Here is a 57,671-nt window from a genome sequence, read left to right as displayed (position 1 = left end):
ACAGTTCCCGTCACTTGATCACTGCGGGTGCGGGAGGCACACATGGGGTGGGTGTCGGCCGGCGACTACGAAGTCGCCCTCGATGACGGCAAGGTGGTGTGCCGCAACGCGGCCGGGCGGCGGTTGAAGTCCGTGCCGCCCAAGATCGCCGACGAGCCGGCGGTGGTGGGCCTGCGTCAGCTCACCGAGTGGCTGGAGCGGCACGAACGCCAGTGCCTGGCCGACGTGGAGCGGTGGATGGTGCGCTCGCTGCCGGTGCCGTTCGCCGTCGTCGCCCAGGTGTGGCCCGACCCCGCCTGGCAGGCCGCCCTGCGCGACCTCGTCGTCACCGGGGCCGACGGCGAGGTGGCCGGGTTCCTGCGGGACGCCGACCCCGAGCGCGGACTCGGTCTGGTCGATCTCGACGGCGACACCGTCCGCATCACCCCCGACCTGGTCCGCCTCCCGCACCCCGTGCTCCTCGACGACCTGGAGGAGCTGCGGGAGTTCGCCGTCGAACTCGGCGTCGAGCAGCGCGCGCAGCAGCTGTTCCGCGAGGTGTGGCGGCGTCCCTCGACGCTCGACGAGGAGGGCACCGCGGTCGAGGAGTACGCGGGCGGCGTGTTCAAGGAACAGCGGTTCCTGCACGGCCGGGTGACCCAGCTCGGCTACCGCGTGCGCGGCGGCCACGCCGTCACCTCCGTCCTCGAGGAGAACCGCGCCGTCGAGGCCCGGGTGTGGGTCGGCGACTACGAGGGCTACGAGCAGGCGGAGACCGGTCCCCTGGTGTTCACCGACACCGCCGGCCGGGTGCTGAAGCTCGGTCTGATCGGGCCGGTGGCCTGGTCCGAGGGGATGCGCATGGCGGCCGCGCTGTACGCCGGGCGGGACATCGAGGACGAGGAGCGGGCGGCATGACGACCTACGACGAGACCACCGCGGGCGCGCTGCTCGACGCGGGCGCCGTGCTGCCCCCGGGAAGCACCAGCCGCGAGGACGCAGACACGCTCACCGTCCGCAGGTACTCCCACCCCGCGCTGGACGACCGGCAGATCGTGCGGCTCGTGCCGGGCACCCTGGGCGAGGCCGAGGACCTGGCGCTGGACTTCCTCGGGCTGGCCCGGGACCCGGAGACGCCCGAGGTCGGTCAGGTGCGCCGGGAGACGCTCGGTTTCCCCGCCTGGGCGCTGGTCAACGACCCGGCGAACGGCCACCACGCGCTGGCACTCGTCAAGGACGTCGAGCGGCTCGCGCGGCAGGCCAAGTCCCGCCCCGGCAACGCCAAGGACGGCTTCGAGGCGCTCGGCACCCGGCTGGGCCGGGCGGTGCCGCACTTCCTGCCCACCTTCTACGAGCAGGCCGCCCGCGTCTTCCTCCAGCACGAGAACACGACGTACGCCTCCGCCTTCTTCGGCAAGGCCCGGGAGGCCGAGCGGGTGCACGCGCTGAAGGTCGACGAGGAGCGGCAGCGGGCCGTGTTCCTGGAGTTCGCGTTCGCCGGTGCGCTGACGGTCAAGGCGCTCAAGGAGCATGTCAAGGCCCTCGCGGCGCGGCTCCACGCGGCCGAGGCCTGGGCGCAGTTCCGGCAGTTGACCGTGGAGCGCTGCGCGGCCGGGATGCCGCCGTACGCCTCCCTGCCGCAGGACGCGCGCGGGCTGATCAAGGCCGCCGGTCTCGACCGGATCACCGAGGAGTGCGGCCTGGTCGCCGACCTGCTGTCCTCGCCCGCCGCGGTCCGGGCCCCCGCGTCCTTCTGGAACGCCTACCGGGGGACGCTCGCCGTCCTCGCCGAGCGTCGGCCGCAGGTGCGGGCGCGACTGCTGGAGATCATGCCGGCCGGCCTGGGGCGTTCCGTCGAGGACGACGAGTTCTGGCTGGCGCTGCTCGCGGAGTGCGGGGCGGATCTGCTCCTCACCGGTGAGACGGCGTCCGACGTGGACCCGGCGGACTGGCTCGGCCGGTGGGCCCTGCACCGCAAGCACGGCGGCAATGTCAGCGGCCGTTCCCCGGCCACCCTCGCCCTCGTGGAGCGAATGGGGCCCCGGCTGCGTGACCTGGGCCGTCCCGTCGATCTGTGCTCGGGCCGCTGGCACGCCGGCGCCGACCTCGACCTGCTCGACCTGTGCGCGGCCCAGGGCGTGCCGCTCACGCTGCCCGGCCGCGACCAGGTCGTGTACCTCTCCGTCGACCGCTGGTTGCGCGAGCCGCTGCCCGGCCGGCGCGACCTGACCGCGACCGCGGCGGACCCCCGCCTGCGCCGCCTGCTGTACGCCGACATCGGCACCCTCAGCGGGCTTCGCCCCGCGCCCGAGGTGCTGGAGAAACTGGCCGCCCACCCCGTGCTCAGCGAGGTGCTGCGCGAGTGGCTGGACGAAGCGGCCGGGGAACTCGCCTCGGCGGTCGGCCTGCCCGCCGCGCGGGCGGCGCTGGAACGGCTCCGCCCCTTCCGTGCGATCGCCGCCCGGGTCAGCCCGGCCGCCGTCGCCGTGGTCCGCGCGCACACGGTCGCGCCGCTGCTCGGGCACACGCTGCGGGCCGGCCTGCTGGACGAGCTGGGCTGGCCCGCGCTGGACGAGGCGCTGCGCCGGCTGGACGCCGAGACCAAGCGCGACCACGACGACACGCTCGGCGTCAGCGAGGCCTGGCCCGCGCTGATCCTCGCCCGCGCGCACAAGGTGATCGTCGTCGGCCCCGAGGAGATCCTGCTCGAGCACGACCTTCGGCTGCCCGTGACACTGGACCGCTGGCAGCGCCCGAGCTACCGCTACACGGACGGCGAACTGCTCGTCATGTGGCGGCAGGACGGCAAGCAGTTCGGCTACTGGTCGGCCCGCCCCGCCGACGTCTTCCCCCTCGGCGGTGAGCAGCTTCCGCACTGGTACGGCGGCAACGACGCGGGCGAACCCTCGATCCCGGTCCCCGGCGGAGGTCGCGCCACCGGTGGACGCACGCTGCACGCCGGTGACACCGTCGTGCCGCCGAGCCGCCGCATCCTCGGCGACGGCACCTCCTTCTGGCGCCAGGGCAGGCAGGGCCGGCAGCAGGTGTGGCTCGAGTACGACCCGGCCACCGGCGCCCACGGGCGTGCCTCGCTGCCCGCGTTCCTGTCGTCCGGTATCCGGGAGGACGCGAGCCTGCTCCAGCAGCACTGCGAGGTGCTGCCGCTCCAACCAGGCCTGGAGCGGAGCCCGTTCGGCACGGACGGCACCGTGCTCGGCCGCTGGGTGCGCACCGAGGGCGAGGGCGCGGAGGCCCGCACCGTCGCCGGTACCCCGGACGGCCGCACCGTCACCCTGCCGTGGGCCGACGGGCGGGCGCCCGGCGTCCTGCTCGGCGCGCTGCGGCTGCCGGGCGGGGCCGCGCCCGTGGCCGTCGCTCTGCACCGGCAGATCGCCCTCTACGCGGGCGACGACCCGTCCGCCGCCGGGGAGCTGGGCCGGGTGACACCGATGGAGCCCGGCGGCGAGTTCGCCGCCGGCACCCGGTTCGTGCCGCCGGCCGACTTCTGGCACGCCCTTCGCCCGCGCGACGAGGGCGCGTCGGCGGTGCTGCGTACCCTGACCGACGAGCAGTCGGCCGGGCTACTGCGGGCCGCCAAGGAGGAGTTGACGCAACGGCAGGCGAAGCTGGCGGCGGCCAAGGTGGTCGACGGGACCTCGGAGAGCGCTGCCCTCGTGCCGCCCGCGGACGAGGTCGTCCAGGAGGTCGTGTCCCGCGCCCTGCCCTCGCTCGGCGGCGGGAGTCTCGTCACGGGTGTCGCCGCCCTGGTGCGCGCGGGGCTGCGGCTCGCGGAGTCGACCGCCGCGTTCGTGGCGCCGCCGGTCGAGCGGCCGAAGGCGGAGCGCCTGCGGGTCGACGGCATGTTCGCCGACCTCAAGCCCGAACACGGCGACGACGCGACGCTGCGCGAGGCCACCACGGGGCTCACCGAGGTGCACGGATGGTGGGGCGGCGAGGTCCGCTGGAGCACGCTGCGGCAGGTCCGCGCCGTGAACCACGTGCTGTCCGGGAAGCCGGCCGACGGCAAGGCCCTGGCCGGGGCCTCCCGGTCCACCGGCGCCGTCGAGGGATGGCGCAGCGACGAGTTCACCCTGCCGGGCATCGGGCTGGTGTGGACGCCGGTGCTCGACATGCTGCGCCCGCTCGCGTACCGCGCCGCCTCCGCCACGGTGACCGAGGCGCACCGCGAGGCGCTGCTGCTGCTGTTCGAGGCGATCGCGGACGGTCCGCTGGCCGCTCCCGGGGCCGCTCTGCGCGAGGTCGTGCTGAGCGAGCCGCACGAGAAGCAGGAGCGCGTCGGTCAGGTGCTGCGCCGGGACGGCCGAACCGTCGTCGTCCTCGGCTGCCAGAACCTCGACCGGCAGTCGGGGCGGGTGCACTGGCTCGCCCTGGACCACGATCCGGCCGGCGTCTTCGGCGCGATCGCCCACTTCACGCTGGAGCGCGAGACCGCGCGCCCGGCGCTGTTCCCCACCGACGCGCTGAGCGCCGTCACCGCGCTCGTCCGGGACAAGGGCCCTGCGCCCTGGCAGCCGGAGGCGCCCGCCGCCCTCGCCGCCGCGACCCGCGGGGGACTGGGGCCGATGCAGGCGGCCCTCCTGCTGGCCGGCCGGCCGAAGCAGCTCACCGCCGAGGTGATCGCCGCGACGGGGCTGAAGCCACGTCAGAAGGAGCTGGCCGACGCCCTGCTGTCGTCGGTCGGCAGCGGCGACCGGGCGGCCCTCGTCGGCGCCCTGCTGCCCGGGAACCCCGGTGACCTGTGGACGGCCGGGCCGGACACGGAGGCGGCGGGCCGGGTGTGGGCCGAGCGGCTCGGCGAGGTCGTCCGGCTGCCCGAGGACCTCGCCGGGGAACTCTCCCTGGGCGGCCTGCCCGCCGGCTCCGCCGAGGAGGTCCTCAACCCGGGGCTGACCCCCTGGATCAGCCGCACCACCGTCCAACGGCCGGACAAGGGCGGCAGCCTGGTCGCGGAGGACCCGGCGGCGCTGCCCGGCCGGCACAACCTGACGGGTGCCGTGACCGCGCTGGCCGGACTCGCCTACTCCCTGCCGTACGGGCACCCGCTGCGGGCCGTCCTGCCGGAGAGCCTCGCCGCGCTGCGCCGCCGCGTCGCCGACCGGGGCCTGTTGCTCGACCTGGACGTCGCGTGGACGGAGAAGGGCTCCTCGTCCGCCGTCGAACTGCGCAAGGCGTACGGGCTGCCCGCCACCGGGGGCGCCGACGCCCACGGTATGACACCCGTGGGCGAGGCGCTGGTGCTGCGCCCCTGGTACGGCGACCAGGAGACCGTCCTGGTCCGGGCGGGCGCGCTCGACGCTCCCGACGACCCCGTGTTCGGGCTCGTCGAGGGGCTGGTCGGGCCGGGACGGGGCGAGGGCATGCGGGCCCTGCGGACCCTTCTCGACGACGAACTGGCCCGCGCGGTCGCGGTCGGGGGCGATCCCGAGGGACCCTCCGGACACGCCCAGGACCCGACCTTCAGCGTGCCCGGCCTGGTCACCGAGGTCGCCGAACGGCACGGCCTCGGCGAGGACGCGGCGGCGCTCTATCTCCAGCTGCTGGCCCTCCCGGACCCCACGGACCGCAACTGCGCCCGCTGGACCGGCTGGAAGCCCGCCCGGATGAAGAAGGCCCGCGCCGAACTCGCGGCGAGCGAGCTGGTCGTCGAGGCCAAGCGGGCGCGCGCCGGACGCACCCTGTTCCTGCCGTGCGGCTGGCTGGACCTCACGTCGCCCGCGCTGCCGGTGGAGATCTGGAAGGAGGGCCTCTATCCGGTCCGCGCCTACGGGCGCGTGCTGCCGCTGATGCCCGTGCCCGAACTGTTCACGCGCGCGTGGGACCGCGTCCGCTCCGGCGACGCCCCGGCCTACGAGCAGCTCACCACCCGCGCCACCCGCAAGGGCCGCCGCCGATGACCACCGTCCCGCCCCACCTGGAAGAACGCGCGCCGATGACCACCACCGCCCTGTCCTCCGACTCCGACTCCGCCGCCCCCGTCCGCCAGATCGTCCCGCCCGAGGACCGGTACGCCGCCGAGCTGGCCTTCCTCGCCGCGTACGACGACGGGCCGCGCCCGCCCGCCTGGCGGCTCACCCCGCGTGCCGTCGTCACGTTCGTCATGGGCAGCGACGGCCGCGCCCTGAAACTGCCCGAGGAAGCCGGGACGCCGGACGGGGTGCCGCGCCGGCTGGTCGTGGAGGGCAAGTTCGTCGGCGACCGGGCGCTGGTGGAGCGGTGCGTGGTCACGCTCGCCGGCGAGCGCGGGCTGCTGCTCGTCGGCGAGCCCGGTACCGCCAAGTCGATGCTGTCCGAGCTGCTGTCCACCGCCGTGTGCGGCACCAGCGGGCTGGTCGTGCAGGGCACCGCGGGCACGACGGAGGACCAGCTCAAGTACGGCTGGAACTACGCCCTGTTGCTGGCGCAGGGGCCGAGCCGACAGGCACTGGTGCCCTCCCCGGTGCTGACCGCCATGTCGCGGGGCGCCATCGCCCGGGTCGAGGAGGTCACGCGCTGTCTGCCCGAGGTACAGGACGCGCTGGTCTCGCTGCTGTCGGAGCGGCGCATCGCCGTGCCCGAACTGGCAGGCTCTGACGACGCGTTGGCGCATGCCGCGCCCGGCTTCAACCTCATCGCCACGGCCAACCTGCGGGACAGGGGCGTCTCGGAGATGTCCGCGGCCCTCAAGCGCCGCTTCAACTTCGAGACGGTCGGGCCGATTCCGGACCTCGACGCGGAGACCGCCCTGGTGCGCAGCCAGGCACGGGCCTCGGTGGAGCGGGCCGGCGCGCCCTTCCAGGTCGACGACGCCGTGCTGGAGGCGCTGGTCACCGCCTTCCGTGATCTGCGTGAGGGCCGGTCGGCGGAGGGCTGGGAGGTGGAGCGGCCGTCCACGGTGATGAGCACCGCGGAGGCCGTGTCCGTCGCGGGCGCGCTGGCGCTAGCGGCGGCGTACTTCCCGGGCGACCGTGATGTGCTCGGGCTGCTGCCGGGCCATCTGCTGGGTGTGGTCCGCAAGGACGACCCGGCCGACGCGGCCCGGCTGCGCGGCTACTGGGACGGGCCCGTCCGGCGTCGCGCCGAGCAGGGTTCCGCCACCTGGCGCACCCTGTGGGACCTGCGCACGGTCCTGGAGGGCTGACGGCCGTGTCCCCACACCCCACCACCGCGCCGGACTCCCCGGACTCCCCGGACTCCCCGGAGGCGGCGCTCGCCGCCCTCACGGACCCGGCCGCGCCCTATCTCATCGGCGTACGGCACCACGCGCCCTCGCTGGCCGCGGCCGTGCCCGCGCTGCTGGACGAGGCGAGGCCCGACGTGCTGCTCGTCGAGCTGCCGGCCGAGATGCAGGAGTGGCTGCCCTGGCTCGGGCACGAGGAGACCCGTGCCCCGGTCGCGCTGGCCGCCGCGCCCGGTGACGGCGGCGGGGGCGGCGGGGGTCCGGCGTTCTATCCGTTCGCCGACTTCTCGCCCGAGCTGGCCGCCGTGCGCTGGGCCGCCCGGCACGGAATCCCGGTGCTCGCCTGCGACCTGCCCCTCGCGGACCGGGCGTGGGGCGAGGGGCGCGAGGGCACCGCGCGGGAAACGGCGCCCGGACTCGCCGGCGCGCTGCGGGCCCGGCTCACGGGCCGTCCCGGGGACGACCTGTGGGACCGGCTCGTCGAGGCCACCGCCCCGGGTTCGCCGCCCGAGGCGCTGCGCCGGGCGGCCCTGCTGACGGGGTGGGCGCTGCGCGCGGACGCGGCCGCCTCCGGCGGGGTGCCGGAGCTGGACCTGCGGCGTGAGCGGTGGATGCGGTCCCGGATCACCGAGGCCACCGCGCGGGGCGAGCGTGCCGCCGTGCTCGTCGGCGCCTTCCACGCGCCTGCGCTGACCGGCTCGGCTCTCGCCGGACGAGACGACGGCTCCGCTCCGGCCGCCGTCGGCGAGCAAGGCGAAGGCGCTGCCCGGGGTGTCGGCAAGCGTGCCGGAGCCGCCGCCCCGGCCACCGGCAGGCGGGGCGGTGGCTCCGTCCCGGCTGACGGCGGGAAGGGCGACAACGGCGTCCCGGCCACCGGCGAGCGTGCCGGAGCCACGGCAGCCCCGGCCGACAGCGAGCAGGGCGACAACGGCGCGCCCGCCGGCGGCGAACATGCCAGAGCCACGGCAGCCCCGGCCGACAGCGAGCAGGGCGACAACGGCGTCCCGGCCGATAGCGGCGTCCCGGCCAGCGGCGAGCGTGCCGGAGCGACCGTCCCGGCCGCCGACAGGCGGGGCGCAGATGGCGTCCCGGGTGTCGGTGGGCCGGATGTCGGTAGGCCGGATGTCGGTAGGCCGGGTGTCGGTGGGCCGGGCGCGGGGGGCGCGGGACGTCGGGTGGGGTGGATCACCTCGCTGATTCCGTATGCCTATGCCCTGCTGGACGAGCGGTCCGGTTATCCGGCCGGTATCCGGGATCCGGAGTGGCAGGACATGGTGCTGCGGGCCGCGGGCGATCCGGCGGCGCTGGAGGAGGCGCTGACGGGGGCGGCCGTGCGGGTGTGTGCGGCGTTGCGGGACCTCGGGCATCCGTCCGGGCCGGCCGACGCGCGCGAGATCATCCGGCTGGCCTCGGATCTGGCCCGGCTGCGAGGGCTGCCCGCGGCAGGCCGGGGCGAGTTGGTCGAGGCGGTGCAGACGGTCCTCGCACAGGGTGAGCCGTACGGGCGGGGCCGGGCCGTGGCGCGGGCGATGGAGCGGGTGCTGGTCGGCACGCGCACCGGCCGGCCGGCGCCGGACGCGCCGCGCAGCGGTCTCGTCCCGGCGGTCGAGGCCGAGGTGGCGGGGCTCGGCCTGCCGGGGCCGGAGAACGCCTCCGGCCCGGCGCGGGATCTGCGGCTCGATCCGCTGCGGTCGGACCTCGACCGGCGCCGTGAGCTGCTGCTGCGCCGGCTGACGGTGTGCGGTGTGCCGTACGGCGAGGCGCGGGAGGTCGTCGGCGCGGGTGGAGCCGAGGCCCTCACCTCTCGCTGGGAGGTGCGGTGGACGCCGGCGACGGCGGCCATGCTGACGGCGGCCGGCGTGCGCGGGGTCACCGCGGCGCAGGCCGCCGAGGGTGTGCTTCGGGAACGCCGGCGCGGGGAGCGGGACGCGGGCGGCCCGACGGCCGTGCAGGTGCTCCAGGGACTCGCGGAAGCCGCGGAGTGCGGCCTGCCGACGCTGGCGGACGAACGGCTCGACGATGTCGCCGAGGTGCTGCCCCTGGCCGGTACGCTGCCCGAACTCCTGGCAGGGCTGGCCCTGTCGGACCGGCTGCGGGCCGGTCATGTGCCGGGGCTCGGCGCCGACGGGGACCGTACGGCGCGGGCGGCCGCCGTGGCCGAACTGCTCACCGCGGCCGCGGTGCGGCAGGTGGACGGACTGACCGGGTCCGAGGACCCGGCCGACGCCCATGCCCTGATCGAACTCGCTTACCGGGCGGACCTGTTGGGCGGTATCCGGCTCACCGACGCCCTCGCCCGGCTGGCCGCCGGCGGCTCCCCGCTGATGCGCGGTGCCGCCGGAGCGGTCCGGGTGCTGCTCGGACAGGAGAGCGCCCAGGCTTTCGGCGACCGGGTCGCGTCCTGGGTGGACGGCGCCGTCGACGCCGACTCGCGGTCGGCTCTGACGGCCCGGCTGAGCGGGCTGCTGGCCGCCGCCGGTCCGCTGCTGGAAGCGGCGGCGCCCGCGCTGGAGCCGCTGCTGGGCCGGGTGTCGGAGCTGCCCGACCGGGAGTTCCTCGACCGGTTGCCCGCACTGCGGGGCGGCTTCGAGACCCTGAGTCCCGCGGCCCGCGACCGTCTCCTCTCGGCCGTCGAGGAACGTCTCGACACGGGGCGCGTCGCCGACACGGACGGGCTGGACCCGGCCGCGCTCGCCGCCTGGGCCGGGGCGGACCTCGCGGCCCGGGCCGCCCTGCGGTCACTGGGACTGCTGCCCGCCCCGGGCGGCGACGGACAGACGCCCACCGCGGGGACCGCCGCCGACGAGTCGGCGCCTCCCGGGGCGGACCGTCTCGACCGGCGGCTCGCCCCCGCCGACCGGTGGCGGCTCCTCCTGGGCCGTCGCAGCGATCAACTCCCTTCTTCGGCACGTGCGTTGGCGACGGCTCTGGACGAGCTGTACGGCAGCGGGCGCGGCGAGGGCAGCCGCGGGGATCTGACGGGGCCGGGGGCCGGCGGTGGCCGGGACGTGCCGTATCCCGGGGTGCGGGAGTGGTCGCAGGAGCTGGCCGCGCTGTTCGGGCCGGGCATCCGGGAGGAGGTGCTGGCGGCGGCCGCCGCGTCGGGCCGCAGGGACGTGCTCTCTGAGCTGGACGCGGACAGTGTGCGCCCGTCGGTCGATCTGCTGCGTACCGTGCTGCGGCACGCGGGCGGGCTGCCCGAGGCCCGGCTGGCGGCGCTGCGTCCGCTGGTACGGCGGCTGGTCGAGGCGCTGACCCGGCAGCTGGCCACCCGGCTGCGCCCCGCGCTGCACGGCACGGCGCTGCCGCGCCCCAGCCGGCGTCCGGGCGGCGGCCTCGACCTCCCGCGTACGCTGCGCGCCAACCTGGCGACCGCGCGGCGCGGCCCGGACGGCACGGTCCGGGTCATCCCCGAGCGCCCGGTGTTCCGCACCCGGGCGCGGCGGGCCGCCGACTGGCGGCTGATCCTGGTCACGGACGTGTCGGGGTCCATGGAGGCGTCCACGGTGTGGGCCGCGCTGACGGCGTCGGTGCTGGCCGGGGTACCGACGCTGTCGACGCACTTCCTGGCCTTCTCCACCGAGGTCATGGACCTCACCGGCCATGTCGAGGACCCGTTGTCGCTGCTGCTGGAGGTCAGCGTGGGCGGCGGCACGCACATCGCGGCGGGGCTGCGGCACGCCCGCGAGCTGGTCACCGTGCCGTCGCGGACGCTGGTCGTGGTCGTCAGCGACTTCGAGGAGGGCTATCCGCTCGGCGGGCTGCTCGCGGAGGTGCGTGCGCTGGTCGGTGCGGGCTGCCACGTGCTGGGCTGCGCGAGCCTCGACGACACGGGCCGGCCGCGCTACTCCACGGGCGTCGCGGGGCAGCTCGTCGCCGCGGGCATGCCCGTCGCCGCTCTCAGTCCGCTCGAACTCGCCCGCTGGGTAGGGGAGAAGATCGCATGAGCCAGGACCTGTTGCCGCCGGTCGCGCCGTCCGTCACCGCCGAACTCGTAGAGGCGCTGTCGCCCCGGCTGCGCAAGCGGCTGGACGCGGGCATCGCCAAGCTGACGGCGCGTCCGGCCGTCCGCGAGGGCGACACCGTGCGGGTTGCCGTCGACGACGACACCGACCTCGAACTGCACGCGCCCGGGGGCGCGGTGACCAGCGCGGACGCGATCCGCTGCGGTTGCCTGCTCGCCCCCGGCTGTCTGCACCGCGCGGCGGCGGCCTCGGCCGCGCCGGTGGCCGAGGACACTCCCGACAGCACGCCCGACAGCCCGCCCGCGCAGCCGGAAGGCGAAGGCACATCGCAGCCCTCGCCCGCCGAGACCACCGAGACCGCCGACCCGGCCCAACTCGCCGCCGCGCGGGCCGTGTACGACGCGGCGGCCGCCGTGCTCGAAGCCGGTGCGGACGGATCCGGTGCCGTGCTCCAGGCGGAGCTTCTGCGCGCCGCGCACACCGCGCGGCTCGCGGGGCTCCCCCGGGTCGCCGCCGCCGCGGTCTCCGTGGTGAACGGGGTACGCGCGGCCCGTTCCGCCCACCCCGCCCACCGGCTGCCCGACCTGGTCGAGGCGCTGCGCACCGTCCTCGGCATGGCGCACCGTCTGCCGTGCGCGACCGGCCCGGACCTGGCCGAACTGCGCGGCGGCGTCCGCCGGCCCTATACCCCGGACGGCTCGCTGCGGCTGTACGGGCTGTTCTCGGAACCCGTCCTGACGACGACCGGGTACGCGGGCGCCGTCACCTGGACCGCCGACGCCGGGGGCCGCCTCTACACGGTCTCCGACGTGGCTCCGGGCGGCCCCGGCCGGGCGACCGGCGCCGCCGACCGGGCCGTACGGATCGGCGACACCGCGCTGACCCACCGTGAGCTGTCGCGCGCGGGCCTCGCGGTCTCCGGTGCGACGGTGTCCCCGACAGGCCGGCTCGGCGCCGGGGCCGCGGTGCGGGCGGTGCGCGCCTCCGGTGCCGCCTGGAGCGCCGAACCGCTCGACCGGCTGTGGGCGGTGCCGGTCGCCGCCCAGGTCGCGCGCGCCCTGGGCGGCGGGCACGGCCTGCTCTTCCTCGACGTCACCCTGGCGGGCACGGTCCGGGAGGCGACGGGCGACCGTCTGCTGGCCGACTGCGAAGGCCGCACGGTGCGGCTCGCCGTGGCCCACGACGATCCCGCGCTCCCCTACCGCGACAACCTCCGCCTTCTGGCCGCCGCCCGGGGCAGTCGGCTGCGGGTCGTCGCGCGTCTCTCGCCGGGGCCGCTCCCGCGCGCCCTGCTGCTCGCCGCCGAGCACCCGGCCCGGGCCGGCGATCGGGTGGATCTGGGCCTGGACCGTCTCCAGCACGCGGACCTGCCCACGTCGACGGCCGCGCCCGCCGCCCCCGCTCCCCCGCGGGACGAGGCACCGTTGCACCTCCTGCGCCGCCGCGTGCACCAGGCCGTGTCCGGGGGCCGCCGGGTGCTGGGCTTCCCGGACAGCGGGGCGGGCGACGGCGGGCGGCTGCGTCGCGTCGGTCTCGCCACCGCGGGCGATCTGCTCGGCGAGCTCCGGGCCGCCGCCGCGGACCGCTCACGCGACGCCTTCGGCCGGCTGCTCCCGGCGGACACGGGCCGTTTCGCCGGTGCCTGGCTGGCCGCGGCCGTCTACACCGGCGAGGTCGAGCGCGCGCTGTGCGCGGCGGCCTGGGGGGCGGACGCGGAGGTGATGGCGGCTTCCCGCTGAACCCTGCGCCTTTAGGACAGCATCTGACCTCTATCGCTCCTAACGTGGTACTCGATCGCGGAACAGTACTCACGGAAGAAGGCGACCATGAGCAAGCCCACATCCCTCGACGAGACCACCGCAGCCCCCGTCGGCGGCGAGCGCGCCGATCTGCTGGAGTCGCTCGCCAAGCAGCGGCACTTCCTGCGCTTCACCACCCGCGACCTCACGGACGAGCAGGTCGGTCTGCGGACCACCGCGAGCGCACTCTGTCTCGGCGGCCTGGTCAAGCACGTCGCCTCGGTCGAACGGGGTTGGGCGCAGTTCATCCTGGAGGGCCCCTCCTCGATGCCCGACTTCACCAGCATGACCGAGGAGGACTTCGCCAAGCGGGCCGACGAGTTCCGGATGCTGCCCGGCGAGACGCTGGCGGGGGTGCTGAAGGAGTACGACGAAGTGGCGCGGCGTACCGACGAACTGGTCGTGTCCCTGCCCGATCTGAACGCGGATCACCCCCTGCCGCCGGCGCCGTGGAACGAGCCGGGCGGCCGCTGGTCGGCCCGCCGCGTCCTGCTGCACATCGTCGCGGAGACCGCCCAGCACGCGGGTCACGCGGACATCATCCGCGAGTCCCTGGACGGCGCGAAGAGCATGGGCTGAGGCCCCTCACCGAGGGCCGTCACCCGACCTCGAAGGCGTTCAGCTGCACGACGTCGGGCCAGGGCGGGAAGAACGGGTCGCACCCCCGGGCGAGGCCTCGGCCACCGGCCCCGATGAAGTCGCCCGGGGTTCGGGACGGGTCGTCCGCGGTGCCCTGGAACAGCCGGTCGGGGTGCCCGGTGGCCCAGGGGTGGTCGGGGGCGACGTGGTCGGGGACGAAGTCGAGGATCAACCGCACTCCCCGGGCGGCCAGTCGTCCCCGGGCCTCGGCCAGTCCGTGCGGTCCGCCGAAGGAGGCGTCGACGACGTAGTCCCGTACGCAGTAGGGGGATCCGGCGATGTCCGCCCGCCTCGGTGACGTCGGGCAGGGCGGCGCGCAACGACATCCGCAGGGCCTCGTCGCGCAGCGCGATCGGCAGTCCGGCGGGGCCGCGCTCCCAGACGCCCATCAGCCAGACGGTGTCGATGCCCGGCAGGGCGATCTCGACCCAGGCCTCGCCGGGCACGTCCCCGGAGTGCCCCTGCGCTCCATTGACGGCCTCGGTACGACCGGCCACAATCCTCGCATGGATGTGACCGGTCACACACCGTTCCTGGCGGCAGACACCGCCGCCGCCCCGCAGCGCCTCACCGTCGACCTCGCCGTCTCCGAAGGCCCGGTGCTGCTCGGCGCCAACGGCGCGCTGTACGGGATCGGCGACGACGGGGTGCCCAGCGACGCCGTACTCGCACCGCTGAAGATCACCAGCATCACGCAGAAGCCGCAGGGCGGCGCCCAGCACCCCAACGGGGACGCGCTCTCGGTCGCCAGGTCGTTCTTCCGCAACGGCGGCGGCGAGATCAACGTGATGATGCAGGACGTCTACGCCCAGTGGCCGTACGAGAACCTGGGCATCGACGACTACCTCCCGAAGATCGACGAGATCGTCAAGGAGGTGTCGGCGGACCCGCACGGCGAGCGCTTCGTCCACATCCCGTTCAACGAGCCCGACTGCATCTGGTACGACCTCGGCGTCCCCGACCGGGCGCGGTACGAGGCCAACCGTGACCGGTTCTTCGAGGACTGGAGAACCGTGTACCGGCGCATCCGCGCCATCGACCCCGGGGCGAGGATCGCCGGGCCCAACGAGACGGGCTACCACTCCCGCCTGATGGCCGACTTCCTCGCCTTCGCCCAGCGGGAGAACGTGCTGCCCCAGGTGGTGACCTGGCACGAGTTGAGCCCCGACTCGTTGCGGGACTTCCAGCGTCACCACGACGACTACCGTGCGATCGAACGCCGGCTGGGCATCGCACCGCTGAGGATCAGCATCGACGAGTACGCCAACCGCCGCGATCTGTCCGTGCCGGGACAGCTCGTGCAGTGGGTGTCGATGTTCGAGCGGAACAAGGTGTACGCCAACCAGGCCTACTGGGACGCCGCCGGCAACCTGGACGGCAACGTGGTGCGCACGAACATACCCAACGGCGGCTGGTGGTTCTTCCGTTGGTACGCCGGACTGACCGGCGACACCGTCGAGGTCACCCCGCCGCGGCCGCACACCGTGGACACCCTCCAGGGCCTCGCCTCCCTCGACGTCGCGCGCCGTCAGGCCCAGGTGCTGTTCGGCGGCTCGGACGGCGACACGGACGTCGTGGTGCGCGGCGTCCCCGGGGCCGTCTTCGGCCGCACGGTCGTCGCGACCGTCGCCGAGGCCGCCTGGTCGGGTTACGAGGGGCAGCATGCGGCTCCGCGGGTCCTCGCCCGCACCGGGCTCGAGGTGGCGGCCGACGGTTCGGTGACCGTGCCGCTGCGCGGCGGGCGCAGGATGTCCGCCTACCGGATCGTCCTCACCCCGGGCGGCGCCGGCACCCCCTCCACCGCGTCCGTGCCCTGGTCGGCGTCGTACGCGGCCCAGGACGCGGTGGTCACCGCAGGCCGGGTCCGCGCACCAGGGACGGTCGCCGACGCCGACGGCTACGCCACCTCCGGCACGAAGAGCGCCGGCTTCCTCGACACCGCCGCCGACCGGGTCGACTTCACGGTGACGGTCCCGGCGGACGGGACGTACGACCTGGCGATCCTCTACGGCAACGAGTCCGGCGCCCCCGCCACCCAGAAGCTGCTCGTCGACGGCGCGGACCCGGTCACGGTGACGTACCCCTCCACCCAGAACCGGGCCTACCTCGCCCGGAAGCACCTCGGCGTCGAACTGTCGGCCGGCACTCGTGTACTGACCCTCGCGAGGGGCGACGCCGAGGTCTCCCTCGACCGCCTCGACCTCACGGCGCGCACCGGCGCACCCGCGGCGTCGTACGAGGCGACCCTCGCGGACATCGGCGGCAGCCCCTCGTACGACTACTCCTCGTCGGCCGGAGCGGGCACGGGCGCCCTGGTCCTGCGGGAGGGCGACCGGGCCGTCTTCGACGTCTGCGCCCCTCGCGACGGCTACTACACGGTCGTGCCGCGGGCCTCGGCGCCGGTGCGGCTCACGCTGCACGGCGAGCGGGTGACGGCGGCGCCGGACCGGCCCCTGCGGCTCTACCTGGTGGCGGGCAACAACCGCGTCGCGCTGACCGCGGAGCACGCGGCCGTCCGGTCCCTCGACGTCTCGGGGGCGGGCTCGACCGCCGGCACCCTCTCCTACGCCGCCGCGTCCGCCGCCCTCACCGGCGGGGCGAAGCTCGTCGACTCCGCCCATGCCCTCGGCGGCTCCTGCATCGACGACCTCGGCAACAGCCCCGACAGCGCCGCCGAGTTCACGGTGCACGCGCCCGACCCCGGCCGCCATGTGCTGGTCGTCCACTACGCGCACGACGACCGCCGCGACAACGGCCACGCCTACAACACCGACATCCTGTCCCGTACGGCGGATCTCAGCGTCGGCGCCGCAGCGCCGCGGAGGGTCACCTTCAAGAACACCTGGAGCCGGGACGACTACTGGACCCTGGGCGTCGCCGTCGACCTGCGGAAGGGCGCCAACAGCGTGACCTTCCGCAACGCGACGGGCCGGGCCCCGCGCATCGGCGGCATCGAACTGGGCCGGGTGTTCCGGCGGTCGTAGTCCGACGCGCGCCGATGCCCCGGGGTCAGCGGCCGACGCCGATCAGGCCCGTCAGATAGCGCCACAGCGACGAGCGCTGCCGGACCGCCGGATCGGGCGGTCCGGTCCCGGCCGGTTCCTCGGCCGGGGCCGGCGCGGACGGCGGCTCCGGCATCGTGGCCAGTTCGTACCGTACGGGCAGAGAGCGCAGGCCGCGCATGAAGGGCGAGGAGCGCCACGGGAGTTGATCGACGGGGAGGGCGAGGTCCAGGTGGGTGAACCGCTCGAACAGCCGGCCCACGCCGACCGCCGCGACCGTCGACGCGAGCTCGCGCGCGGGGCACTGGCGAGGGCCCGCGCCCCAGGCCAGATGCGCCCGGGTGCTGACCGTGGTGCCGGACTCCGCATGGGCGGCGAAGAGGGGGTCGGCGTGCGCCGCCGCGGAGGAGACCCACACCGGGTCGCCGGCCCGGATCGTGTACTTCCCGAGCCGGGTGTCCTCGGCCGCGAAGCGCGGCACGAAGTTCACCAGCGGCGGCTTGCGCATGACCACCCGGTTCATGCTCTCCCTGACCATCCCGGCGGACAGGCTGGCGCGTACGCCGCCCTCGCCCGAGATGACTTCGACCACCGTGTTGGAGATGAGGATGCCGACATGGTCGGAGGTCATGCCCAGCAGCATGAACAACTCGCGGGCCAGCTCGTCGAGCGAGAGTTCGGGATGTGCTGCCAGCAGGTACGAGGGAAAGTCCTCCCCCGGCTTCTCCAGCTTCCCCGCCGCCAGTTCGGCGAGCGCCGCCAGCAGCCGTTCCAGGGCGGGCTCCGCGTCCGGACCCGCGTCCAGTACGCGCCACATGTCCATCAGCGCGTCGTCGCCCTGTGAACCGGGGAAGCCGAGCAGATGGCTGGCCACCATCAGCGGCAGCGGGCGGGAGAACTGGGCGGACAGGTCCGCCCAGCCCGTGCCGCCGGCCTGCCCCACCAGGCTGATCAGTTCGTCGGCGTAGGCGCCGACGGCCGTCTTCAGCCTCTTGGCCTGCGGGTGGCGCGGGTCCTGGAACGGCTTGAGGGCGGCGTCCCACGCCGTCCGCAGCGGCCGGTAGCCGGGGCCGCCCTGGATCAGTACGTGGTTGACCTCGAGGGACGGTCCGAGCGGCCAGTCGGCCGGCACCCGCCCCTCCGAGCGGGCCCGCCAGTTCTCCAGCCCCTTGGGCCACCCGGCGTCGTCCTGGAGCACCTCGAGCGACTCGCGGTAGCCCAGGACCAGCCATGCGGGCACCCCCAGCAGGTCGACCGGCGCGACCGGACCGTGCTGCTGTCTGAGCCGCTCGTACACGAGCGAGGGGCGCGTCTCGTAGTCCCGGGTCAGCAGCGGTTGTGGAGTCATCGACTCCAAGCGCGCGCCGTCCAGCTCCACGGATCCGCCGTCGCCCACCTGCGATTCCATCGCTCTGCCGCCCTCCGACACTCCCCGTACCGGCGCGTCGTCATTCGGTAGCCGGAACCGGTCGGACCCTATCCCAGGACCCCGCCCGCGGTGAACGACGGGGGCACCGCTCGGCGGGAGCCCCGCAACCGCCGCCACCGAGCACCGCGCGGTCTCAACCCGAGCGACTCACAGGTCGGTTGCTGCCGTCGAAGCCGAACCGCGCGGGTATGCGCCGCCGTCGGCCTTGTCACGCCAGGACGAACCCGCGTCCCCGAGGACTCAACTCACGCAAACAGAACGGTGATCCCTCCGGTTCGCTCCCGCATCGCTGCCATATTCGAGAACCACTTCGGAGGTGGCTGTGACGCGAGAGGCGACAACATCCCTGGCTACGACGACGGCTACGGCTGCGGCTGCGGCGACGGCTGCGGAGAGAGAGGCAGCGACAGCGACGAGCACGGCGGATCGTACCGCCGACCGCACCGCCGACCGCATCGCGGACCTGGCCCGCCGTCAGGCGCGGGCGGTGGTACCGGGCACGCCCAGGAGACCAGGGGCCCTCGGTGCGCGGGCGCGGATCGAACGGCTGCTGGACGAGGGCTCCTTCACGGAGACCGGCGGGTTCGTCCGGGCCCGGTCCACGGGGGACGGCGCCCGCCGGCCCTACGGGGACGGGGTCGTCACCGGGTACGGCACGGTCGACGGACGGCCGGTCTGTGTGTTCGCCCAGGACTCCACGGTCTTCGGCGGCAGCATGGGCGAGGCCTTCGGCGAGAAGACCGTGGCCCTCATGGACCTCGCGCTGAAGACCGGCTGTCCGGTCGTCGGGCTCAACGACTCCGGCGGCGCCCGGATCCAGGAGGGCGTCGCCTCGCTCGCCCTCTACGCCGAGCTGGTGCGCCGCAACGTGCGGGCGTCCGGGGTCATCCCGCAGATCTCGGTCGTCCTGGGTCCCTGCGCGGGCGGCGCCGCGTACTCGCCGGCCATCACCGACTTCACCGTGATGGTGGACGGCGTCTCGCACATGTTCGTCACCGGGCCCGACGTCATCGAGGCCGTCACCGGCGAGCGCACCACCGCCGAGGAGCTGGGCGGCGCCCGCGCGAGCAACTCCGTGAACGGCAACGCCCACTTCCTGGCCGTCGACGAGGAGGACGCCCTCGACACCGTGCGCGACCTGCTGTCGTACCTGCCCGCCAACAACCTCGGGCGGCCGCCGGAGTACGCGCCCACGCCCGCCCCCGACGGGGCCCGGCTCGACACGCTGGTCCCCGACCGGACGGGCCAGGCCTACGACATGCGCGACCTCCTGCACACGGTCGTCGACGACGGCGAACTGCTGCAGGTGCAGGAGCTGTTCGCGCCGAACATCATCTGCGCCCTGGCCCGGGTCGAGGGCGCCACCGTCGGGATCGTCGCCAACCAGCCGATGCACGCGGCCGGTGTCCTCGACATCGACGCCTCCGAGAAGGCCGCGCGGTTCGTGCGGTTCTGCGACGCGTTCGGCATCCCGCTGCTGACCTTCGCCGACGTCCCCGGCTACCTCTCCGGTGTCAGCCAGGAACAGGCCGGCATCATCCGGCGCGGCGCCAAGCTGCTGTACGCCTACGCCGAGGCGACGGTCCCGAAGATCACGGTGGTGGTGCGCAAGGCGTACGGGGGCGGCTACGCGGTGATGGGCTCCAAACACCTGGGCGCCGACCTCAACCTCGCCTGGCCCACCGCCCGTATCGCCGTCATGGGCGCGGAGGGCGCCGTCGGCGTGCTGCACCGGCGTGAACTCGCCGCGGCCGACGATCCCGAGGCGCTGCGCGCCGAGCTCGTCGCCGCGTACGAGGCCACCCACGGGACGCCCTACCCCGCCGCCGAACGCGGGTACGTCGACGCCGTCATCGCCCCTCGCGACACCCGCGCGCACCTGTGCCGTGCCCTGCGCGCGCTGCGCGGGAAACGCGCCCCGATGCCGGAGCGACGGCACGGCAACATCCCGCTCTGAACGGCACCATCCCGCTCTGATCCGCCCGACCCGCCGGCCGACACCGCGCCGTGAGGAGCCACGCCCCATGGACAGCAGCCCCCCGCTCGCGCCCGCGTACCGGACCCTGCCCGAGTATCTGCGGCACTGGGCCGAAACCGCCCCGGACCGCCGGGCGTTCACGTTCGTCGACCACCCCGCCCCGCACGCGCGGGGCATACACCGCACGCTGACCTGGCGGAGTCTGGATCTGCGTGTGCGGGCGCTCGCGGCCCGGCTCGCCGAGGAGGCCGAGCCCGGGGCCCGGGTGGCCGTGCTGTGCCCGCAGGGCACGGAGTACGTCACCGGATTCCTGGCGGCGCTGACCGCCGGGCTGGTCGCCGTACCGCTGTATCCGCCCGGCCTGCCCGGGCACGGGGACCGGCTCGCCGGGGTGCTGGCCGACGCGCGTCCCGCGGTCGTGGTGACCACGAGCCGGGCCATGGCGGAGGTCGCCGAGCTCTCCGCGCACGGGGGCGTGCCGGCCGTCGCGGTGGACCGGGTCCCCGACACCGCCGCCCGGGACCGGCCGGTGGCCGCGCCGGACCCCGGGGCGACCGCCTATCTCCAGTACACGTCCGGATCCACCCGCGCTCCGGCGGGCGTGGAGATCACCCATGCAAACGTGGTCGCCAACGCCCGCCAGGCACTGACCGCCTACGGCGCCGACACGGTCCCGGTGACCTGCGTGGGCTGGCTGCCGCTCTACCACGACATGGGGCTCGTGCTGAGCGTCGCGGCTCCTGTCGTACAGGGTCGTCCGTCGGTCCTCATGGACCCGGCCGCGTTCCTGCACGAGCCGGCCCGCTGGCTGCGGCTGCTCGCCGCGCATCCGCGCGCGCTGAGCGCCGCGCCCAACTTCGCCTACGACTACTGCGTCTCCGCCGTCACCGACGCGCAGAAGGCGGAGCTGCGCCTCGACGGTGTCGCCGCGTTGATCAACGGCAGTGAACCGGTCCGGCCCGGCACCGCCGACCGCTTCCACGCGGCGTTCGCCGACCAGGGCCTTGCCGCGGACGTCCACTGTCCGTCGTACGGGCTCGCCGAGGCCACCGTCTTCGTCAGCGCCGCCCGGCCCGGGGAGCCGCTGCGCCGGTTCGCCCTCGACCGGGACGCCCTCGCCTCCGGAAAGGCCCTGCCCGCGCGGCCCGACGACGCCGACGCCGTGCGGCTGGCCGGCTGCGGCACCCCGGCGGGCCAGCAGGTCCGCATCGTCGATCCGGTCTCCTTCGACTCCCTCTGCGAGGGGGAGGTCGGCGAGATCTGGGTGCGGGGCCCCAACGTGGGGCGCGGCTACTGGAACAACGAGGCCCGGAGCCGGCGCGTCTTCGGCGCCCGGCCGGCCGGCGCCCCGGGCGGCTGGCTGCGCACCGGCGACCTGGGGACGGTGCTGGACGGACAGCTGATCGTCACCGGACGGCTGAAGGACCTCATCGTCGTCGACGGCCGCAACCACTACCCGCAGGACGTGGAGGCCACCGTCCAGGACGCGCATCCGGCCGTACGGCGCGACCGGCTCGCCGCCTTCGGCATTCCGGGCGACGGCGACAGCGCGGGCGACGCGGGTGAGCGCGTGGTCGTCGTGGCCGAGCACACGCGGGCCAGCCGTCTCGACGGGATCGACGTACCGGCCCTGGCGCGGGCCGTGCGCGCGGCCGTCTCCGCCCGGCACGGCCTGCGGCTCGCCGATGTCGTCCTCGTCGCTCCCGGCGCCGTGCCCCGGACGTCCAGCGGCAAGGTGGCGCGCGCCCTCACCCGGGCCCGGTATCTGGACGGCGTCTTCGGGGCGGGGACCGCGCGATGAGCGCCGTCGACGAGGGCGCCCTGCGCCGCCTGATCGCGGAACGGGTCGCCGCCTGGAACGGCACCGGCGGCGACGAGGTACCGATGGACCTGCCGCTGGCCGACCTCGGCATGTCCTCGCGGGACGCGGTGGGCCTGGCCGGGGAGCTGTCCCGGCTGACGGGCCGTGAGCTGCCGGCGACGCTGCTCTGGTCGGCGCCCACGCTGGAAGCGCTGGTGGCACAGCTGCGCGGGCCGGCGGCTCGGCATCTCCCCGCGCCGCACCTCTCCGCGACGCCCACGGCCTCTCCCCCGGCAGCGCCCGACGAGCCCGTCGCGGTCATCGGGGTCGGGTGCCGGCTGCCCGGCGGGGTGCGCGGCCCGGCCGACTACTGGCGGCTGCTGGGCGAAGGGACCGACGCGATCGGGCCGGTCCCCGCGGACCGCTGGCGGGACTTCACCGCCTTCCCGCCCGCCGACGCGCCCGCGTACGGCGGCTACCTCGACGACATCGCCGGGTTCGACGCCGACTTCTTCCGCATCACACCGCGCGAGGCCACGGTGATGGATCCGCAGCAGCGGATGCTCCTGGAGGTCGTCCACGAGACGCTCGACCACGCCGCCGTCCCGGCCGCCGCCCTCGCCGGCACGGCCACCGGCGTCTTCGTCGGCGTCTGCGCCCAGGAGTACGGACAGCTCACCGGCGCCCGAGCCGCCGCCGTCGATCCGTGGGCCCCGGCGGGCGCGGCGCTCGGTGTGGCCGCGGGCCGGCTGGCGTACGTCCTGGACACCCGCGGGCCGAGCATGGCCGTCGACACCGCCTGCTCGTCCTCGCTCGTCGCCGTGCACCACGCCTGTGTCAGTCTGCGCACCGGCGAGAGCGATCTGGCGATCGCGGCGGGGGTCAACCTGCTGCTGTCGCCCGTCGTCGGTGTCGCGTTCGCGCGGGCGGGCGCCCTCGCGCCGGACGGCCGCTGCAAGCCGTTCTCCACGGCGGCCGACGGTATCGGGCGCGGCGAGGGGTGCGCGGCCGTGCTGCTGAAACGGCTGTCCGACGCCGAGCGCGACGGCGACCGCGTCCTCGCGGTCGTCCGTGCCACCGCCGTGAACTCCGACGGCCGCTCCAACGGTCTCCTCGCACCCAACCCCGCTGCTCAGCAAGCCCTGTTGAGAACCGCCTACGCGCGGGCCGGGCTGGCCCCGGCGCACATCGACTACGTCGAGGCGCACGGCACCGGCACCCCGCTCGGCGACCCGATCGAGGCGGGCGCGCTCGGCACGGTCCTGGGCCCGGACCGCGACCCCGACCAGCCCTTGCTGCTCGGCTCCGCCAAGGGCAACCTCGGGCACCTGGAGTCCGCCGCGGGCGTCGCGGGCCTGGTGAAGACGGTCCTCGCACTGCATCACGACCGCGTTCCGCCCTCGCTGCACTGCGCGCACGGCAGCGCCCTGGACGACGTACGACTGCGGGTGGTGACCGAGCCCGAACCGTGGCCCCGCTACGGCGGCACGGCCACCGCCGGGGTGTCGGCCTTCGGGTTCGGCGGTACCAACGCCCATGCCGTACTGGAGGAATGGCGTCCCGACACGCTGCCGCCGCCCCCGGCCGAGGAGCCGTCCGCCCTGCTGCACCTGCTGTCCGACATCGACACCGAGCGGGTCCGGGACACCGCGGCCCGGCTCGCCGAATGGCTCCGCACGCCCGGGGGAGGCGCCGCTCGTCCGGCCGATGTCGCCCGTACGCTCGCCGGGCGCACCGGGCGCGGGCCGGTACGGGCCGCCGTCGTCGCCCATGACCGCAAGGAACTGGCGGACGGGCTGGGCGCGTTGGCGCAGGGCCGGCCGCATGCGCGGGTACTGACCGGCGACCGGGATCACCTGGGGCGCGGCCCGGTGTGGGTGTTCTCCGGGTACGGCAGCCAGTGGCCCGGCATGGGGCGCCGTCTGCTGGCCGAGGAACCCGCCTTCGCGGCCGCCGTGGAGAAGCTCGACGCGCAGCTCGCCGTCGCCTGCGGCTTCTCGCTCCACGACCGGCTGGCCTCCGGCGCACCGCTCGACCGTGTGGAGATCGCGCAACCCGTGCTGTTCGGGCTGCAGTTGGCGCTCGCCGAGTTGTGGCGCTCGTACGGCGTCGAACCGGTGGCCGTGATCGGTCACTCCATGGGCGAGGTGGCCGCCGCCGTCTGCGCCGGCGCCCTGGACGTGCCGGACGCCGCCCGGGTCGTCACCGTGCGGGCCCGGCTGCTGAGCCGGCTGCACGGCGGCGCGATGGCCGTCGTCGACCTGAACGACGACGAACTCGCCGATCTGGAGGGCGAGTTCCCTGGGGTTCAGGTCGCCGTCCACTCCTCGCCCCGGCAGAAGGTCGTCACCGGGGACGAGGACTCGGTCGCCCGGCTCGTGCACCGGCTCGAGGAACAGGGCCGCGCCGCCCGGGCCATGCGGGTCGTCGGCGCCGGACACTCGCCCCAGGTGGACCCGCTGCTGCCGGAACTGACCGACACCCTCTTCGACATCCGGGGCCTGCCTGCGCGCATCCCCGTCTACTCCACCGTCCTCGACGACCCGCGCGGCGACTGCCGGTTCGACGCGGCCCACTGGGCCGCCAATCTCCGCCGGCCCGTGCGCCTGGACCGGGCCCTCGCGGCGGCCGCCGCCGACGGCCACACCGCCTTCGTCGAGATCTCGCCGCATCCGGTCCTGGCCCGGCCGGTGACCGACACGGTGCCCGGCGCCCTCGCGGTGGGCACCCTGCGCCGCGACGCGGACGGCCGCGCCGGGTTCCTCGCGGAGCTGGGCGCCCTGTACGCCGCCGGCCTGCCCCTGCCGCGTCCGCCCGGCCGGGTCGTCGACGTGCCCGTACCGCGCTGGCGGCACACCCGGTACTGGTGGACGGACGGCCGGGCCCCCGACGCGACGACGGCAGCGGCGGCGGGGCGATGGGCCGGGCCCGCCGCACCGGGCGAGGAGGCCTGCGGTCCGGGCGAGGTGGCCGACGGTCCGGTCTCGGTCACCTCCCGCCTGAGCCACCACATCGCCGCCGTCACCGGCCACCCGACGGCCCGTGTCACACCTGGCACGGCGCTGGCCGACCTCGGCCTGGACTCGCTGATGGCCGTCCGTATCCGGACCGCCCTGGAACGCGAGTTCCGGGTCGACCTGCCGCTGCGGGACCTGCTCGGCGCCGCCACCGTCGACGAGGTGGCCGACCGCATCCGACGGTCCCTGCCCGCGACAGCGCCGACGACGGCGACCACGGGGGACGAGAAGGAGGGACCCTCCGCGCTGCGGGCCCTGCGCACCACCGGCTCCCGGCCGCCGCTGTTCCTGTTCCACGCGGCCGGCGGTCGCGCCGACGTCTACCGCGCGCTCGCCGGACGGCTCGGGGACGACCGTCCGGTGCACGGGCTGGAACGGCTGGAGGACGCCCGTACCGTGCCGGAGAAGGCGCGCCGCTACGCCGAGGCGATCATCGCCGCCCACCCCGACGGGCCCTGTCTGCTGGGCGGCTGGTCCTTCGGCGGGTTCCTCGCCCAGGAGACGGCACGACAACTCACCGCCGCGGGACGGGCCGTGCCGCTGGTCGTGCTCATCGACTCGGTGCGGCCCCTCCCGCGCCCCGGCCGCACGCAGGCCGACCGTGTCCGCGCGCACCTCACCGGCTTCGCCCGGCACGTCGCCGACACCTACGGGGTGCGGATGGGGCTGCCGTACGACGAGCTCGTGGCGATGGACGACGACCGCGAGCGCATCGACCTCGTGCTGCGGACCCTGCGCGGGGCCGTCGAGGTACCGGCGGCCGCGCTGGAGCACCAGCGGGCCTCCTACCTGGACCTGAGGGTCGGCGAGGCCCACCGTCCGGGCCGTCACGACGGCCGCGTGATCCTGTACCGGGCCACCGAACCGGCTCCGCACACCGTGCGCGACCCGGCGTACGAACGGGACGACGAGACCCTCGGCTGGGACGAGGTCTGCCCGCGTCTGACGGTCGTACCGGTCCCGGGGCACCACCTCTCGCTGCTCGACCCACCGCACGTCGACGTGATCGCCGCCCATCTGCGGCAGGTGCTCGCGACGCCGAGCGGAGCCGCTGAACCTGACTGAGGAGCCGCCATGCCGCAGCACACCGCCCGACCGTCCCGACGCGCCGTCACGAGGGCCGCGGCGGCCACCGGCCTGGCCGCCCTGTTCAGCACCACCGGCGCCGCGGGACGCGCCCGGGCCGCGACCCGGCGCGGGCCGCGGACCTTCGACGTGTCCGTGTCCTCCCCCGCGCTGGGGCGCAGCGCGCCGGTCCGGCTGATCCTGCCGTCGGACTTCGACGCCCGGCCCACGCGGAGCTACCCCGTCCTGTACCTCCTGCACGGCGCCCACGACGACTACACGTCCTGGACCCGGGAGACGGACATCGAGGCCTTCACCGAGGGCCGCGACCTGATCGTGGTCATGCCGGACGCGGGCCCCACGGGCATCCCCACCGCCTGGCGCGGCGGCCCCGACTACGAGACCTTCCAGCTCCAGGAGGTGCCGGCGCTGCTGGCCCGCGACTACCGGGCGTCCGGCGTGCGGGCCGTCGCCGGGGTCTCCACCGGAGGGTACGGCGCGATGGCGCACGCGGCCCGCCACCCGGGCACGTTCACCGCCGCGGCCTCCTACAGCGGCATCCTCGACACCACCGCCCCCGGCGTGCCCGCCCTCCTGGACGCCATCGTGGCCCGCGAGGGCCTGGCCCCGCACTCGCTCTGGGGCAGTCCGCTGCTCAACGCCCTCACCTGGCGCGACTTCAACCCGCGTGCCCGGGCCGCCGGGCTGCGCGGCACTCCCCTGTACGTCTCCGGCGGCAGCGGGGTGGTCGGCGGCGTCGGCGACTGGCTGCCCGAGGCGCTGGAGAGCACCCTGTGGCCCTCCGCGCACGGCTTCACCGACCTCCTCGCGCTCCTCGGCATCGCGGTCACCACCCACTACTACGCGGGAGGAGGACACAGCTGGACCTACTGGAAGCGGGAGTTCACCGCCTCGTGGCCGATGCTCGCCGGTGCGCTGGGGGTGCCGGAGTGATGTCGGTCCAGCCGGGGCACGGAACGGAGCGCAGGGGTCGTCCGTCCAACACAGGACGTCCCCCTCGCCCCACGGGCAACGGCGCGTGGGCGAACCGCCTCCGGGTGAAAGGAGTGTCCGTCGTGGCTGTCCCCACCCCGCGCGGCGTACCCACCGATCCCGGGACCGTTTCGGTTCCGCCCGACCTGGCCGAGCTGCTGCGCGCCCAGCTGGAGGGCGTCGCCGACGAGGTGGAGGAGGAGGTCCGCCGGCAGGTGCCCGAGTACGCCAGGCCGGCCGACGGCACCTACGGCCGCAATCTCCGGGCGGGCGTGGTGCAGGCGCTCACGTTGTTCGTCGACCACATCGCCGATCCGCGCGGCCAGGGAGCCGCCATCGCCGCGACGTACTACGAACTCGGGCGGGGCGAGGCCCTCGAGGGCCGAAGTCTGGACGCGTTGCAGTCCGCGTTGCGGGTGGGCGGGCTGCACGCCTGGCGGCTGATGGCCGGTACGGCGGAGGAACTCGGGCTGGACTCGACGGTCGTGGCCACGCTCGGCGAACTGGCGTTCCGGACCGTGCACGAGGTCGCGGAGGCGGCGGCCGCGGGCTACGCGGAGGCACGGTCGCACAGCACCGACGAGCTGGAACGGCGCCGCCGGCGTCTGCTCGACCTGCTGCTCGGCGACGGGCCGGTGTCCCCGGAGGCGGTGCAGGACCTGGCGCACGGCGCACGCTGGCGGGTGCCGTCGCGGGTCGCCGTCGTCACACTGGCGGCCACCGCGGACCCGTATGCGGCGGACGGGCCACCGGCGATGCCCGGGGCGCTGATGGACATGGGATCACGGCCGCCGCGCGTGCTGGTGCCGGACCCGGAGGGCTCCGGGCGGTTCGGCGGCCGGTCGTTCCTGCTGGGCCTGCAGGGCCGTCCGGCGGCGATCGGCCCGACGGTCCCCCTCGCCGAGGCCGCGCAGTCGCTGCGCTGGGCCACTCGGGCGCTGGGGCTGATGGGCCGAGGGATCCTGCCCCGGCAGGGTGTGGTGCGGTGCGCCGACCATCTGTCGACCCTGCTGCTGTACAGCGACGAGCCGCTGCTGGCCCATCTGCGGACGAGGGCCCTCGCGCCCCTCGACGCCGCTTCCGAGGGACAGCGTGCCCGGCTGGCCGAGACGCTGCTGGCCTGGCTGCTCAGCGGCAGCAACGTGCCCGACGTCGCCGCCCGGCTCCACATCCATCCGCAGACGGTCCGCTACCGCCTGCGCCAGCTGGAGAAGCTCTTCGGCGACGCCCTGCACGATCCCGACGCCCGCCTGGATCTGATCCTCGCCCTGCGCTCGGCGAACTGTTCCTGACGGTCACCGGCACCGCCCGGGCCCGGCCCACTCACCACGGAACAAAAACAAGCGGAATTTCTGAATTACCGTCCATAACGCTCGGCAAGGCAACGCGAATACCTTCGGGACTGTCCTTTTCATCAGGCGCTTCACGCGCCCCACCCGCAAAGGATCCCCATGCGTATCCGCTTGTGCCTCGCCGCGCTCTCACTCGCCGGCGGGGCCGGTCTCGCCACTCTCTCGGCACCCGCCGCATCGGCTGCCACCTGCTCGGACATCGACGTCGTGGCCGCTCGCGGCACCTTCGAGCCGGGCACGCTCGGCCTGATCGTCGGCGACCCGGTGTTCTCCGCGCTCCAGAAGAAACTGACAGGCAAAACCTTGTCCAGCTACGCGGTGAACTATCCCGCCGACCTTTCCCTGACCTCGGCCGCACAGGGAAACGCGGATCTGGTGAACCACGTCAGGACGCAGTCGGCAGCCTGCCCGAATCAGCGTTACATTCTCGTCGGCTATTCGCAGGGCGCGAATGTCGTCGACAATTCCATCGGCATCAGCAGTGCGGGCGCGGTGGTCGGCAGCCCCATCGTCGCGACCCTCCCCACCGCGGTCGAGCCGAGGGTCGCCGCGGTCCTGCTGTTCGGCAACCCCATCCGGGCCCTCGGCAAGAGCGTCACCGGCACCTACCAGAGCCGCACCATCGACTTCTGCGCCACCGGTGACCCCGTCTGCGAGAACGGCGGCGACGACGTACTGGCGCATCTCGGCTACACCGCCGACGCCGGCGCGGCGGCCACGTTCGCCGCAGGCAAGGTCTGACCGCACCGGAACACCGGCCCACGGCAGGGCCCGGGAGGACGATCCTCCCGGGCCCTTCGGCCGTGCGCGACGGCTATCGGGGAGTGCGGGCGAACTCCGAGAGAGCACCGGACACGGGTTCGGGAAGCCCGTCGTTCTGTACCGGCGCCGCGGTCAGCACGTCGAGGTGCTGATAGCCGGCGGCGACCACGGGGTGCAGGCCGGCCGGGATACGGCCCGCGAGCAGCCCGTCGCCCGCGAGCACGGTGAGCGTCGGACGGGCCGTCAGCCCTGCGGGATGGACGACGAGCCTCTTCACCTGGGGTGAAGCGGCCAGCTGGAGGTCGGTGACCAGTTTGGTCGGGAAGTACTGCTCGGTGAAGTCGAGCGGCTGCTCCGCCAGACTGCGGGCCAGCTCCCGGAGGTCGGTGACCTCCTTGCCCGCGTCGGTGAACGGCGTACCGTCGGCCGACCGGTACCCGGGGTCGTCGGCGTCGCCGACCCGGTCGTAGTCGCGCCAGGTGTACAGCGGCCCGTGGGGCTGCGCGGGGATGGCCTTGTACCCGACGCCGAACAGCTGCGTAGGCTGCGCGCCGCCGTTGGCCACGGGGAAGCTCTTGTCCGTGACCGGCCCGCCGTCGAAGAAGCCCACACTGCTCTGGAGGAACGCCAGCGGTACGGAGTTGTCGTCCATCAGCGCCCCGAGCACCGTGGCGTTGGTGAGCCGGAAGTCCTTCACCCCGGGTGAGCCGGTGAGGAAGGCGGCGGTGTCCTTCGAGAACAGGAAGCGGTTGGTGGCCTCGATGTTGATGCCGGAGGGCAGATAGGCCGGCAGGTCCGCCTCGCCGTCCGGGTCGCGCACGGCGCCCACTCCGGCGATGGCGAGCAGGGTCATGGTCGCCGGGTTGAGCAGCACCGGCGCGGACATCGAGCGCGGCACCAGCCCGGTGTCCAGCCCCGCCTGCACCGCCGCGTAGCCGAGCCCGACGTCGGGCAGGCCGGTGTCGTCGGGCAGGCTGCCGCTCAGGTCGGCCAGCGAGGTGGAGACGGTCGTGTCGAGGGCGAAGTAGCCGGCGCACTGGTTGTGTCCGGCGTCCGCCAGGGTGGTGGGGTCGCCGTCGAAGTCGGCCGCCGCGAAGTACCCGGTGACGACCCCGCCCAGCGAGTGTCCGCCGCACAACACCTTGCTCCCGCGCAGGCCCTGGTCGGGCAGTTCGTGTGCCAGCAGGTCGTATTCGTCCCGGACGGTCTGTTCGATGCCGAGCTTCGCCATCCACCCGAGCCGGTCGTCGTCGACGAAGCCCTCGAAGACCCGGCCGTCGACCGGCTTGGCCCGGTAGTAGTAGTCGACGGCGGTGTGCTGGTCGCCGGAAGCGATGCCGGTGCGGTCCTCCAGGCAGTTGGAGCGCCGGTCCAACGCCCAGAACTCGATGTGCCGCCCCTGCGCGGCGGCCTTCGCGACGGTGCCGCGGGCCACGCTGTCGAAGGCTCCGGCGCCCTCCAGGATGCCCGGCTGGGCCACGAGGATCCGGTCGGCGTCGGCCGACGCCGCCGGTCCGTCGGCGGAGCGATAGCGCAGATACGACAGCTGGTCGCATGCCGTCGGCCGGTCCCCGAAGGACCGCGGTAACGGCATCTTCACCCGTACCACCGACTCGGTCACGCCGTCGGCCGGGTGCGTCGACGGCACGGGCGTCTCGGTCCGTGCGCCGTCTCCCCGAGCGTCCGGGGCGGCCGCGGTGAGCGCCCCCGTGGTCAGCAGCACCGCCAACGCCGCGCCGCGCCACGTCCTTCCTCTGCTACGACTCGTGTTCATAGCCGGACCGTAGGGCCGTGGAACGCGGGCGTTCGGGAAGTGCTCACAAGAACGCAGCGCTCGACGGCAGGCTTGTCACCGGCCCGCAGAGAACGCGGCGGCGGGTGGCGTGGCTCGGTCAGGCATCCGTGACGGTCGCGGTGACGGGGGTGCCGATCTCGACGGTGCGGCTGACGGTGCACAGCCGGTTGTGGGAGACCGCGACCGCCCGGGGCAGGATCGCGCGGGCCCGGTCGCCGGAGGCTCCTTCGGGAAAGGTGACGGAGAAGGTGACCGCGAGGTCGGTCATCCGGTTGCCGAAATCGTCGCTGATCTTGTCGCCGGTCACGGTGACGGTGAACTCGCCGGGCTCCGCGTGCCGGCCCGTGGCGACGTCGACGTCGGCGGCGGTGCAGCCGCCGATCGCCGCGAGCAGGAGCTCGACCGGGGTGAAGTCGGTACCGCCGTCGGAATCGGAGCCGGTACCGAAACCGATGGTGCCACCGCGGACGTTCGTCGCGGTGAACCGGCCGGCGCCGGTCCGCTCGATGGTGACGAGGCGCTGGGAGTCTTCGCTCATGCCGACGACACTAGTGCCGCGCCCCTGGCACGCCACGCGGGCAGAACTCCGTCCCGCACCGCCTCGCCCTGCCGGGCGGCCCGGGGGACAAGGCAGGCCCGCGGGGGCGCTCGGCCCGGCCCGTCGTGGGCTATGCGCCGCGGCGCACCCGGGCGGCCGCGCGCGCCTCCGCGGCCTGACGGGCTTCGGCGGCCTTGCGGGACTCGCCACCGCGGCCGGGCCGCCCCGGGCGGGTGCCCATACCGCCGAAGGGCGCGCCGCCGCGCTTCTGACGCTCCGCGACGACCGGCCCGCTGCCGCCGACGGGGACGCCGGAGGGAGCCTGGGCGCCGGTGATACGGCTCAGCTCGGCCTCGCCGGAGCGGATCGGTGTGATCTGCGCCCGGATGCCCGCGTCGGACAGCAGCCGGGCCATGTCCCGGCGCTGACTGTGCGTGACCAGCGTGACGACACTGCCGGACTCGCCGGCGCGTGCGGTGCGGCCGCCGCGGTGCAGGTAGTCCTTGTGGTCGGCGGGCGGGTCGACGTTGACGACGAGGTCGAGGTCGTCGACGTGGATGCCGCGGGCCGCGACGTTGGTCGCCACCAGCACCGTGACGCGGCCGTCCTTGAACTGGGCCAGGGTGTGGTTGCGCTGGGGCTGCGACTTGCCGCCGTGCAGCGCGGCGGCCCTGACGCCACTGCCCAGCAGGTGGCGGGTGAACTGGTCGACGGCGTGCTTGGTGTCCAGGAACATGAGCACGCGCCCTTCGCGGGCGGCGATCTCGGTGGCGGTGGCGTACTTGTCGGCGCCGTGCACCTGAAGGACGTGGTGCTCCATGGTGGTGACCGCGCCCGCCGACGGATCGACCGAGTGGACCACCGGGTCATGGAGGTAGCGACGGACCAAAAGGTCGATGTTGCTGTCGAGCGTGGCTGAGAACAGCATGCGCTGGCCGTCGGGGCGTACCTGGTCAAGCAACTCGGTGACCTGGGGCATGAAGCCCATGTCGGCCATCTGGTCGGCCTCGTCGAGGACGGTGATGTCCACCCGGTCCAGGCGGCAGTCCTTGCGCTCGACGAGATCCGTGAGGCGGCCCGGAGTCGCGACGACCACCTCGGCACCGGCCCGTAGCGCGCCGGACTGCCTGCCGATCGACATGCCGCCGACCACGGTGGCCAGCCGCAGCTTCAGCAGCCCGGCGTACGGGGTGAGCGCGTCGCTGACCTGCTGGGCCAGCTCGCGGGTGGGGACGAGGACCAGGGCCAGCGGCTTCCGCGGCTCGGCACGCCGGCCGGCCGTGCGCACCAGGAGCGCCAGGCCGAAGGCGAGCGTCTTGCCCGATCCGGTGCGCCCGCGGCCCAGGACGTCGCGGCCCGCGAGCGAGTTCGGCAGCGTGGCGGCCTGGATCGGGAACGGCTCGTTCAGGCCGTGCCCGGCGAGCATCTCCAGCAGCGCGGCGGGCATGTCCAGTTCACCGAAGGTCGCGGCGGCGGGGAGCGCGGGGGTGACGGTGACCGGGAGAGCGAACTCGGAACGGTCATTCGTGCGAGCTGAACGGTTCAACGGAGAACCTTCCTCGACGGGGCACGCATCGAGGAATTCCCGGCAGGAGTGCGAACGAGCCGGACGAATTGCAAGCACGAGCCGAAAATGAGACTGAAAGAATTCCATCAGAATCTTCGGAATCCTTGGAGAGCAGCAAGCTGGGGCCCGCACCACATGGTGCGGGCCCCAGCTGCCTCATACGCTTTCGCGTCAGGCAGGCGTGATGTTCTCCGCCTGCGGGCCCTTCTGGCCCTGCGTGACGTCGAAGTTCACCTTCTGGCCTTCCTGAAGCTCACGGAAGCCCTGGGTGGCGATGTTCGAGTAGTGAGCGAAAACGTCGGGGCCGCCGCCGTCCTGCTCGATGAAACCGAATCCCTTTTCCGAGTTGAACCACTTGACGGTGCCAGTAGCCATGTCATATCTCCTTCGGGGCAGTGCCCAGAGGCCCACACCGTGTGGACCCATGCGTTGCCACAATGAACCCCGTCCGGATAAGCACCGGATATACAAAAATGCCCGGCGGCCAGACAGCCGCCGAGGCACTTGAAGTTTCGGGAACCACAACTGCAACTAGCTTGAAGCCTAGCACGGTACATACAACCGCACTACCTTTCGCCCACGCGGCACCGGATCGGGCGCGCAAGCCTGCACGAAGCCAAATACACGCGAAAGGTTAATTTTCAGATTACACAAGGTTCGCTCCAGGAGAACACGACCACGGCTCGAGCCCGCCCCGGCGACCGGGTCGGCCGGTGAACACGGCCGTGACCACCTCGGTGCGGGACCGCAGTCCGGTACGTGCGAACAGCCGGGACAGCCGGTTGGCCACCGCGTCCTCACTGACCCGCAGCACCGTGGCGATCTGACGGTTGGTGAGCCCCTCGGCGATCAGGGTCGCGAGCAGCCGCTCGTTCTCGGCGGTGGCCTGCCTGCGCCCCGGGACGGTGATCCCGGCCTCCCGCATGGCGGCCCTGGTCCGGAAACGCGCCAGTGCGGAGCCGGTCCTCCCGAACAGTTCGTACGCCTCGTGCAGCAGGGCGGGCGGCCCGGCGCCCGCGTCGGCCGCGGTGACGAGGGTCACAGCCGTCTCGTACGGCTGACTGCGCGAGCGCGCCAGGTCCACCGCCTCCCGCAGGTCGTCCCGGGCAGCGCCGGGAGACTCCTGCCGCAGCACGCGGGCCGACGCGAGCAGATAGCTCAGCCTCGTCCTTGCGCTGCCCGTCCGGTCCGAGATCCGCGCGAGGCGTTCCAGGCAGGTCACCGCCTCGCCGGTGTGTCCCGTCTCCGCGTGCACCTCGGCGAGGGCGGCCCACAGTTCGTCGACGCCTGCGACGTGTCCGTGGGCGTCCGCCGCGTCCAGTCCGCCCCGCAGTGTCTTCTCCGCCCCGTTCAGATCGCCGAGGGTCCGCAGCACCTCGGCCTCCACGGCGTCCAGCGAGTACTCCAACCGGCCCTCACCCCGGTCGCGCACACTGTCGATGAGGCGGCGGGCGCTGGTCGTGCGGCCTCGGGCGAGGAGGATGGCCGCGGTGCGGGCGGGAATCAGACAGCCGTCCGCCGCGGGCGTGTGGATCCGGTTGTTCGCCAGCATCCACCGGGCCGGCTCCAGCGCCTCGTCCCAGCGGCCCTCGAGGTGGCGCCAGAGGAACACGCTGTGCGGGGGCAGCGAATCGGGGTTCAGGCCCTGGGCTGCCAGCAGGTTCTCCGCCGCGTGCAGGTCCCGGCCGCTGAGCAGCTCGTCGAACATGGTGGTGACCAGGGCGTACACGTGCTCGGCACCCAGGTACGGGGCTTCGGAGAGGGCGAGTGCGCGTCTGAACCGCTCCGGCCGGCCCAGCACCATTTCCGCCACGGCCCGGAAGTAGGCGGGCTTCACCCGGCCGCGGACATCGGTGGTCCACACCTGTTCCGTCCGGGCCAGCAGGTCCAGTGCCTCCTGCCACCTCGCCAGCCCGCACAGGGCCAGCACCCGGCCGGTCACCCGGACCAGGGCGGGCAGCCCCAGTTCGTCCCACCACTCGGCCGTGGCCAGCCGGGACAGCGCCCGCCAGTCCGAGTCGTTGGCGGTCGCCGCCGTGAAGAGGTTCGCGGTGTCCTGCAACTCCAGTGGGCCGAGGACGTCCGCCATGTTGCGCAGGATCGACTCGGTCATGGTCCGCGCCGTCCGGTAGTCACCCGCCTGGTAGGCGGCCTTGGCGTACCGCTGAAGGGCCGGGACGCGGTCGACGGGCCGCTCGACGAGGTGGCCGGCCGCCCGGCACCACCGGAGCACTCCCCTGCCCTCGGAGTCGGGATGGAGCCTCTTCGCGGCAGCCGTCAGTTCCGTGACCGCACGATCGCGGTCGACCAGGTGTCCGGCTTCCGCGACCCGGTCCGCCAGGTAGGCCACCGCGTCCGCCTCGTCGGGCAGCGCCGCCACCGGTGGTCCCGCCGCGCACCCGATGCCCGCCGCGTCCCGGTCCGCCCACAGCGCCTCCACCGCCGTGGCGGACAGCCGACTGCGTTCCAGCGGCCCCAGTCGCTCGCGGACGGCATGTGCCGTCAGCGCGACGGCGAACGTCCAGCCGCCCGCCGCAGCGCCGTCGTGCCCGGGCTCGGGCTCGGGCTCGGGCCGGACGGCGACGATCTCCGCGTCGATCAGGTCGCGGATCCCGTCGCCGACCGCCTCGGCGGACAGTCCGGTCGACGTCGCGATCAGCTCCGAGGCCCGCCCGCCGAGCGGCCACAGGATGCTCAGCGCCCCGGCCACCACACGGCACGACTCACTCAGCGCGTCGAGCGCTCCGATGAACCGGTCGCCGTCCGGCAGCACCGGCGCCGGCGTCCGCACCCCGACGAAGGCGTGACCGTCGGCCACTCTGATCGCGCCCTCCCGCGTCCACCCGGTGAGCAGGGCGTCGATCGCGCCGGGGACCCCGTGCGTCAGCTCCCGCACCCGCCGGGACAGACTGCTGTCGGGTGTCGCCCGTAACCGCCGCGCCACCACCGCGGTCGTCTCGTCCGGCCCGAGACGGGACAGCACGACCGTGTGCGCCCACGGCATCCCTCCCTGCTGTTCCAGGGCTTCGGCAGCACCGTGGCGCGGTGGCGTCCGGCCCTCTTCGTCCGCGGCGCTCCGGGCACGGGAGGCCGCCTCGTCCCCGTTCCCGCCGCGAGCGCCCCGCTCACCGCGTCCCGCCGCGGAGGCCAGCAGCCGGACTCCGGTCGGCAGCGGCGCGAAGTCGGTCCCGCGGAGCACGGCCAGCGAATCGGCGTCGGCGAGGTGGAGGTCGTCCAGCTCCACGACCACGGGCGTGGACCGCGCCAGAGCGGTGTGCAGCAGTCCGGCCATCGCGGTCCCGTCGCGCCGCTCGGCCGCGCGCAGCGCCTCGGTGACCGGCTTCGCCGCGCGCTGGTGTGCCGTGCCGGAGTGGTCCGTGTCGGAGAGGTCCGTGCCGGAAAGGTGCTGCTCCAGCGCCATGACCAGCCGCAGCGCGAGCAGCAGCGGCCGTGCGTCGTCGCCCGGCACGCAGCCCACCGCGAGCACGGGCGTCCCTTCGGCGCGCAGCCGTTCGCCGAGTACGTGCAGGAACGCGCTGCGCCCGGCTCCTCGTTCGCCCCGGACGAGTACAAGGCGCGGCCCGGCCGGATCCCCGAGGCGGGCCTGGACCTCGTCCAACTCCCGTTCGCGGCCGACCGGGCACCCGGTCGTGCGGTCGAGGCTCGCGGCCGTGCCCCCGTGGACCAGCCAGGGGCTTTCGGACGGAGCAGCCATGGTCCACCGCGTTCTCTTCGACGACATCCGCGAGGCGGGCGGCACCGAACCCGACCGCATCGAGCGTCTCCGGCGGCCCCGTGGCCGGGCCGTCAACACTGCGAGCCATTATGGCGATTTCCGTATGATCATGTTCCGTCGGGCGGTGGGTTCCGAAAGCACCGCGCCGCGAACGTTCCTGCTCCGGTCGGCCGTTCACACGCGCAGTACCGGACCAGGAGGAGTGGGCGTGCTGAAGCGCGGGCCTGTCATCGGCAGGGACAGCGAGATCCGGGAAACGGCCGGGACACTGCTGTCCACCGGTGCCTCGGCGCGCACCCTGCTGCTCGTCGGCGGAGCCGGAACAGGCAAGACCGCCGTGGTGGAAGAAGCCCGGCGAGCGGTGGTCGAGGACGGTGCCACGGTCTTACGGCTGCGCTGTCACGACGGGGGGCACCCGCCCGGCGCGGCCGCGCTTGCCGAGGGCGTCCACCATGTGCTCACCAAGGTCCACGATCGCCGGAGCCCGGCCCGTACCAGTGCGATCCGCCGGATCCGGCTGCGGAACACCGGCCGGGACGGCGAGTTGACCCTGCTGGCCACCCTCGGCGAGGTGGTCGCGGACGCGGCCCGTCACCTTCCCTTCGCGCTGGTGATCGACGACGTCGAGCGGATGCCGTCGGCGACGGCATCCGCCCTCGGCCTGCTGCTGCGCGTCTTCCGCCCCGCCGGTGTGCCGATGGTGATGGCCGGCCGCCTCGCACGGCCCGGACGCCCCGGCCGCCCCGAAGACGACGGCGTCCGGCAGCTCGCGACAGCGGCCGACCGGCTGCTCGAACTGGCGCCGCTGCGGCCGGCCGACGTGGAGGCCCTGGTCGTACGGCGGCTCGGCCGCCCGGTCGAACCGGCACTGGTGACGGCGGTGCTGCGGGCGCTGGGCCCGATGGCGGGCACCCCCGAAGCCGTGCTGTCGGTGCTCGACTCGATGGCGGAGCAGGGCGACTTCCTGGAACTCGGCGGCCATGTGTGCCTGGCCGAGCCGGAACAGGCGCTGCGGCTCACCACGGACGTGGCGCGGCTGAGCCGGCTCTGCTGGCCGGCCGGGCCACCGGACGCCGGCGCCCTGGACGCGGCGGCCGCCGTGGCCCGCAACCTCGAGCACGCCGAGATACGGCTCGACGATCTGCACCGGCTGAAGCCGGGCGGCCCACGCCGGGCCGGCCTCGTCGACCGAACGCTGACCCCGCTGGTCGGGGACGGGATCCTGACCGTGGACGAGGACCGCCGGATAGCGTTCGCCGTTCCGGCCCTCGCGGCGGCGCTGCGGGCGCTGCCCACTCGGCACGCCGTGTCGTCGCTGCACGCGCTGATCACCAGATCGCTGACCGATCGGCTGGGCGCGGAGACCGCGGGGGGCGGCTACCCCCGGCTGGCCGATCACGTGGCGGCGGCCGGGGCCGAGCTGGACGACGCCCTCGCGGTGGATGTGCTGCTGGCGGCGGCCCGCACGGACGCCAGGTCCGACTGGTCCCGATCGGTCCGCGCCTACTCCTGGGCGCTTCGGCGCCTGCCGCCGCACGACCGCCGGACGCCCGGCGTGCTGGGCGAGTCCGCCGAGCTGAGTCTGCGCCACGCCGACCACCCCGGTGCGCTGGCGCTGGGCGACCCGCTGTTCGCCTGCCTGGACGCGTCGTCCGCCGAGCAGGACCGGGAAGGTCTGCGGCACGTCGCCGGGGTGTGGGCCCTGGCCGCACTGCACGAGCACCGGTTGCCGGACACCCTCGGCGCCGGACCCCGGGGCCGTGCCGTGGCGGAACACGCGCCCGCCGTGGCCGGCTTCGCGGCGCTCGTCGGTCCGTACGGACTGGGCCCGGTGACGCGCCGTCCTGATACGGAGGACCACCGGGGAGCTGCCGCCGCCGACCCCCGACCCCGGTCCGGGCCACTGCCCTCGGCTGCGGAACTCCGGCTGCTGGCCGGGGCCGCGGGGAGCCGTGCCGGGCTGTCGGACGCGCTGCCGCCCGATGCGGACGGCGCACGGACCCTGGACGGGCTCCGGAACGCGACCGCACACGCGGACCTGGCCGGCGCCCTGGCCGCCGTGCTCGGGGACCGCTACACGGGGGCGGGGGACAGCACGGCCGCGCTGTACCGCGTCATGGTGCGCGAGTACCTGCGAGGGGACTGGGACCGGGCCCTGGCGTCCGCCCGCCGGATCGAGGCGCGAAGCCGGACCCGCGGCAGCACGGCCGGCCCCGCGCAGCCCGCCCGCGCGCTCGCGGCCGAGATCCACTGCGCGCGCGGGGAGTCGGGGTACGCCCGGGCGTGGCTGGAGCTGATTCCCGAGACCGTGGCTCACCCGCTCGTCGCCTGGGCCAGGCTGGGTCTGCGGTACTGGTCGGGCCAGGTGGAGGAGGCGCTGGAAGGGGCACTCGACGAGGTGCGGCGGGCTCGCCGGGGCGGCCTGCTTTCGGGCATCGAGAAGGTGCTGCTGCGCTATCTGTCGTTCGCTCTGCTGGAGGCCGTGCCGTCGGCCATGGAGGAGGCGCTGGACGAACTGGAGGCGCTGGACGAGGAGGTGGGCTCCCCCATGACGCGGGAGGCGGTGCTCCTCGGCCGGGGTGTGGTGCGGCGCGACGTGGACAGCGCGCTGGCCGCTCTCCGGGCGGTGCGCCGACGGGGCGACGCGTACCTGGAACTGCTCTGCCGCCTGGGCCTGGTGGAGATCGGCGACGACTCCGAACGATGGCTGGCCGAGGCGACGCGCGGCGCTCAGGCGCTGGGCATCGGAGGCGCCACCCGTACGTCGCTCGGCCATATGACGCGCCGCCGGAACCTCGTCCTGCCGAGGGTGCGTCCGGCCAAGGACGAGTTGAGTGAGGAGGACCTCGAGCTGACCGCGATGGTCAGCCGTGGGGCGACCAATCGGCAGATCGCGGCGCGGCTCGTGTGGAGCGAGAAGACCGTGGAGCGGCGGCTGACGCGGCTGTTCCAGCGCACCGGTTGCCGCTCCCGGGTGGAACTGGCCGCGGCCTGGCTGGACGGCAGCCTCGCCCACCGCGAACTGGTGCCGGACGAGGTGCGCGGCGCGGCCGGAGGTTCGTTCCCCGTCCGTGGCCCCGGGACGCCGTCGAGCCGGCGCTGACACGTGCCGTCTCCCGGCCGCGGCGCGCCCGGCCGGTGTCTCCGGCCGTCGCCCGCCGCCGCGGGGCACGGCGCGCGGGGCACGCGGGGGCAGCGGCGCGCGGGGCACGGGCGGGGGCGGGGCGGGGCCAGCAGCGCGCAGGGCACGGCGGGGGTAGCGGCGCGGGGCGCACGGCGGGGGTAGCGGCGCGGGGCACGGCCACTTCCGGGCGGCGGGTCAGGAGAGGCGGGCGGCGTGGGTGTCGACGGGCAGGCCGAGTCGGCCGGTGTCGAGCGAGCCGTCGGCATTCACCTGGAAGTTCCAGTCCGCGCCGACGATGTAGCCGAGCACCAGGAGCGCGTCGGTGTCACGCAGCGCGGCGTCCCGCCATTGGTCGTCACGGAACTGAGCGGCGGTCACCACGAAGAGGCGGCGGGCGTGCGCCTTGGCGGTCACCAGGGCGACGCTGTCCTGCCGCACGGTCTGCGGGGCCGGCGATCTCCGGTCGGAACCCCACGGCATGCCGTCCTGGCAGGCCAGAGCCTCGTCACGGGTCGCCGCGGTGCGCAGCCGTGCCGACCGCGCCCCCAGTCCGTCGGTGACCGACGGAGTGGCCGCCGAGCCCACCAGGACGACCGTGGCGAGCAGGCCGACCGGACCCGAGATCAGTTCCGTGATGAGGGCCTGGGCCAGGCACCGGACATCGTTGTCCTCACCGGTGAGGACGATCGCCCCTGACAGCCGCGAGAGGTCGACCAGCACCCTGTCGCCTCGATGGCGACCGAGGGTGACGGCCAGGGAGTAGGGATGCGCGACCTCGGCGCCCGCGTCGCCCGGACCCGTCAGTTCCTTCGGTTCCACCCACCACTCCTTGCCCGAGAGGTCCGCGGTCCAGGGCGCGGGCGCGGGGGCGTCGGCACCGGCGAGCAGCAGCGTCAGCCGCTGTCCCGAGTGGATGACCGCGTGTACCTCGGGCAGCGCACGGGCACTGTGCGCCCGCCCTTCGGCCACGGCTCGCAGGCCCAGGGCGACCGCCTCGAGTTCCTTGCGATGGGCGCTCGGTCTCGCACTACGGACCCGCCCGGGCAAGGGGTCGCGTCTGCGCAGGATCCATGCGGCGGCGGCCCCGAGCAACACCAGGACGAGCACCACGGACAGGACAATGGACGCGATCATGCGGCCACCTTTGTTACTAGAAGTTGCCAGAACTGGTCACCGGCTCAGCGGCAACGCCGCCCGCGGTGCTCCGCGGGCGCATCGCCAGGGGCCCGGTGGCACCCGGGGAAACGCGCCGCCGCCGGCCGAAGGACAGCCGAGGGAAAACGTCGAAACGCGTTCTCCACGCCATCGTGGTGCCTTCTCCGCTTCCGGTGGAAGGCGAGATCGCGAACCTTGCCGGTCTGTACAGGGAGGGCGGGCCGGCCGCTCGCGCCAGGTTTCCCTCGGTCGGCGGACGTCGGGCCCGTGGCGCGGATGTCCGGCCCTCCCCGGTGGCAGCATCGCCCTCCTGAACCTCGTGGAAAACCTGTGTGAATTGGGGGGCGCATGCCTCATCAAGTACTCGGCGGGACCGTGCGCGTGGCGATTCACGCGCCCGCCCCCTTGGTCCGCGCCGGACTGGCCGGCTTCGTCGCACTGGACCCGCGTCTGCACGAACTGCCGCAGGACAGGATCCGGGAGGCCGACGCCATCGTGGTCGCCGTGGACGTGGCGGACGCCTCCGCCCTGGACCTGCTCCACCGCCTGTGCGACAAGCCCGGCGCACGCTTCCTCGTGGTGGTGGGCAAGAAGTGGCGGGCCGACCTGTCGGCGGCGCGGAAGCGGGGCGTCCGCGCCGTGGTGTGGTGGGACTTCTGCAGCCCGGACGTCTTCGTCCGATCGGTGCGCGCGGTGGCCGGCGGCGAGGAGAGCGCACTCTCCTGCCGGCCGGCTCCCGAGGATCAGCCACGGAACTCCGAGCGGGCGGAACATCACGCCGCCGCCTCCCGAGGGCGGGCCGTACCCAGACTGAACGCTCGCGAGGTGGACGTACTGCGCCTCATCGCCGAGGGAAAGCAGTGCGACGAGATCGCGATCGAACTCTCCTATTCCGAACGCACGGTGCGATACATCCTGTACGGCGCGATGAAGCGGCTGCGGACGCGCAACCGTGCCCACGCCGTCTCCCACGCCATCCGGGCCGGGCTGATCTGAGCCGCCGGCGAGGGAAATCCCGTCGACAGCGCGCCGCCGCGCCCGGCAGAGTGACCGCTCGTGACGAGCAGCGAACTGTGGACCCGCGCGACCGCCGACCGCTACGACGCCGAGGAGGGCGAGATGTCCTCGGCCGCCGTCCTCGGACCGACCCTCGACTTCCTCGCCGGACTCGCCGGCGACGGCCGGGCACTGGAGTTCGCCATCGGCACCGGCCGCGTGGGTGTCCCGCTCCGGGAGCGCGGCGTGCCCGTGGTGGGCGTCGAACTGTCCGAGCACATGGCGGCGGTCCTGCGGCACAAGATCGACGAGGACACACTCCCGGTCGTCCTCGGGGACATGGCCACGACCGTCGTTCCGGGCGAGTTCACCCTGGTGTATCTCGTCTACAACACCATCACGAACCTGCTCACACAGGACGAGCAGGTCGAGTGCTTCCGCAACGCCGCACGGCACCTGGCGCCCGGCGGCCGCTTCGTCATCGAGCTGGGCGTGCCGCCGCTGCGGTTCCTGCCGCCCGGGCAGGTCGCGGTGCCGTTCGACGTCTCCGAACGGCATCTCGGCTTCGACACCTTCGACCTGGTCGAACAGATCCTCGTCTCGCACCACTTCACCCGCGACGCCGACGACGGCGGCTACCGCCGCGAAAACTCCCGGCACCGGTACGCGTGGCCCGCGGAACTCGACCTGATGGCACGGATCGCGGGACTCGAACCGGAACGGCGTGTCGCGGACTGGGACGGCGCACCGTTCACCCAGGATTCCACGAAGCACATCTCCGTGTGGCGCAAGCCGGCCTGACCCACCTCCTCCCCGCCGAACCCGCCCCGACGTGTGCGGCGACGCCGACCGGTGATGTGCTGTCCCCGATTCCGACAGCCAGTCCATCCGGTTCCATCTGGTTCCATCTGGTTCCATCCACAGGAGGGCCCCTTCATGACCAGTCCCCACGCACTCGAGTACAAGGTCGTCACCTTCCGCGAATCGCTGATCGGCGACGCGCTGGACAGCGACAAGCTGGAGAAGGTGCTCAACAAGCACGCCGAGGACGGCTGGGCCCTCAAGGCGATCACGTCCGCCGACGTCAAGGGCCGCATCGGCCCCGGTGCGGTCGAGGGACTGCTCCTCACGCTGGAGCGTCCGCGCCGCTGACACCCGCGGTCCCGCCCACGGGTGCCGCTCCACGGAAGGCCGTGGAGCGGCACCGGCCCCGGCACGGCCCCGAATCCGGATGCCTCCGGTGTTCCGTCGGTGACACCCATCGCCAATAGGCCCTCAATGACATAAAAAGTCACAAAGCTCCCTGTTGTATGGCTTCACGCACAACCGGAGCGAGGGAACATGGCCAACGACACCACCGGCGAACGTCCACCTGACGGGTTGAAGGCCAATGCGATCGGGTTCGTCGACGCACTCGTCATCGGGCTCAACGCCACCTCACCGGCGTACTCCCTGGCGGCGGTCATCGGTCCGATCGTGGCGCTCGTGGGCATCTACGCCCCTGGCGTGCTGGTCGCTTCGTTCGTGCCGATGCTCCTGATCGCGTCGGCGTTCTACTACCTCAACAAGGTCGACCAGGACTGCGGCACCACCTTCTCGTGGGTCACCCGGGCCATGGGACCGTGGGCCGGCTGGCTGGGCGGTTGGGCCATCACCATGACCGGAGTGCTGGTCGTGGGGTCGCTGGCGGACGTCGCCGTGAGCTTCGCGCTGCTCGCCTTCGGCCTCGACAGCTGGGTCGACAACGACTTCGTACGCCAACTGCTCGCGGTGCTGCTCATCCTCGTGATGACCGCCGTGTGCGTCGTCGGCACCGAGGTCTCCGCCAAGGTGCAGAACGTCCTCATCCTCGCCCAGGTCGTCTGCCTGCTCGCCTTCGTCGTCGTGGCGCTCTACCGCGTCTACGCGGGGACCAGCACCTTCGATTCCGTCGAACCGTCGATCGACTGGCTCAACCCCTTCGGCGCCGGCGGATCGACGCTGACCGGAGCCCTGTTGCTGGGCGTGTTCATCTACTGGGGCTGGGAATCCGCGGTCAATCTCACCGAGGAGGTCGAGGATTCCGCCACCGCCCCCGGCAAGGCGGGCGTCTGGTCGACGGTCATCCTGCTGGTGACCTACGTCTCGGTCGGCTTCGCCGTCGTGGCCTATGCCGGAACGGCCTTCCTGGCCGAGAACGCCGACGAGGAGGAGCTCATCTTCGCCCTGCTCGCCGGCAAGGTGATGGGCGGCTGGGACTGGGTCGTGCTGCTGGCGGTCTCCACCTCGGCGCTGGCGTCGACGCAGACGACGATCATCCCGGCGTCCCGTACGGCGCTGTCCATGGCACGCCGGCACGCGCTGCCCGCGCACTTCGCCCACATCCATCCGCGGTTCCGCACGCCCGACGTGAGCACCTGGTGGGTCGCCGGCATCGCCATCGCCTGGTACCTCGTCGTCAACCAGATCAGTGCCAACGCCCTCTTCGACTCGCTCACCGCGCTGTCGTTGCTGATCGCGTTCTACTACGCCCTCACCGGTGTGGCCTGCGCCGTCTACTACCGCCGCCATCTGACGGAGAGCGTCCGCCACTTCATGCTCATCGGCCTCGGTCCACTCGTCGGCGCCGGGCTGCTGGCGTGGCTCCTCGTGGAATCGGTCTCCGACATGTCCGACCCCGCGAACTCCTACACCGGCACCTCGTGGCTCGGGGTCGGCCCCCCGCTCGTCATCGGCGTCGGTATCGCCGTCGCGGGAGTGGTGCTCATGGTGCTGTGGCGGCTGAGGTCACCCGCCTTCTGGTCGGAGCGCGCGGGCGTGGCCGACCCCGATCTTGTCCACGGCGTCCACGGCAAGGAGTCCTGAGATGGCGGTTGTCCTCGGATACGACGAGTCTCCCGGCGCGGTACGCGCCTTGCGCATCGCGATCCAGACGGCGGCCGCGTTCCGTGAGCCGCTCGTGCTGGTCTACGGCGCCGCGGCCCCGGGGCCGGGGGGCGAGGAGTACCGGGCCCACCACGAAGCCGTCCGCGAGGCCGGACGCGTCGCCCTCGATCACGCCGTCACCGCGGCCGAGGCGGCGGGCGTGCCCACGACCGTCGAAATCATCGACCAGAAACCGGCGCAGGCGCTGATCGACGCCGCGTCACGCCACGAGGCGAGGTTCATCGTGGTGGGCAGCTGGGGCGAGAGCCCGATGCGCGGGGCACTGCTGGGCTCGACCCCCCACAAACTCCTGCACCTGTCGACCGTCCCGGTGCTCTGCGTCCCGACCGAACAATAAGCCGCCGCACCTACGGACGGCGCCTTCGGAAGCCCGGGCCACGTCGTACGTGTCGCCGTCGCCGACCCGGCCGCCTACGAGACCTTCCTCAGCCGGCACGTGACGACCATCCCGCAGATCAAGAACTTCACCATCGCACTTCACGATGAATACGGCCCGACGACCAGCCGCCCCGCGACCGTCCTTCGAACGGGTCAGCTGCCGGGAAGCTTTCGCCGCACGGCATCCAGCGCCCGGTCCCCCGCGTCGGCGGTGGAGGCTGCAAAGTCACGCACCATGGTGAGCAGAGGGTCCGTGCTCTGCCTGAACGTCTCCATATACGAGTTCGCGGTGTCGCGCACCTCCGACCTCACGGCTACCGAGCCGTCATCGCGCCGCAGCGGATAGGAGGCGGAGAGGATTCCGCGGTAGTCGTCACCACTGGCCCATCGGTTCAGCTCGGAGACTCGGACCACGGCAAGCGGGTGCGAGCTGTCCTGAGTCAGCAGGAGCTTGACGAAGCTGTCGCGGATGCCCTCCGCTCCTTCGAACTCGGCGGCCTGACGGAGGAACTCCTCGACGCTCATTTCCTCCAGGTGCGATCCGCCGGCAAGCTTCATGAGCGCACGGAGGCACGCGTCGCGGTCCTGCATCACGAGCAGCCCGGCGCGGTCGCACGACAGCTCGGACTTGCGCATCCACTCTCCTAGGGCCGCCTGAACGGCCTGGAGGCCGATGCCGGCCAGAGGCAGCGCCGTAACGAGGGCGCCCGCCCGCACCAGGTAGAAGGCCATGGTGCGGTACACCGAGTGGCCGCTCATCACATGCCCGAGTTCGTGGCCGATCACGAACGTCAGTTCGTCGGCGTCCATGAGGTCGACCAACGCCGTGGTCAGCACGACGAACGGTTGGTTCATGCCGATGGTGAAGGCGTTGACCACATTCGATTGCTGGACGTAGACCTCGGGCGGCCTGTCAAAGTCCAGTAACCGCGCGGCCTCGAGCACACTGCTGTGGATTCGCGCGAATTGCCGGTCACTCGTCCGCACCGCAGAGGCGAGGTGTTCCATCCGAACGACGCGCTCAGGGAAGCTTCCACTGAACTTCCTGACGACACCGTCCAGGCCGTGGAGCTTGCGCAGCGCCACCATCGCCGCCCGGTCGGCTGGGTGTTCGTAGGCCCGGGACGAGATACCCGGGAAGCGCGTTCGGGTGTGCGCGTCGGCGGGCAGCTCGGCCCCCGCGGTCCTTTTATCCCCCATACGGCGCAACGTAGGAAATGATCCCGCACCTGCGCAAGGTTTTGCAATATCATAATTCCGTTCGAATTCAGCAGGCCGCACAGGGATTACATATTACGATTTGATAACGCCAAGGATCTCCAGGGGTGGCCATAGACACCGGGCGGACATACTCCGGCTGGGGGTGGGGAAAGGCATGGAAGATGTGCGTCCCAGTGACAGCACGGACATCACGACGGCACTCGCAGACGCATCGGAACACCTGAAGTTCATCGAGAGTCTGACGGCGGACCTGAAGCCGGCGCCGGAGCGTGCCGCAGCCGTCGGCGCAGCGATCGAACGTGTGCAAAGGCGCCTGACGGACGGTCGGTTACGGCTGGCGGTCATAGGGGAGTTCTCCAGCGGCAAGAGCACGTTCATCAACGGACTGCTTCGGGCGCCGGTGCTGCCCGTGGCGGTGCTTCCGACTACGGCCACGGCCGTCACCATCGAGTACGGTCCGGCCTTCCTGGTGCGAGTACGCGTGGTCGGCGATCCGCAGTGGCACACTGTGGGGCCGTACGGTGATCCAGCGGCTCTCGGGGCCCAGCTGGCCGCGCTGCGAGGGGCACTCAAGGCGTTCGCGCCCGCCTTCCGGCCACCCGAAACCCCCGACCAACTGCTCGAAGTCCTCACCACCGACGGCGGCGTCGCGTCACACCTGTCCGGGCTGCGGGTGGAGTTACCGGCCGACGCGCTCGCCGACGGCCTCGTCATCATCGACACCCCGGGGACCAATGCCGAGGCTCATCACACCGACGTCGCGCGTCGTGTCATGGCCGAGGAGGCCGACCTCGCGGTCGTACTGACGTCGGCGCTCGCCCCCGTCCCCATGTCGCTCACCGCCTTTCTGCTCGAGGCGTTCGACGAGGCGACGCTGGCACGTTGTACGTATCTCGCCACCTACATCGACCGGGTGCCCGCCGCCGACCGGGCGGCTGTGGTCACCACTGTGCGCAACCGGTTGCGGGGCGGGCTCGGCCTGCCGCATCCGGCGGTCGAACCCGTCTCGGCGGAAGCCGTCGTCAAGCTCGCGGCCGGCAGGCAGCTCGAACCCGAACAGGTCGAATGGGTCGCCAGGTTCGCGGAGACCGATGCGCGGCTGCGCGAGACGATGGCACGTCGGCGCGAGGTGACGGTCGCCGACAGCACGCTCCGACTCCTCGACGAAGCCGTCCGCATCGTCGAAGAGGACGTGGAGGTTCAGCGGGCAGCCCTCGCGGAGGACGAGGAGGCGCTCGGCAGAGCCCGCATCCGCGACCTCCCCCGGTTCCTCGGCGAGCACCGCGAGCGTGGGGAGAAGCTCGTGAATTCGGCCGCCGACAAGGTGCGCTCCGAGATCGACCGCCGGCACGAAGTCGCTCGGGACCGCGTGTGGCAGAGGTGCACTTCGCAGATCGAGGCCGCCGCCTCCGTGTCCGCTCTGGAGAGCGTGGTGAACGACGACGTCACCGCCGACCTCCGCACAGGGCTGAGCAGCATGCTCAAGGATCTGGACACGTTCATGGCCGAGCAGATCGCCTCAGCGGTCGGCAGTGCGGCGGCCGGGGTGACCGAGGCGTTCGAGGCCGAGTACGCCCGCCTCGGCGAGGCGGTTGGCTACGTGCGCCCCGCCGCGCGCACGCAGGTGGCGACGGCGCGCGTGGTGGCCGCTGGGGCCGGCGGTCTGCGTCCGGTGGCGCTGGCCGCCAAGGCTGCCGCGGCCGCGGACAGGAAGGGCCGCTGGGGTGCTGGTGCCGTGGGCATGGCCGTGGGCGCGGTGCTCGGTGGGCCGGTCGGGGCCGGCCTGGGCGCCCTCGTCGGTGGCTGGCTCGGCGGCCGAAACCTGGCAAAGGTCAAGTCGGAGATCTGTGAGCAATTGCAGGCTCGGGTCTCCACCGCGTTCGGAGAGGCACGTGACGCGGCAGGGCAAGCCGCCCACGAGCACCGGCGCGCTGCGACCGCGACGTTCCGCGCTCACCTCGCCGAGTACAGAGAGAGCTACGACTCGGCGGTGGCCGAGATCCGCTCCGAGCAGCAGGCCCGTGGTGCCGAGTTGGAACGCAGACGGAAGACGCTCGCAGTGGCCAGGACCGAAGCCGAGCGCCGCCGCACGGTCATCAGTGCGCAACGCGCGGCGCTGGCCGCTCTCTGACGCCCACGCCGTCTCGTCGTTTCCCTTATCAAGTCCCCCAGCAAGCGAGGTGACCCATGCCCGATCGCTCCGACGCGCCCGGTACCGCCCGCACCGACGACCCGCACGTGGCAGCGACTTCCGACGCAGGCGAGTCCGGCGTCGCCGCAAACCCGGATCCGAGGGATCCGGCGGCGGGACCGCCCCTCGCGTCCTGGCTCGAGGAGGCCGGTGAACTGGCTCGTGATCACGGCTTGGAGGCCCTGCGCCGCGGCGTCGAGTCGCTGACCGCGCAGGCGGCCTGGCCTGCGTTCCGTGTGACGGTCGCAGGCGAGGCAGCGAGCGGCAAGTCGTCCCTCATCAACAAGCTGCTCGGACGGAGCCTCCTGCCAGAAAGCCACCCGGTGGGGGTGCCGATCACGGTCGTCGCCGGTACTGATGAGCGCATCGAGTTGTTCTGCGGTGACGAGGTTCACCAGTACGACCTGGGTGAGGAAGCGTGGCGGTCCGCCGTTGCGGACCGCGATGACAGCGACCCTGCGAAGGCGCTGCAAGCCGTCCGTGTCGTGGTGGACAACTGGCTGCTCGGTGACGGAGCCATGGAGGTGATCGAGGCACCGAGGCTCAACTTCGATGCCTCGGCGGACGAGCTGACACGCCGTACGGTTCGGATCAGTGACGCGCTGGTGATGACGACGAAGGCGGTCGCCCCACTCAGTCTCACGGAGGCGGGTTTCGTCGAGGAGGCCGTGGGCCGGGGCCACCTCCCGCAAGCGACGCTGGTTCTCACGATGATGGACCTGCTGCGGCCGGAGGACCGGCCGGAGACGGTGCAGAACATCGTCACCCGGGCGGCCCGGGTCGACACCCGGCTCGATGTGGCGGTGGGCCCGCACCACGAGGACGACGCGGATCTCGACACGCTGCGGTCCCGCCTCAAGGAGTGGTCCGCCGCGAGCGAGCGCCACCACCTCCGACAGCGCCGAATCGCCGCCCAGCTTGCCGACCACGTCGGCGGGATGGCCGAAGTCGGTCGCGCGGCACTGCGCGCTGCCCGTCTCAGCGCGCAGGAGCGCGAGGCGGCCCGGCGGAGGGATGTCGCCGAAGGGGATCGGTTGCGACTGGTGTGGGCCGACATCCAGGTGACATTCGAAGAGCGCCGATCGGCCGCCGCGGCAGAATTACGCAAGCGCCTGGACGCGGCACGCGACGAACTTCTGACTGAACTGCGGACCTCGTTGGAGGCGGCGCCCGACGCCAAGTGGTGGTGGGACACCTCGCTGTCGCTCATGTTGAGGCACGGCCTCGAGCGCCAGGTCAAGCGCCAGGAACACTGGCTGCACGGGCGTGTCGCCGACGACGTCGCATGGCTGGACGAGCAGATGTCGTCGGTGGGTGCCGGCGGCGCACCGATCGGATATGCCGGCTCCGACCGACTGGATGTCGACGAACCGGCCCGCAACCGCCTGCACGTGCAGGATCTGCGCGGCAAGAGTGCGCTCTACCGGCTCGGACCGGCCGGCGCCGCGCTTCTCGCGGCGACGGTGATTCCCGGCGTGGGCCTGCCCATCGCACTGATCGGTGCCGGCGCGGCGGCAGTCGCCGGCGCTGCGCGCTTCCGTCAGTTGGCCGAGGAGCAGAGGGCCGCGGTGAAAGAGGCACTCTGCCACCTGGTCGACCAGGCGGTGGACGAGGTCTCCGGTGACGCCGGGCATCGGCTGCGCGACATCTACGCAGATATCTCCGGCCGGGCTCTGGAGCAGAGCCGGACCTGGCGGGCCGACCGGATCGCAGTGCTGGAATCCGTCACCGCCGAGGACGACGGGCGCTGGGAGCGGCTCGTCGAGGCGGCCGAGGAGATGCGCGGCCGGGTCAGCGCCGCCCTGGCCGCCTGAAGCAAGCGAAAGAACCGAGCGATTTCGAAGGACACACCATGGACGGCTTTCACGACTTCGAGGAACGTCGCGGCGAGCTCCTCGAGATGATCAACCGGCTCCGCCCCGTCCTGCACGGACTCAACGCCCAGGAGGCCATCAACAAGCTGGACGTAGTCCACGACCGGGTCGAGTCGCACACCTTCAAGGTCATGATCGTCGGGGAGTTCAACCGTGGGAAGAGCACGGTGATCAACGCCCTGCTCGGCGAGCGTGTGCTCCCGTCGTACGCACAGCCCTGTACCGCCATCATCAACGAGGTGAAGTGGGGTGAGGAGCGGCGTGCCCGGCTCTACCCCATGCAGGTGAACGGGCAGAACGTCGCCCCGATCGACATCGGGGTCGATGAACTCGCCGACTACGTCACCATCGAGGACGGGGAGGACGGCAAGCCGAGGTCGAACCCGTACGCGCGAGCGGAGGTGTTCTGGCCGCTGCCGCTGTGCGAGAACCGTGTGGAGATCATCGATTCCCCGGGCCTGAACGAGGCGCCGAAGCGCGAATTGATCACCCTCGGGTATCTGGATCAGGCCGACGCCCTCGTCATGGTGATGATGGCGACCGCGCCGGTGTCGATGAGTGAGCAGACCTTCCTGAACGTCCATGTCCGGGACCGCGGCCACCACGAGGTGTTCTTCCTTATCACCCGGATCGACGACGTGCCGGAGGCGGAGCAGACGGGCACCATGAAGTCCGTGCGCAGTCGCCTCTCCCGCTACAGCACCCGCGAGAATCGGGTCTACTTCGTCAACGCCCGGGGCATGCTCGAGGGCCGGATCGGGCAGGACCGCGGGCTGGTGGAAGCGTCCGGGATGCTGCCGTTCGAGGCCGAGCTCGAACGGTTCCTGGTCAGCGAGCGGGGTCACGTGAAGGTGCTCGTGCCGGCGCTGCGGCTGAGCAACGTCCTGACCGACGCGCGCCGGAGCATCGAAACCCAGCAGGGCATGCTCCGGCAGAGCGCGGCCGATCTGCGACGCACCTACGAGGAGCAGCAAGGTCCGCTGCAGCAGGTGGAACAGCGACGTCGGCTGATCTTGAGCCGGGTCGACACGCACTTGCGGGATATCGCCGACGAGGCGGGTGCGCGTGCACGCAGGTTCTACCGTCAGACCGCCGACAGCATTGAGCAGTGGGTGCTCGAGATCCCGCTGGAAAGCAAACTCAGGGGATTCAATCCGCGGACCAAGGGCGCGCAAGCTGCGGCCATCCAGGCGGAACTGTCCGAGAAGCTGTCGGCCAAGCTGCAGGAAGCATCGGCCTGCTGGCAGGAGACTGAGCTGCGCGAATTCATCGAGCAGCGGGTGGAGGACCTGCGGGGTGAGATCGGCGAAGACCTGACGGAACTCATCAACCGTATCGACGCCATTCGTTACGAACTCGCGGCCATCCCTCGCCCAGCTTCGCTCGACGACGGCGCGGGCGGTGTCGAGCGCGTGCTGGCGGCGGGCATCGGTACCGTTCTCGGCGGTCCCGGCCTGGGCATCGCGGGCGCAAACTTCGGATTCAAGGGCGTCGCCAAGGCGGTGGTCCCGACGCTGGGTGTGGTGGTGCTCGGTGCGGCAATGGGCTTCGCCGCGTTCCCGCTCTTCCTCGCGGTGATGGCGGTGAATCTCGTCGGCGTCGCGATCCAGAGCGGTAGTGCGGAGAAGGCGCTGAAGGCCAAGATTGCCACGGAGTATGCCAATCGCCTGCGTGACCAGACCGACGAAATCGTGACCGACCTCATCGCCGAGGTGAGGGGTCAGCTGGGCAAAGTGCGTGAGGTTATCGACGAGGGCATCGAGGCGGAGGTGCGCAGCGTTCGGCAGGAGACGGAGAACGCCCTCGCGCGACGCGAGGCCGACGAGGCGGACACCGAGGTGACACTGCGTGCGCTCAGCGGGTACAGCCGCACGGTCAACGATCTCGACGAGGGCCTCGCGGAGTTCATCAAGCGGGTGACCATCTAGAAGGCTGCTGAGAAGCTTGTCGAAGGGCTGTCCGGCCACAGGCCGGGCGGCCCTCTTGGGTACGCGGTGGCCGGGGCGAGATGCCAGGTATTGCACATGCAGCCGGCCGACCTGGAAGCTGCTGACAGACCTCCTACAGGCTTCAGCACGCGCCAAGCCAGGGTGGGGCCCTCCAGCCCGGCTCCTTGCCCCATTCGGTGCGGCCGGACTTTGCCCCTGCCGTCCCCCCAGGACACCTAACCGAGGAAACTCAGCCGCACCTGACGGTCGGGGTTGTCCTTGTTGGTGTCCACCAGGCACACCGACTGCCATGTGCCCAGCTCCAGCCTTCCGTCCACGACCGGCAGGGTCGCGTGGGGCGGGACGAAGGCCGGGAGGACGTGGTCGCGGCCGTGGCCGGGGCTGCCGTGCCGGTGCTGCCAGCGGTCGTCGGCGGGGAGGAGGGTGTGCAGGGCGGCCAGGAGGTCGTCGTCGCTTCCGGCGCCCGTCTCGATGATCGCGATCCCGGCCGTGGCGTGCGGAACGAAGACGTTCAGAAGGCCGCCGCGGCCGGCGGCCACTTCGCGCAGGAACGCCTCGCAGTCGCCGGTGAGGTCGACGACCCTCTCCCGGGAGCCTGAGGCGATGTGCAGAACTCGGGTGGTGAATGCATCTGACATGCCCCCATCCTGACCCATACGCCGGGTTCCGTACCCGATCTCACAGCCGGACCGGGAAGATCCACGCCGGCCCTTCCGTTGGCAGAGGCGTGAACAACGTGCGTGAGGTCGAGGTGGTCGTCATAGGCGCCGGCCAAGCGGGTCTGGCCGCCGCCCATCACCTGCGGCGCACCGGTTTCGAGCCGGAGCGCGACTTCGTGGTGCTCGACCACGCCCCCGCCGCCGGGGGCGCCTGGCAGTTCCGGTGGCCCTCACTGACGTACGGCAAGGTGCACGGGATGCACGCGCTGCCCGGCATGGAACTGACGGGCGCGGATCCCGACCGGCCCTCGTCCGAGGTCGTCGCGGAGTACTTCGACGCCTACGAGCGCGCCTTCGACCTGCGTGTACGGCGCCCGGTCGATGTGCGCGCCGTACGTGAGGGCACGGATGGCCGACTGCTCGTCGAGACCTCCGACGACGGTACGTGGTCCACGCGGGCCCTGATCAACGCCACCGGCACCTGGGACCGGCCGTTCTGGCCGCGCTACCCCGGCCAGGAGACCTTCCGCGGCCGGCAGCTGCACACCGCGCGGTATCCGGGTCCCGAGGCGTTCGCCGGGCTGCGGGTGGTCGTGGTGGGCGGTGGCGCGTCCGGTACCCAGCACCTGCTGGAGATCGCACCGTACGCGGCTCGGACCACATGGGTGACGCGGCGGCCCCCCGTCTTCCGCGAGGGGCCCTTCGACGAGGGCGACGGCCGCGCGGCCGTCGCGCTCGTGGAGGAGCGGGTGCGCCAGGGGCTGCCGCCGAAGAGCGTGGTGTCCGTGACGGGACTGCCGCTCAACGACGCGATCCGCAAGGGGCTCGCCGACGGGGTGCTGGACCGGCTGCCCATGTTCGACCGGATCACTCCGGACGGCGTCGAGTGGAACGACGGGCGGTGGGTCGCCGCCGATGTCATCCTGTGGGCGACCGGGTTCCGGGCCGCCGTCGGCCATCTCGCGCCGCTGCGGCTGCGTGAGCCGGGCGGTGGGATCCGGCTCGAGGGCACGCGTGCCGTCGCCGATCCGCGCATCCATCTCGTCGGCTACGGGCCGTCGGCCAGCACCATCGGCGCCAACCGGGCCGGCCGCGCGGCCGTACGGGACATCAGGCGGCTGCTCGCGGAGGAGCCGGTCGCCGCCTGATGCCCTGCCAGGTCACCCGGCTGCCGCCGACTGGCTCTTCGGGCTCTTCGAGCTCTTCGGGTTCTGCTGGTTCCGGTTGAGCTCGGCGACGTTGCGCTGGTGTTCCGCGTAGCTCGCCGTGAAGCGCGTGTCGCCCGGCTTGACCGTGACGAAGTACAGCCAGTCGCCCGGGGTGGGGCTGATGGCCGCGCGCATCGCCTCCTCGCCGGGGTTGTCGATCGGCGTCGGCGGCAGGCCCATGCGCTGGTAGGAGTTGTAGGGGCTCTCGACGCGGGTGTCGTTCTCCGTCGTCTTCAACGCGAAGCGGTTCAGTGCGTAGTTGATGGTGGAGTCCATCTGCAACGGCATCCCGCGCTCCAGGCGGTTGAACACGACCCGGGCCACCTTGCCCATGTCCGCCTTGGTGGCGGCCTCGGCCTGCACGAGGCTGGCGATGGTGACCGCCTGATAGACGTTCATGGCGTTGCGCTGGGCGCCGGCCGCCGTCGGCGCCCCGTTGAACTTCTTGTTGGCGGTGTCGACCATGTAGGACAGCACCGTCTGCGGCGTCGCCTTCTTGGCCAGCGGATACGTCGCCGGGAAGAGGTAGCCCTCCGGGTTGCCCTCGGCGTCGTTCGGCAGCTTCAGCCCGGCCTTCGGCAACGTCTTCCTGGTGGTGCCGGCCGGCAGGGCGAGCGCCTTGTCGACGGCCTCGTAGACCTGGCTCGCACGCCAGCCCTGCGGGACGACCAGGGTCGCCGGCTTCGGCTTCTCCTTCGGGCTCTCCAGGCTCAGCAGTGGCGCCGCCACGGCGGTGCCCGCCACGACGGCTCCGGTCGCGATGAGGACGAGACGGCCCCGGCGCGTCAGTCGAATCGTGCTCCGTGGCGGAGGGTTCATCTGCATGCGGGCACGGTAACCCGCACATCGTCACAAACCCGGCATAACTTGGCATACTGTCATCTTGTCGGCTCCAGGCGGGCATCCCGTCGCACCAGCGCCGCGTACCGCCCGTCCCGCTCCAACAGCTCCTCGTGCGTGCCCCGTTCGGCCACCTGGCCGGAGTCGAGGACCACGATCTGGTCGGCACCCCGAATGGTGGACAGCCGGTGGGCGATGGTGAGCGTTGTGCGGTTGGCCGAGAGCGCGTCGATGGCCTCCTGGACGGCCTGCTCCGTGCGGGTGTCGAGGGCGCTGGTCGCCTCGTCGAGGATCAGCACCGGCGGGTCGCGCAGGATGGTGCGGGCGATGGCCAGCCGCTGCTTCTCACCACCGGAGAACCGGTGGCCGCGCTCGCCGACGACCGTGTCGTAGCCGTCGGGCAGGCCGGCGATGTGGTCGTGGATCTGCGCCGCCCGCGCAGCCGCGTGCAGCTCCTCGTCGGTGGCGTCCGGCTTGGCGAAGCGCAGGTTGTCGGCGACCGTGGCGTGGAAGAGGTACGTCTCCTGCGAGACGACGCCGACCGCGCGCGCGAGGGTGTCGAAGTCGAGGTCACGGACGTCGACGCCGTCGAGGGTGACCCGGCCGCCCGTCACGTCGTACAGGCGCGGCACCAGATAGCCCAGCGTGGACTTGCCGGCGCCGGTCGGGCCGACCACCGCGAGGCTGCCGCCGGCGGGAACGTCGAGGTCGATGCCGTCGAAAACGGGGCCGCCCTTGTCGTCGTACCGGAAGGCGACGTCCTCGAAGCGGACCTCGCCCTTGATCTGGTCGATACGGACCGGGTTGTCGCGCTCGGTGATGTCGAGGGGGAGGTCGAGGTACTCGAAGATGCGCTGGAAGAGCGCGAGGGAGGTCTGGATCTGCACGCCGGTCGACAGGAGGCTCACGGCCGGACGGAACAGGCCCTGCTGGAGCGAGACGAAGGCGACGATCGTACCGAGCGAGACATCGGGGCCGCCGAACTGGAGGGCCAGGCCCGCGGTCCAGTAGATGAACGCCGGCATGGCGGACATGACGATCCCGATCACGGCCATGCGCCAGCGCCCGGCCATGTTCGACCGCACCTCGAGGTCGACCAGCTGCTCGGACTCGTCGGCGAAGGACCGCGTGAGGGAGTCGGAGCGGCCCATGGTGCGGCCGAGCAGAATGCCGCTGACCGACAGCGACTCGGTGACCGTGGCGGCCATCGCGGCCATCTGCTTCTGACGCTGGGTGGTGATCTTCTTGCGTTCGTTGCCGACGCGACGGCTGATCCACACGAACACCGGAAGCAGGAGCAGCGAGACGACGGTCAGCCGCCAGTCGAGGGCGACCATCGCGATGATGGTGGCGACCACGCTGGTGAAGTTGGAGACCAGGGAGGTGGCGGTGGAGGTGACGGTGGCCTGCATGCCGCCGATGTCGTTGGCGATGCGGGACTGGACCTCGCCGGTACGCGTGCGCGTGAAGAAGGCGAGAGACATCCGCTGGAGGCGGTCGTAGACGGCCGTCCGCAGGTCGTGCATGACGCGCTGGCCGACGGTCGTGGAGATCAGGGTCTGCAGAACGCCGAAGACACCGCTCAGGACGGCGCTGAGGATCATGCCGAGGGCGAGGAGGCTCAGCAGGCCGGTGCGCCCCTCGGGGATGGCGACGTCCAGCGTCTCCTTCAGCAGGAAGGGGGTGGCCACCGCGACCAGCGAGGCGGCGGCGACCAGCACGCCGACGACCGCGAGCCGGGCACGGTAGGGCTTGAAGAGCGTGAGGATGCGGCGCACCTGCCGGGGCTGTTCGGTCGAGGTGCCGGGCGAGGGGGTCCAGTCGACGTGGTCGCGGGGCATGGCTCCTACGGAGGGTGAGACGGTGAGGACTGACGGAGCATAGCTCATTGTTACCTATACTCACAATGAACGGCGTCCTGATATTGTTCCCGTATGACCACCCCCGATTCCGACAGTCTGCTCGCCGAGCAGCTGCTGCGGCTCACGCGCCGGGTGCACCGCATCCAGAAGCACCATCTGGAGCGGAGCGGGCTCGCCGTCACCCCGGCCCAGGCCCGGTTGCTGCGCACCCTGGCGCACTGTGACTCACCGCCGCGCATGGCCGACCTCGCCGAGCGGCTCGAGGTGGTGCCCCGGGCCGTCACGACCCTGGTCGACGGGCTGGAGGGGAGCGGCAAGGTGCGACGGGTGCCGGACCCCACCAACCGGCGGGTGATCCGGATCGAGCTCACGGAGGACGGCCGCAAGGCTCTGCGCCAGCTACGGGGCGCGCGGATGTCCGCAGCGGAGGAGATTCTCGATCCGCTGACGGAGCTCGAGCGCCAGGTGCTGAGCGGTTTGCTGGACGCGCTGGTGGACGGGACCCCTGACCGGACGCCGAAGCATGGACAGGGGCGGGACCAGGGGCGGGGACGAGGGCAGGGGCGCGGCTGCTGAACCTCACGAGAACGGGCCGTGGGGGGCCCCCCCCGCGGAGAGGGGGTGGGCGCCCCCCCGGGGGGGGGGGGGGGGGGCTTTACAAGGTGAATGGGGCTGGGCTAATAAAGAGAAAAAAA

General features: G+C 73.0%; 36 protein-coding genes. 24 read left to right on the top strand and 12 right to left on the bottom strand.

The window, feature by feature from the left end; genetic code table 11:
* Positions 1 to 42: 42 nt before the first annotated feature.
* The 6 genes from ACFWBD_RS08655 (at position 43) to ACFWBD_RS08630 (ending at position 13,499) form a co-directional block, all read left to right on the top strand.
* The gene (locus tag ACFWBD_RS08655; RefSeq protein ID WP_385664550.1) at positions 43 to 897 is read left to right on the top strand and encodes a DUF4132 domain-containing protein; all 855 of its coding nucleotides are present in this window, start codon (positions 43 to 45) and stop codon (positions 895 to 897) included.
* Entirely contained in the window at positions 894 to 5,894 is a 5,001-nt protein-coding gene (locus ACFWBD_RS08650) for a hypothetical protein (protein WP_385664548.1), read from the top strand. The genes ACFWBD_RS08655 and ACFWBD_RS08650 overlap by 4 nt, the downstream gene beginning before the upstream one ends.
* Positions 5,895 to 5,929: 35 nt before the next feature.
* A complete protein-coding gene (locus tag ACFWBD_RS08645; protein ID WP_385664683.1) occupies positions 5,930 to 7,117 on the top strand; it encodes an AAA family ATPase in 1,188 nt (395 codons plus the stop codon).
* Positions 7,118 to 7,122: 5 nt separating this feature from the next.
* Complete coding sequence (locus tag ACFWBD_RS08640) at positions 7,123 to 11,103, top strand: DUF5682 family protein (protein ID WP_385664545.1); 3,981 nt, start codon at positions 7,123 to 7,125, stop codon at positions 11,101 to 11,103.
* Positions 11,100 to 12,860, top strand: a complete 1,761-nt coding sequence (locus tag ACFWBD_RS08635) for a hypothetical protein (protein ID WP_385664542.1) — start codon at positions 11,100 to 11,102, stop codon at positions 12,858 to 12,860. Before ACFWBD_RS08640 ends, ACFWBD_RS08635 begins: the two co-directional genes overlap by 4 nt.
* 87 nt (positions 12,861 to 12,947) lie before the next feature.
* Positions 12,948 to 13,499, top strand: coding sequence for a DinB family protein (locus ACFWBD_RS08630; RefSeq protein WP_385664539.1), 552 nt, complete (start codon positions 12,948 to 12,950; stop codon positions 13,497 to 13,499).
* Positions 13,500 to 13,518: 19 nt separating this feature from the next.
* Here ACFWBD_RS08630 and ACFWBD_RS08625 read toward each other — a convergent pair whose 3' ends face one another.
* On the bottom strand, positions 13,519 to 13,731 hold the full coding sequence (locus ACFWBD_RS08625; protein WP_385664538.1) for a hypothetical protein: 213 nt from the start codon (positions 13,729 to 13,731) through the stop codon (positions 13,519 to 13,521).
* A gap of 334 nt (positions 13,732 to 14,065) precedes the next feature.
* Here ACFWBD_RS08625 and ACFWBD_RS08620 point away from each other — a divergent pair, with 334 nt between their 5' ends.
* Positions 14,066 to 16,543: a cellulosome protein gene (locus ACFWBD_RS08620; protein ID WP_385664535.1), complete on the top strand. Its 2,478-nt coding sequence runs from the start codon at positions 14,066 to 14,068 to the stop codon at positions 16,541 to 16,543.
* A 25-nt stretch (positions 16,544 to 16,568) separates the two neighbouring features.
* On the opposite strand, the gene ACFWBD_RS08615 is transcribed toward ACFWBD_RS08620, so the two are convergent.
* Complete coding sequence (locus tag ACFWBD_RS08615; protein ID WP_385664532.1) at positions 16,569 to 17,969, bottom strand: cytochrome P450; 1,401 nt, start codon at positions 17,967 to 17,969, stop codon at positions 16,569 to 16,571.
* Between the two features lie 475 nt (positions 17,970 to 18,444).
* Between ACFWBD_RS08615 and ACFWBD_RS08610 the strand changes: the two genes are divergently transcribed.
* The 6 genes from ACFWBD_RS08610 to ACFWBD_RS08585 all read left to right on the top strand — a co-directional run bounded on the left by ACFWBD_RS08610 (position 18,445) and on the right by ACFWBD_RS08585 (position 28,937).
* Positions 18,445 to 19,947 carry an acyl-CoA carboxylase subunit beta gene (locus ACFWBD_RS08610; protein WP_385664680.1) on the top strand — a complete coding sequence of 501 codons (1,503 nt, stop codon included), beginning with the start codon at positions 18,445 to 18,447 and terminating at the stop codon, positions 19,945 to 19,947.
* 67 nt (positions 19,948 to 20,014) lie between these two features.
* On the top strand, positions 20,015 to 21,769 hold the full coding sequence (locus ACFWBD_RS08605; protein ID WP_385664529.1) for a fatty acyl-AMP ligase: 1,755 nt from the start codon (positions 20,015 to 20,017) through the stop codon (positions 21,767 to 21,769).
* Positions 21,766 to 25,851, top strand: a complete 4,086-nt coding sequence (locus tag ACFWBD_RS08600) for a beta-ketoacyl synthase N-terminal-like domain-containing protein (RefSeq protein ID WP_385664526.1) — start codon at positions 21,766 to 21,768, stop codon at positions 25,849 to 25,851. Before ACFWBD_RS08605 ends, ACFWBD_RS08600 begins: the two co-directional genes overlap by 4 nt.
* Before the next feature lie 9 nt (positions 25,852 to 25,860).
* Positions 25,861 to 26,805 carry an alpha/beta hydrolase gene (locus tag ACFWBD_RS08595; RefSeq protein WP_385664523.1) on the top strand — a complete coding sequence of 315 codons (945 nt, stop codon included), beginning with the start codon at positions 25,861 to 25,863 and terminating at the stop codon, positions 26,803 to 26,805.
* Between the two features lie 122 nt (positions 26,806 to 26,927).
* Entirely contained in the window at positions 26,928 to 28,136 is a 1,209-nt protein-coding gene (locus tag ACFWBD_RS08590) for a PucR family transcriptional regulator (RefSeq protein ID WP_385664520.1), read from the top strand.
* A gap of 159 nt (positions 28,137 to 28,295) precedes the next feature.
* Entirely contained in the window at positions 28,296 to 28,937 is a 642-nt protein-coding gene (locus ACFWBD_RS08585; protein WP_385664517.1) for a cutinase family protein, read from the top strand.
* A 73-nt stretch (positions 28,938 to 29,010) separates the two neighbouring features.
* Here ACFWBD_RS08585 and ACFWBD_RS08580 read toward each other — a convergent pair whose 3' ends face one another.
* The 5 genes from ACFWBD_RS08580 to ACFWBD_RS08560 form a co-directional block, all read right to left on the bottom strand.
* A complete protein-coding gene (locus ACFWBD_RS08580) occupies positions 29,011 to 30,732 on the bottom strand; it encodes a hypothetical protein (protein ID WP_385664514.1) in 1,722 nt (573 codons plus the stop codon).
* A gap of 118 nt (positions 30,733 to 30,850) precedes the next feature.
* Positions 30,851 to 31,291 carry an OsmC family protein gene (locus tag ACFWBD_RS08575; protein ID WP_385664511.1) on the bottom strand — a complete coding sequence of 147 codons (441 nt, stop codon included), beginning with the start codon at positions 31,289 to 31,291 and terminating at the stop codon, positions 30,851 to 30,853.
* Positions 31,292 to 31,421: 130 nt separating this feature from the next.
* Positions 31,422 to 32,837 (bottom strand): DEAD/DEAH box helicase, encoded by a 1,416-nt coding sequence (locus tag ACFWBD_RS08570; protein WP_385664509.1) that lies wholly within the window; start codon positions 32,835 to 32,837, stop codon positions 31,422 to 31,424.
* A gap of 192 nt (positions 32,838 to 33,029) precedes the next feature.
* Positions 33,030 to 33,233, bottom strand: coding sequence for a cold-shock protein (locus ACFWBD_RS08565; RefSeq protein WP_020125862.1), 204 nt, complete (start codon positions 33,231 to 33,233; stop codon positions 33,030 to 33,032).
* A gap of 271 nt (positions 33,234 to 33,504) precedes the next feature.
* Entirely contained in the window at positions 33,505 to 36,573 is a 3,069-nt protein-coding gene (locus tag ACFWBD_RS08560) for an AAA family ATPase (protein WP_385664507.1), read from the bottom strand.
* A gap of 229 nt (positions 36,574 to 36,802) precedes the next feature.
* On the opposite strand from ACFWBD_RS08560, the gene ACFWBD_RS08555 reads away from it, so the two are divergent.
* Positions 36,803 to 39,697 (top strand): AAA family ATPase, encoded by a 2,895-nt coding sequence (locus ACFWBD_RS08555; RefSeq protein ID WP_385664504.1) that lies wholly within the window; start codon positions 36,803 to 36,805, stop codon positions 39,695 to 39,697.
* Between the two features lie 216 nt (positions 39,698 to 39,913).
* Here the strand turns inward: ACFWBD_RS08555 and ACFWBD_RS08550 are convergent, their stop codons facing one another.
* Positions 39,914 to 40,852 carry a hypothetical protein gene (locus ACFWBD_RS08550; protein WP_385664501.1) on the bottom strand — a complete coding sequence of 313 codons (939 nt, stop codon included), beginning with the start codon at positions 40,850 to 40,852 and terminating at the stop codon, positions 39,914 to 39,916.
* A gap of 402 nt (positions 40,853 to 41,254) precedes the next feature.
* On the opposite strand from ACFWBD_RS08550, the gene ACFWBD_RS08545 reads away from it, so the two are divergent.
* The 5 genes from ACFWBD_RS08545 (at position 41,255) to ACFWBD_RS08525 (ending at position 45,131) form a co-directional block, all read left to right on the top strand.
* Entirely contained in the window at positions 41,255 to 41,869 is a 615-nt protein-coding gene (locus ACFWBD_RS08545; RefSeq protein ID WP_385664499.1) for a response regulator transcription factor, read from the top strand.
* A 60-nt stretch (positions 41,870 to 41,929) separates the two neighbouring features.
* Positions 41,930 to 42,670 carry a class I SAM-dependent DNA methyltransferase gene (locus ACFWBD_RS08540; protein WP_385664496.1) on the top strand — a complete coding sequence of 247 codons (741 nt, stop codon included), beginning with the start codon at positions 41,930 to 41,932 and terminating at the stop codon, positions 42,668 to 42,670.
* A 135-nt stretch (positions 42,671 to 42,805) separates the two neighbouring features.
* On the top strand, positions 42,806 to 43,021 hold the full coding sequence (locus ACFWBD_RS08535; protein ID WP_351755306.1) for a DUF4177 domain-containing protein: 216 nt from the start codon (positions 42,806 to 42,808) through the stop codon (positions 43,019 to 43,021).
* A 189-nt stretch (positions 43,022 to 43,210) separates the two neighbouring features.
* On the top strand, positions 43,211 to 44,713 hold the full coding sequence (locus ACFWBD_RS08530; protein WP_385664493.1) for an APC family permease: 1,503 nt from the start codon (positions 43,211 to 43,213) through the stop codon (positions 44,711 to 44,713).
* Between the two features lies 1 nt (position 44,714).
* The gene (locus ACFWBD_RS08525) at positions 44,715 to 45,131 is read left to right on the top strand and encodes a universal stress protein (RefSeq protein WP_385664490.1); all 417 of its coding nucleotides are present in this window, start codon (positions 44,715 to 44,717) and stop codon (positions 45,129 to 45,131) included.
* 194 nt (positions 45,132 to 45,325) lie between these two features.
* Here the strand turns inward: ACFWBD_RS08525 and ACFWBD_RS08520 are convergent, their stop codons facing one another.
* The gene (locus ACFWBD_RS08520; RefSeq protein ID WP_385664488.1) at positions 45,326 to 46,372 is read right to left on the bottom strand and encodes a M48 family metallopeptidase; all 1,047 of its coding nucleotides are present in this window, start codon (positions 46,370 to 46,372) and stop codon (positions 45,326 to 45,328) included.
* 100 nt (positions 46,373 to 46,472) lie between these two features.
* On the opposite strand from ACFWBD_RS08520, the gene ACFWBD_RS08515 reads away from it, so the two are divergent.
* From ACFWBD_RS08515 to ACFWBD_RS08505, 3 genes are read left to right on the top strand one after another with little or no spacing between them, the layout of a single operon-like run.
* Positions 46,473 to 48,524 (top strand): dynamin family protein, encoded by a 2,052-nt coding sequence (locus ACFWBD_RS08515; RefSeq protein ID WP_385664485.1) that lies wholly within the window; start codon positions 46,473 to 46,475, stop codon positions 48,522 to 48,524.
* 56 nt (positions 48,525 to 48,580) lie between these two features.
* A complete protein-coding gene (locus ACFWBD_RS08510; protein WP_385664483.1) occupies positions 48,581 to 50,398 on the top strand; it encodes a hypothetical protein in 1,818 nt (605 codons plus the stop codon).
* Between the two features lie 38 nt (positions 50,399 to 50,436).
* Positions 50,437 to 52,386 (top strand): dynamin family protein, encoded by a 1,950-nt coding sequence (locus ACFWBD_RS08505; protein WP_385664481.1) that lies wholly within the window; start codon positions 50,437 to 50,439, stop codon positions 52,384 to 52,386.
* 236 nt (positions 52,387 to 52,622) lie between these two features.
* Here ACFWBD_RS08505 and ACFWBD_RS08500 read toward each other — a convergent pair whose 3' ends face one another.
* A complete protein-coding gene (locus ACFWBD_RS08500; RefSeq protein ID WP_327181673.1) occupies positions 52,623 to 53,045 on the bottom strand; it encodes a secondary thiamine-phosphate synthase enzyme YjbQ in 423 nt (140 codons plus the stop codon).
* A gap of 89 nt (positions 53,046 to 53,134) precedes the next feature.
* Between ACFWBD_RS08500 and ACFWBD_RS08495 the strand changes: the two genes are divergently transcribed.
* Positions 53,135 to 54,214, top strand: coding sequence for an NAD(P)-binding domain-containing protein (locus ACFWBD_RS08495; protein WP_385664478.1), 1,080 nt, complete (start codon positions 53,135 to 53,137; stop codon positions 54,212 to 54,214).
* Between the two features lie 12 nt (positions 54,215 to 54,226).
* On the opposite strand, the gene mltG is transcribed toward ACFWBD_RS08495, so the two are convergent.
* Positions 54,227 to 55,099, bottom strand: coding sequence for an endolytic transglycosylase MltG (gene mltG / locus ACFWBD_RS08490; protein WP_385664475.1), 873 nt, complete (start codon positions 55,097 to 55,099; stop codon positions 54,227 to 54,229).
* A gap of 53 nt (positions 55,100 to 55,152) precedes the next feature.
* Positions 55,153 to 56,955, bottom strand: coding sequence for an ABC transporter ATP-binding protein (locus tag ACFWBD_RS08485; RefSeq protein WP_385664472.1), 1,803 nt, complete (start codon positions 56,953 to 56,955; stop codon positions 55,153 to 55,155).
* Between the two features lie 93 nt (positions 56,956 to 57,048).
* Between ACFWBD_RS08485 and ACFWBD_RS08480 the strand changes: the two genes are divergently transcribed.
* Positions 57,049 to 57,552, top strand: a complete 504-nt coding sequence (locus ACFWBD_RS08480) for a MarR family winged helix-turn-helix transcriptional regulator (protein WP_385664469.1) — start codon at positions 57,049 to 57,051, stop codon at positions 57,550 to 57,552.
* Positions 57,553 to 57,671: the final 119 nt, after the last annotated feature.

Origin of the sequence: Streptomyces sp. NPDC060002 (assembly GCF_042737245.1) — a bacterium.
Taxonomy (GTDB): Bacteria; Actinomycetota; Actinomycetes; order Streptomycetales; family Streptomycetaceae; genus Streptomyces.
Note: the sequence above shows the minus strand (reverse complement) of the source record. Positions and strands in the feature narration are given on the sequence as shown.

Bases quoted from the DNA above. Each gene is read 5' to 3' on its own strand.
- ACFWBD_RS08655 (WP_385664550.1), top strand. From the start codon at position 43: ATGGGGTGGGTGTCGGCCGGCGACTACGAAGTCGCCCTCGATGACGGC.
- ACFWBD_RS08650 (WP_385664548.1), top strand. From the start codon at position 894: ATGACGACCTACGACGAGACCACCGCGGGCGCGCTGCTCGACGCGGGC.
- ACFWBD_RS08645 (WP_385664683.1), top strand. From the start codon at position 5,930: ATGACCACCACCGCCCTGTCCTCCGACTCCGACTCCGCCGCCCCCGTC.
- ACFWBD_RS08635 (WP_385664542.1), top strand. From the start codon at position 11,100: ATGAGCCAGGACCTGTTGCCGCCGGTCGCGCCGTCCGTCACCGCCGAA.
- ACFWBD_RS08630 (WP_385664539.1), top strand. From the start codon at position 12,948: ATGAGCAAGCCCACATCCCTCGACGAGACCACCGCAGCCCCCGTCGGC.
- ACFWBD_RS08620 (WP_385664535.1), top strand. From the start codon at position 14,066: ATGGATGTGACCGGTCACACACCGTTCCTGGCGGCAGACACCGCCGCC.
- ACFWBD_RS08615 (WP_385664532.1), bottom strand. From the start codon at position 17,969: ATGGAATCGCAGGTGGGCGACGGCGGATCCGTGGAGCTGGACGGCGCG.
- ACFWBD_RS08605 (WP_385664529.1), top strand. From the start codon at position 20,015: ATGGACAGCAGCCCCCCGCTCGCGCCCGCGTACCGGACCCTGCCCGAG.
- ACFWBD_RS08600 (WP_385664526.1), top strand. From the start codon at position 21,766: ATGAGCGCCGTCGACGAGGGCGCCCTGCGCCGCCTGATCGCGGAACGG.
- ACFWBD_RS08595 (WP_385664523.1), top strand. From the start codon at position 25,861: ATGCCGCAGCACACCGCCCGACCGTCCCGACGCGCCGTCACGAGGGCC.
- ACFWBD_RS08585 (WP_385664517.1), top strand. From the start codon at position 28,296: ATGCGTATCCGCTTGTGCCTCGCCGCGCTCTCACTCGCCGGCGGGGCC.
- ACFWBD_RS08580 (WP_385664514.1), bottom strand. From the start codon at position 30,732: ATGAACACGAGTCGTAGCAGAGGAAGGACGTGGCGCGGCGCGGCGTTG.
- ACFWBD_RS08575 (WP_385664511.1), bottom strand. From the start codon at position 31,291: ATGAGCGAAGACTCCCAGCGCCTCGTCACCATCGAGCGGACCGGCGCC.
- ACFWBD_RS08565 (WP_020125862.1), bottom strand. From the start codon at position 33,233: ATGGCTACTGGCACCGTCAAGTGGTTCAACTCGGAAAAGGGATTCGGT.
- ACFWBD_RS08560 (WP_385664507.1), bottom strand. From the start codon at position 36,573: ATGGCTGCTCCGTCCGAAAGCCCCTGGCTGGTCCACGGGGGCACGGCC.
- ACFWBD_RS08550 (WP_385664501.1), bottom strand. From the start codon at position 40,852: ATGATCGCGTCCATTGTCCTGTCCGTGGTGCTCGTCCTGGTGTTGCTC.
- ACFWBD_RS08535 (WP_351755306.1), top strand. From the start codon at position 42,806: ATGACCAGTCCCCACGCACTCGAGTACAAGGTCGTCACCTTCCGCGAA.
- ACFWBD_RS08530 (WP_385664493.1), top strand. From the start codon at position 43,211: ATGGCCAACGACACCACCGGCGAACGTCCACCTGACGGGTTGAAGGCC.
- ACFWBD_RS08525 (WP_385664490.1), top strand. From the start codon at position 44,715: ATGGCGGTTGTCCTCGGATACGACGAGTCTCCCGGCGCGGTACGCGCC.
- ACFWBD_RS08520 (WP_385664488.1), bottom strand. From the start codon at position 46,372: ATGGGGGATAAAAGGACCGCGGGGGCCGAGCTGCCCGCCGACGCGCAC.
- ACFWBD_RS08510 (WP_385664483.1), top strand. From the start codon at position 48,581: ATGCCCGATCGCTCCGACGCGCCCGGTACCGCCCGCACCGACGACCCG.
- ACFWBD_RS08505 (WP_385664481.1), top strand. From the start codon at position 50,437: ATGGACGGCTTTCACGACTTCGAGGAACGTCGCGGCGAGCTCCTCGAG.
- ACFWBD_RS08500 (WP_327181673.1), bottom strand. From the start codon at position 53,045: ATGTCAGATGCATTCACCACCCGAGTTCTGCACATCGCCTCAGGCTCC.
- mltG (WP_385664475.1), bottom strand. From the start codon at position 55,099: ATGCAGATGAACCCTCCGCCACGGAGCACGATTCGACTGACGCGCCGG.
- ACFWBD_RS08485 (WP_385664472.1), bottom strand. From the start codon at position 56,955: ATGCCCCGCGACCACGTCGACTGGACCCCCTCGCCCGGCACCTCGACC.
- ACFWBD_RS08480 (WP_385664469.1), top strand. From the start codon at position 57,049: ATGACCACCCCCGATTCCGACAGTCTGCTCGCCGAGCAGCTGCTGCGG.